Below are 42027 nucleotides of genomic sequence, written 5' to 3'. Positions count from 1 at the left end.
TGCTTGGTGACAATAGCGTTTTGGACCCACCTGATTCCATGCCGAACTCAGTAGTGAAACGAAACAGCGCCGATGATAGTGTAGCATTTGCTATGTGAAAGTAGGACATTACCAGGCTTCAAATTTTAGAAAGCCCGAATCTAACGATTCGGGCTTTTTTACGTCTGCAGAAAAGTAAAATGTGCGCAATTATCATCCACTCACAGCAACACCCATCTCGTAGGCCGGGCGAGCGCAGCGACTCAAGACACAAAGAGAGTGTAGCATTTCACTGTGACTCTCCACCGCTGTGGGCACTACGACATCCCGCACCGACTTCAAATTGTAGAGAGCCCGACTAGAAATAGTCGGGCTTTTTTACGTCTGAAGAAAAGTGAAATGCGCGCAATTAACACACATTCACATCAACACCATCACGTAGGTCGGGTGAGCTTAGCGACTCCTGAAGTTAATTTAATCTTTTTTATTTTTTATAAAAGCTAATTACTCTCATTTCCTTAGATAACAAATTTAATTTTGCTTTGTTACTGTCTTTGATTTAGGATCAAATCAGTTTAAAACCAAGAACTAACAGCCTGTGTATAGATTATTAATTAGCGCCATATCCATTTTATTTTGTTTTTCTGTGTCGGCAGTTGAAGTAACTGATCTATATCAAGATATTTTAAAAGTGGATGACAAAACACGAGATACTCGATTAGCTGCGAGTCGAAAAGCTTTGCTTAATGTTTTAGTGAAAGTAAGCGGTGATGAAACTGCGGATCAAAATAAGTTAGCGCAGCAACGTACTAAAGATATTTCTGATTATATGCTTAAGTTTGAATATGACGAGAGAGCAAATGGACAATTGAAACTCGTTGTTAAATTTGAAGCTCGAAAGATCAACGCGCTAATCAAAGAGTTAAACTTACCTTTATGGGGAGTACAACGTCCATTAGTCGCAATATGGTTAGGTATTGAAGACAATTGGCGCAGAGAATTAGTAACACAAGAAAGTTACCCGCAGTTAGAGCAGTTAATTTATGACAAAGCAGGGCGTCGTGGTTTACCTGTCGTTGTTCCATTACTTGATTTACAAGATCGACGTCTAGTAGGTATTCCTGAGGTATGGGGTAACTTTTCTGAACCAGTAGAAGAGGCCTCTAGACGCTACAGTGCTGAGCGAAGTATTACAGCAAGAATGTATAAAGAAGCTGATAGCGAAAATTGGATTTTAGATTGGCGTTTTACTAATGATGATCAATTTGATTCAAATAGATTAACGGGCGATAAGCAGCAAATAGTTAGCCAGATGATTGACACCTTAGCGCGAGGCCTTGCAAGCGAGTATGCAATTGACCCAAATGCTTATTATGAACAAGCAACTGCTACGCTCACGCTAAAAGGCACACAAAGTTTTGTTGATATAGAATTAGCGAAACGAAGATTATTGAGCATAAGTGTTGTTACGCAAGTCAAAATTGTTCGTAAAACACCGGAATTTGTTGAATTTAAATTAAATCATACTGGTAACTTGAGTGATCTTAAAAAAGGGTTAGGGTTAGACTCTTCATTTAAAGATTATGAGGATCCACGCGCATTTTATCATGTTGTTGATAAAAATAGCTTAGAGTATCAATGGGTAACACCATAATGCTAATGTCTGAGCCGATGCAAATGGCACTACCGGTTACTTTACCGGATGACGAAACATTTGCATCGTATTTTGGGGGAGAAGACTCTTTGGAGGTTAATCACCTAAAAGATAGCTTTTCCAAATTAGCAAAAACGTTTCAGTATACATACCTATGTGGTTTAGGTGATTCGGGCAAGTCTCATCTTTTATATGCAACCTGCATAAAAGCACAAGAGCGTGGCTTATCTAATATGTTGCTGTCTATGCGCGAAGTAATTGACTTTGGACCCATGGTATTAGACGGTTTAGAAGCGCTTGATGTTCTATGTATTGATGACGTGCATTTAGTTGCAGGGAATGATGCGTGGGAAAAAGCACTATTTAACTTCTTTAACCGGTTTAACGAACCCGGTAAAATGTTAGTAGTAACTGCTGATTTACTTCCTAGCATGCTCAATATATCTCTGCCTGACTTAGAGTCTCGTCTAACGTGGGGAACAACCTTTCAAATTCGTTCTATGAGTGATGACGATAAAGCACAAGCGCTTGTTAAGCGCGCTCACATGCGCGGCCTTGAATTAAGTGATGAGTGTGCACGCTTTTTATTAACCCGTTTAAGCCGTGATATGCGAGCTTTATTAGATGTACTCGACGAATTAGATCATGCATCTATGGCTGCACAGCGAAAATTAACTATTCCTTTTATAAAATCAACGTTAAAGCTGTAGTAGGTCTAGAATCTAGACCCTGCTTTCAGTTATCATAAGCTATTATCAGAGCGTGTTTACCTTTCCTGATTGGAATTTGTTTAATTTAAGAGTGCTTTAATCGCGTCGTGAGGGCTTTAGCGTAGTATTTATATGCGAAACCCGAACAACAAAGAACGTAGCCTCCGAGATAAACACTTCAAACTGCATGTGTTTGGTCTTTATTTAGCGTTATTGCATCACTTATGTAGGAAACTACAGTCCAATGCTTAACCTTATTTAATAACCAACCACACTGTTGTAAAGCAATCTTGAAAGGCCAACACGCTCTTAAGCAATCACCTTCTGTGAAAGATCAGGTATCGAATGAACTTAGAAAACATATTAGCGCAAGCACTTGAGGCGGTAGCCAGTGCCAGTGAAATAGCGCAGTTAGAAGATATCAGGGTTAATTACCTTGGTAAAAAAGGCGAAATCACTAGCTTACTTAAAACGTTAGGTAAAATAGCACCTGAAGAACGTAAAGAAGCAGGCCAAGTTATAAACCAAGCTAAACAAGATGTGCAAGTTGCTATTAACGAAAAGCGTGAATTGCTTGCAAGTAAAGCACTTGAAGAAAAGCTAGCTGCTGAAACTATAGATGTAACTCTGCCAGGACGTGTTATGCCTACCGGCGGTTTACACCCAGTTACGCGCACTATTGAGCGTATAGAAAGCTTTTTTGGTGAGTTAGGTTTTGAAGTTAAATCTGGTCCAGAAATCGAAGACGATTTTCATAACTTTGATGCGCTAAATATCCCTGAGCACCATCCAGCACGTGCTGATCATGATACCTTTTATTTCAATCCTAAATTAGTACTACGCACACAAACTAGTGGCGTGCAAATTCGTACTATGGAAACTGAGCAGCCACCACTGCGCATTATTTCACCTGGACGTGTATACCGTAACGATTACGACCAAACACATACACCAATGTTCCACCAGGTTGAAGGTTTAATGGTTGATACCGATGTTAGCTTTACGGAGTTAAAAGGTATTTTGCATGATTTTTTACGTAACTTCTTTGAAGAGGATATGGAAATTCGTTTCCGTCCTTCATTCTTCCCATTTACAGAACCTTCAGCTGAAGTAGATGTTATGGGTAAAGACGGTAAGTGGTTAGAAGTACTAGGCTGCGGCATGGTACATCCCAATGTACTTAAGTCTGTGGGCATTGACCCAGAAAAATACACCGGCTTTGCCTTTGGCATGGGTGTAGAGCGTTTAACAATGTTGCGCTATGGCGTAAACGATTTGCGTGCATTTTTCGAAAATGACTTAAAATTCCTGAACCAGTTCCGTTAAGAGTGAAACAATAAAATGAAATTTAGTGAAAAGTGGTTAAGAGAGTGGGTTAATCCTGCTATTGATACGCAAGCTCTTTCGGAACAGCTTTCAATGGCTGGTCTAGAAGTTGATGGTGTTGAGCCTGCTGCTGCCAAATTTAATGGCGTAGTTGTTGGTGAAGTTGTTGAATGTGGTCAACACCCTGATGCAGATAAACTTCGTGTTACCAAAATTAACGTAGGTGGCGATGAGCTACTTGATATCGTGTGTGGTGCACCAAATTGTCGTTTAGGTATTAAAGTTGCTGTTGCAACTGTGGGCGCTGTACTTCCTGGTGACTTTAAAATTAAAAAAGCCAAACTACGCGGCCAACCTTCAAACGGAATGCTATGTGCTTTTGTTGAGCTAGGTATTAGCGAAGAAGGCGACGGCATTATGGAATTGCCAAGTGATGCACCAGTAGGCACTGATTTACGTGACTACCTAGGTCTTGATGACAATATTATAGATGTTGACTTAACACCAAATCGTGGTGATTGTTTAGGTATTAAAGGCCTTGCTCGTGAAGTAGGTGTTTTAAATAGCATTGACGTAAATGTATTAGATATCCCAGCGGTTACGCCAACAATTGATGACAAAGTATCAATTGAGCTAGTTAACGAAGATGCATGTCCTCGTTACTTTGGCCGTGTGATAAAGGGCATTAACCTTGATGCTGAAACACCACTTTGGATGGTTGAAAAATTACGTCGTAGTGGCGTACGTTCTATCGATCCTGTAGTTGATGTTACTAACTATGTATTACTTGAACTTGGTCACCCAATGCACGCGTTTGATTTAAATGCGATTGAAGGTGGTATTAAAGTTCGTAGTGCAAACGCAGGCGAAGAACTTGTTTTATTAGACGGTAATACCGCTAAATTAAACGACACAACACTTGTGATAGCCGATCATAATAAAGCACTTGCAATTGCGGGTATTTTTGGTGGGGAGCAATCAGGTGTTACAGATAAAACATCTGATATATTACTTGAAAGCGCATTTTTTAATCCTGTAGCAATTGCAGGACAAGCACGTAGCTACGGTTTACACACTGATGCTTCACACCGTTATGAGCGCGGTGTTGATTTTGCTCTACAACACGATGCAATGGAACGTGCAACAGCACTTCTTCTTGAAATTGTGGGTGGTCAAGCAGGTCCAGTAGTTGAAGCTGTTGCGGCTGATAAACTACCAAAAGTGACTGAAGTACGTCTTCGTCGTGCACGTTTAGACCGTGTTATTGGTCATCATATTGAAGATGCTAAAGTAACAGATATTCTTACGCGTTTAGGTCTTGATGTTAAAGTAGAAAATGAAAGCTGGAGTGCGGACGTACCAAGCTACCGTTTTGATATTCGCATCGAAGAAGATTTAATTGAAGAAGTAGCACGTGTTTACGGTTACAACAGCATTCCAAATGTTGCACCAACTGCAAAACTTAAAATGACGACACATAACGAAGCAACTATTGCGCTTAGCAAGTTCCGCAATACGTTAGTGACTCGTGGTTACCAAGAAGCAATTACGTACAGCTTTGTAGACCCTAAAGCACAAGCTATTTTACACCCAGAGTGTAAAGCAATGGTATTACCGCATCCTATTTCAATTGAAATGTCAGCAATGCGTGTAAGTTTAATGCCGGGTTTATTAGCGTCTGTAGCGTATAACCAAAATCGCCAACAGCCTCGTATTCGTTTATTCGAACATGGTCTTAAATTTATAAGCGACGAAAGTGCAGAAAATGGTGTTTACCAAGTACCGGTTATTGGCGGTGTTATTACGGGTCTTGTAAATGGTGAACATTGGGTTGAAGAAAAACGCAATGTTGATTTTTACGATTTAAAAGGTGATGTTGAAGCCTTACTTGCAATTACCAATGACATTACTCGCTTTGAAATTAAAGCCGAGCAGTCAGATGGACTTCACCCTGGTCAATCAGCAGTAATATATGTTGATGGTAAAAAGGTTGGTTTTTTTGGTGCTTTACATCCTCAAGCTCAAAAGTCGTTAGATATCAACAACGCAACTTTTGTTTTTGAAATTGAAATGTCAGCAATAGAAAAAAGAAATTTACCGCAAGCCGAAGGGGTGTCTAAATTCCCTTCAAATCGCCGCGACATCGCGATTTTAGTGGCAGACAGCGTTAAATCTGGCGACATTTTAAGCGTGATCGAAAAAGTTGGCGGAAATCAATTGGTTGACCTAAACTTATTCGATGTGTATAAGGGCAAAGGTATTGAGCCAAATTATAAGAGTTTGGCGATTGCTCTAACACTGCAAGCGGTTGATAGAACACTCGAAGAGAAAGATATCAATCTAGTAGTTGATAACGTGGTGGCCGAATTGGCCGAACAGTTTAATGCATCGTTGAGGGACTAGATATGGCGCTTACTAAAGCCGACATAGCTGAACACCTATTTGAAAAGCTCGGGATCAATAAAAAAGATGCCAAAGATTTAGTTGAAGCGTTTTTTGAAGAAATCCGCTCAGCGCTAGAAAAAGGTGAGCAAGTTAAGCTCTCTGGATTTGGTAACTTTGATCTTCGAGACAAAAAAGAAAGACCAGGCCGCAACCCGAAAACAGGCGAAGATATTCCTATTTCGGCACGTCGCGTGGTGACTTTTCGACCAGGTCAAAAGCTTAAAACCCGCGTAGAAGTGGGCACAAGCAAAGCAAAATAAAAAAAGGCAGCGTAAGCTGCCTTTTTATTTGCCTGAATAACCTAGTTATTAAATTATACCAACCTGCATAAATCTTTGATCAATTTAACGAATTAAATAACACTATAACGTCGTTAAAATATTTTTATCTAGAACAACTAGATACAAAATTTTTGCCTAGTTCTAGCGTAATTTCCTTAACGTTAAATAGACCCCATACATAAGCAGATTGGTATTAGGTTATTTTTGCGATTATAAATTAAAACTCTCGAGGAGATACAAAATCACCTGCCATTATTTGCTGAAATGTTTGCTCTGCAAGTACATCTAGGCTATCTAAGCTTTTACCATTTGCGACTAATTTCTGCTCAATTTCAAATACATCAATATTTTCAATCCCCGACATTTGCGCTACTTTAGAAAATATATATGCGTGCTTAAACTTATCATGTTTATAAAAAAGACTAATAAGTGATGTATACACTTCCGGATTCGGTATGTTGTCTTTTTTATTGAGCTCTAGAGTTTTATAAAGTAAATCAATGGTTTTTTCATCATCAAATTTAATATAGTACGATGCTAAAAAAAATTGCATTTCGGCACTTTGCGTTACACTTTTATCATTTTCTATAGCCAATAATTTAGTCAACGCACTTTGGTTGTTATTTCGTGACCATTGGTAGTAGAGCAAACCTGGGTGGTTTGTATTTTGGGTATCTTGATATAACCGAGTCATTTCTTTAATACTCGTTAATTGACCATCAATACGTGACGTTTTTTTAGCTTTTAACTTAATATGTTCAATTTTAGCGGCCAAAGTTATGCATTGGTTATAAGATTCAAAGTCCTTGAGTAATTGGTATTTATTTTCATCAGTAGGGTCTTTGTATTCTATGTAGCGTTTGATAATTACATCAGAACGCTCATCCTTGCAGTGACTGTCTTTGTTTAAGTCGCTACAAAAGCCAGGTGTTTCTTTGCACACTTGTGCGAGTGTTAACGGTTCTTCACACCCTGCCAATGTTAGCAAACCCAATAGTACACTTGCTTTTTTAAGCATTCCTTAACCCCAAATGAATATTTACTTTGTTATTCTAACGCAATCATTTAACGCCTAACAGTAGAGAATAACTTCAGTTTAAATTAGAATAGCCCTGCCTGAAGTGCATTACTCTCAAAATATAGTGCATTTTTAAAGGCTATCCGTTCAAAATGATAAACTTAGGTAAATAAAATGACCTCATCTCACGAGTTAGAATACACAAATAGTTGGCAAGAGCGCCAAGATTACGCAGAAAGCATGCAACCAATCATTGGTAAGCTTTACCGTAATCGTGGTATCGAAATCGCTGTATATGGCCGTCCTCTCGTAAATGCCAGTACTATCGATATTATCAAATCTCACAAAACCGTTGCTCAGTTTGAAGGCACTAAATTACGTTTGCGCGAAAGCTTCCCATTTTTAGAAGCTATCAGCAAAATGGAGTTAAACTCAGCACGTATTGATATTGGTAAGCTTGCATATAGTTATTTGTTCACTGAAGCCGCAAAAGGTCGTTCAGTAGAAGAGTTTGTAAAAGATGAACTTGCAGAAATAACAGACTCACCAGCGAAAGAGCCACGCGATGTAGTATTGTATGGTTTTGGTCGTATCGGTCGTTTATTAGCGCGTTTATTAATTGAAAAATCAGGTCCATATTCAGATTTACGTTTGCGCGCTATTGTTGTGCGTGGTGGTAAAGATGGGGATCTTGAAAAGCGTGCAAGCTTACTGCGTCGTGATTCAATTCACGGTCCATTCAATGGCTCAATCACGATTGATAAAGAACGCAATGCAATTAAAGCTAACGGTAGCTACATTCAAGTTATTTACGCTAACTCTCCTAGCGAAATTGATTACACTCAATACGGTATCGACAATGCATTAATTGTTGATAACACCGGTATTTGGAAAGACGAAGCGGGCCTTGGCCAGCACCTAGAGTGTAAGGGCGCTGCAAAAGTATTATTAACAGCTCCTGCAAAAGGCAATATCAAAAACATCGTATATGGTGTTAATAACAAAGATATTTTACCTGAAGATAAAATTGTTTGTGCAGCAAGCTGTACAACCAATGCAATTACACCAACGCTTAAAGCATTAAACGATAAGTTTGGTATCAATAATGGCCATGTTGAAACTGTACACTCGTACACGAACGATCAAAACCTTATTGATAACTACCACAAAGCAGAGCGCCGTGGCCGTGCCGCAGCACTCAATATGGTAATTACTGAAACAGGTGCTGCAAAAGCGGTTTCAAAAGCATTACCAGAGCTTGAAGGCAAGTTAACAGGTAACGCAATCCGCGTACCTACACCTAATGTGTCGCTAGCTATTTTAAATCTTAACTTAGCAACAAGCACATCAGTTGAAGAGCTAAACGCATTTTTACGCGATACAGCACTTCATTCAGACTTACGTGATCAAATTGATTACACTGCATCAACGGAAATTGTATCTACCGATTTAGTAGGTAGCCGTTACGCAGGTGTTGTTGATTCACAAGCAACAATTGTTGAAGATAACCGTATTGTTTTATATGTATGGTACGACAATGAGTTTGGTTACAGCTGCCAGGTAGTTCGTTGTATGCGCGATATGGCCGAAGTGTCATTCCCAAGCTTACCTCGCTAATTTATTTGCAGTGACTTAAAAGCCAGCATGTTGCTGGCTTTTTTGGTCGTGTATTATTTTTAAAGCGTATGCCTTGTGATAGGCTTTAATTAAGAAGATGCACATTCGTTTTACTATTTATAAAATAATGTCAGTTCTGTGAATTAATAAGCAGATAAACTTATTCAACCTAAAGGTTTTTTCATGAAAATCAGCAGCAATTTCGACAGTGGTAATATCAAAGTTATTGAAGCCACCGATCCTTTAAATATTCAATTAGAAATTAATAAAGATCACCAGTCTGAATTTTATCAGTGGTTTCACTTTCGTCTTGAAACAACACCTTACCAATTGCATAAGTTAAATATTAATGAGCTTGATAAATCAGCTTACCCAGATGGTTGGGAAGGGTACCAAGCCGTTGCATCATATGACCGCCAAACATGGTTTCGTGTACCATCAAGCTATGAAAATGGCACATTAAGCTTTGAAATTGAACCAGAGTGCGGCAGCGTATATTTTGCTTACTTTGCGCCATACAGTTACGACCGCCATTTAGATTTATTATCTTGGGCACAAAGCCAAGGCGCTTGCCAATTAATAACGCTTGGTGAAACACTCGATGGCCGCGATATGAGTGTGCTTAAAATTGGTGAGCCAAGTGAAGACAAGAAAACCATTTGGATCACAGCACGTCAACACCCAGGTGAAACAATGGCGCAGTGGTATGTTGAAGGTCTACTGCACAAACTTCTTGATGACGAAGACCCACATGCAGCTGCGCTTCTATCAAAAGCAGTTTTTTACGTTGTGCCTAATATGAATCCAGACGGTAGCGCACGCGGACATCTTCGTACTAACGCTAAAGGTGTTAACTTAAACCGTGAATGGCAAACACCAAGCATGGAAAATAGCCCTGAGGTTTACTTAGTGCTTAATAAAATGCGCGAAGCTGGCTTAGATATGCACTTAGACATACACGGCGATGAAGCTATCCCATATAACTTTGTGGCAGGCAGTGAAGGTATTCCAAGTTACGATGAACGCTTAAAAGGTTTAGAAGATAGCTTTAAAGCTGCGCTTTTAACTATTACACCTGAGTTTCAAGATGAGCATGGCTATCCAAAAGATGAGTCAGGTCAAGCTAACCTAACGGTAGGTTCATCAGCTACGGCTGAAGAATTCAAAGCATTAACGTACACAATTGAAATGCCATTTAAAGATAACAACGCTTTACCGGATCCAGATTACGGCTGGTCAGATCGTCGTTCGTATCAATTTGGTCAAGATACATTAGCGGCTATTGTTAATGTTGTTGATGATTTAAGATAAAACGTTTATCTAAAAGGGTATCAATAGTTTTGATACCCTTTTTGCTTTTAATAAAACCCCTTGTATAAAAAAATAATAATCATATAGCAGCTTTATTCTTAAAACGTTTTCAACGCTTCTTCGCTGCGTATCATCACCGTATCGGTACAAATCAATCTACTTTCATTTAAATACTACAGATGTAATGCCTTTCGCCAAGCGTGTAATTATATATTTTGAAAATTAAGTGTTAACAAAGTTAGGTTACTTAAGTTAAGATTAATTAAATCATGAGTCGGGACGGGAGAGGTAAAACCTTATTTCGTAAAGCTTATGTAGCGTAGTAGCTAAAGCAGAGTCTCGTAATTAAAAATAATAAATATAACTATAGAGGATATCCATGGAAGCTTTTGTAAGTGCTGTTAATGATGTTGTTTGGAGTAATGCACTCATCTATTTATGCCTAGGCGCAGGCTTGTTTTATTCAGTATTAACTCGATTTGCTCAAGTTAGACATTTTAAAGAAATGTGTAAGTTATTATTTAGTCCTAACACGTCTGATAAAGGTATCTCATCTTTTCAAGCCCTTGCAGTATCGTTGTCTGGACGCGTAGGCGTTGGTAATATCGCAGGTGTGGCAGCAGCTATCGGTTTTGGTGGGCCAGGTGCTATTTTTTGGATGTGGGTTGTTGCATTTTTAGGTGCAAGCACTGCATACGCAGAGTCTACTTTAGGCCAAATTTATAAAACAGAAGAAGACGGGCAATACCGTGGTGGCCCAGCGTATTATTTTGACCGTTGTTTAGGGCAAAAGTGGCTAGCTGTTTTATTTGCTGTTTCGGCGATTATTGCCTGTGGTGTATTTCTACCTGGTGTACAAGCAAATGCAGTAGGTAATGCGTTTACCCAAGTGTTTGGCAGTGGCAACATGGTTACTACTAGCTTTGGTGACGTAGGTAGCTTTAAGTTAGTCGCTTTAGCAATCATCCTTATTGTTTTAGCGTTTATTATTTTTGGCGGTATAAAGCGTATTGCAAACTTTACGCAAGTAGTAGTGCCATTTATGGCACTGGGTTACATAGTACTGGCATTAATCGTGGTATTTTTAAATTTAGATAAAGTAGCTGATATATTCTATTTAATTATTAGTGATGCATTTACTGCACAGGCTGGTTTTGGTGCCGCTATTGGTTGGGGCGTAAAGCGTGGTATATATTCTAATGAAGCTGGCCAAGGTAGTGGGCCTCATGCTGCAGCCGCTGCAGAGGTTGATCACCCAGCTCAACAGGGTTTAGTACAAGCTTTTTCGGTTTATGTTGATACCATTTTTGTGTGTACTGCAACAGCATTAATGATTTTAATAACGCAGCAATATAATGTTGTGGGTGATTTACCAGCAGGACAGTTTATTGTACAAAATGTCGATGCAGCGACTGAAGTAGGCTCAGCAGCCTTTACTCAAATGGCTTTATTTAGTGTATTTGGCAGCTTTGGACAAGCATTTGTCGGTATTGCATTATTCTTCTTTGCCTTTACCACAATACTTGCTTATTACTTCATTGCAGAGACAAATATTGCTTACTTAAATCGTTACTTTAAAGGCAATATCCCGCTTGTCCTTGTGAAATTTGTGATTATGTTCATGGTTGCATACGGTATGGTTAATAATTCAGGTTATATCTGGACTATTGGAGATATTGGCGTTGGCTTAATGGCTTGGATTAACATATTGGGTATTTTAGCTATTTTCTTTGTAGCTAAGCCAGCTTTGTTATGTTTGAGCGATTATGAGGATCAGAAGAAAAAAGGCGGAAAAATCACATTTGACCCAGTTAAATTAGGGATTAAAAACGCCTCGTTTTGGGAAAAGCGTTTAGAGAAACAGTCAAAAGACGCTGAGTAATTAAACTTAGTGGGCAACTTAGAAAATTATAGCCCCTAAATCAGTTGTTGGTTTGAATTCAAAAAAGACAACGAGAAATAAAACAAGTACAATAAAGGCGCCGAAAGGCGCTTTTTTTATGCGTAGTATGGAGAGAAGTATGGCGATTATTCGTTGCCCAAAATGTGCAAAATCAATTTCAGATAAACATAAGCAATGTCCGCATTGCGAAAGCAACATTGCAGAGCTAAACGACGAGCAAGTTTTACAACTTCAGCGCGAACAGCGAATTAAAAAAAAGCAGATGTTTATAAATCACTCCTTTTTGGCGCTTATCTTATTTTTAGGTGGTTTTTTCTGCTTGTACTTTTTACAACCGCAAGAAGAAACACTTCAGTGGTATGCTTACACTGCCGCAATAGGCATAGGCTGTATCTGGTACCTTATAAATCGTATTATTTTAGTGACTCTAAAAAAGAAAAAATGACATGAACATCGACAATCTTGTACAAAATATTACTCCCGAATTATTCGAACGCTTACAATACGGTGCTTCTACTGGCAAGTGGCCAGACGGTACCGTTTTATCAGATGAACAAAAGCAACAAACAGTGCAGTTGGTTATGTTGTATCAAGCAAAGGTGGCTCAATCAAACGAGCAATTTACGATTGGTGCTAATGGTGAAATGATCCAAAAGACAAAAGCTCAACTACAAAAAGAATTCAAATCAGACAACGAAATAGCTAGGTTTAGTGAACATGATCTTTAAGCACCTTTTTACACCTAAGTGGAAACACCCAAAGCAACAAGTACGTCTTGATGCTATCGAAAAATTAGACATTGAACGTGATGCAACCATATTAAACACGTTAGCACTTGAAGATAGCTCAGCTGAAATTCGCCGTAAAGCGCTGCAAAAGGTAAACAATTTGCCGCTATGGTGGAAAGCGTATAAACAAGATCAAGCATTAAAAGATATAGCAGAGCTGCAAATATCTAATGCTGTTTTAAATAGCGAAAGTACACTAACAGCGCAAATCAAAAGTGAATACATAGAGCGTTTTGCACCTGTTAAAACACTCGAAAAGTTAGCATTTGCAGAAAAAGAACTGCAAGTACGCGTTAAATTATTAAAACGTTTAGCAAATCCAAAATTAGTAGAAAAAGCATTTAAAGAAGGTAGCGAAGAGCTACAAACTCAGTTAGTTGAACTTGTTATTACCCATCAATTAATTAAGCCATTAGTAAAACATGCAAAAGGTGATGCAAAAGCAGCACTTGAAACGCATATTGAAAATGAGCGTTTAGCAATTGAAATGCCACTTCAGGTTGAAAGTGCAACACGTGTTATTTTAGCTAAGTTAAATGCTTTACGTGAAAAAACAGATTTTGGTGTTGTAAATTCACAAGCCGGCGAATTAATGGCCCAGTGGCAAGCACTTGAGCTTAAATGGTTAAGTGATGAACGTGTAAAGCTTCTTGATGAAAAATACACTTCGATTACCACTAAGTTAGATGCACACATTGAACAGCTAAAAGCGGTACATGACAAAGAGCAGCAGCAATTAGCGCAACAACAGCGTCAATTATTAGCACTTGCAACACTTGAAGCTTTAGGTGAAGAAATTGAAAATGCCTTACAGCTTGGTCTTGAAACTCCAGAGCAAATTCAACAAGATTGGCTTGATGCAAAAGTAGCGCAAGCTAAGCAAGCTATTAGCGAAACAGAACTTGCTAATAATGCACAATCAAAACTCGCTGTAAGCAAGTTAGAAAAACTATTTACTCAAGTTGCTAAGTTACCCGAGCTAACAACGGCTATTAAAGAGTACAAACTCGCTTTTGCAGCATTATGCGAAATTAAGCCAGCAGAGGATTTAGCACAATACGATGCAACTCTAACTGAATTTAATAATGGCTTTAAAGCAGCGCGTAATCATTTGAATATTTTAGATGGCGCACTGCAAAGTACCTTTAAAACACAGTTAAATGGGCATAAAAAGCAATTTTTAGCACCAATGAATGAGCTAGTTAAGCCACTTGAAAAAAACCAAAGCCAAGCAAAGCGCAAAGCTCGTGATGTTAAGCGCCTAATTGAAGAAGGTCGTTTTAATGTTGCTTTTGGCGTGTTTAAAGGCTTTGAAGAGTTATTTAATACACTTACTGAGCAATATCAGCAGCCACTTGTGAACATAAAAGCAGACCTTGAAGCGCAACTTGCAGATGCGAAAGATTGGCAAAAATACGCTGCAGCACCAAAGCGTAAAGCTTTATTAGAAGAAGTAAGTGCATTAGTAAGCGAAGAGTGTACAGACCCACAACAACGCGCAGAGCAAGTAAAAGCGCTACGTAAACGTTGGAATGAGTTAGGTCGTTTAGATACAGATGAAGAAAAGCAACAAGGCGTGCAGTTTGATGAACAGATCGAGCTGTTATTTGCGCCTTGCCGTAGTTACTTCGCAGAGCAAGAAGTACAACGCGAAGCATCAAAAGCACAACGTGAAAGTATTATTAACGACATGCATGCGCTCCATTTACAGCCAACTGCTGAGGATGACTTTGATTGGAAACAATATGAAAGCCAATACAATCGTTTAAATAAAGCGTGGCGCAGTGTGGGTAAAGTTGACCCTAAAACATACCGTACACTAAACGATCGTTATAAAAATGAGCAACAACAAGTACTGGCTTTATTAAACGCATTTCATAAAAGTAATGCAGCACTTAAAAATGAACTAGTAGAAAAAGCGCAGCAATTATCACTAAGCGATGATTTAGCCGTTGCTTGCCAAGAGTTGAAGCAAATGCAGCAGCAATGGCAAACCATTGGCTTTGCTGGTTTAAAAGCTGAAAATGCGTTATGGCAAAAGTTTCGTCAGTATAACGATGAAACATTTACTAAGCGTAGTAGTGAGTTTGAGCAGCAAAAGCTCGAGCAAAACGAGTCAGATAAACAAGCAATTGCAGAACTTGCTGAGCTTGAAGCAGCACTTAGTGATGTTAATCAAAGAGCGCAGTTGCACGACCTAGAAACAAAAGTGAAAGGGTACACGCAATTTAGATCGTTAGCGCCAAAGGTTACTAAGCTACTAGCTGCTATTGAAGATAAACTTGCATTGCTTACAAGTAAATCTGAGCAAGCTAATTTAGATGCATTAATTACTGCACTTGAAAACAATGAAGCGTTACCAAGTCAGTATCAAGCACCGCTTAAAACAACATTAAGTAAAGAGCAACTTATTACTCGCATGGAAATACTAGCGAACGTAAGTTCAACCGATAAGTCACTTAGAATGGCAGAACAAGTAGCCATGCTAGATGACAAACATCGTGGCGATCATGCTGATTTAAACTATTATTTAAAACAGTTATTAGCGCTCAGTGACGGTTCAGTTGAACCTGACACACTAACGCGACTTAAAGCGACACTTGCAGCTTAATAAAACCAGCATAATATGTGCTGGTTACTATTTTACTAAGCCGCTTTAATAGCGGCTTTTTTATGTACCACTAATTTATAAACAAAAGGGTTCTCATGAGAATTTTAGTTATTATTGCAGCGTTATTTTTAACTGCCTGTAATACCACGCAAGGCATATCAGTATATTCATTTACTAACTCTGAGGTTGAGTCTGTACTGGGTAAGCAATTACCAAAGTTAAGTGAAAAAGTAAGCTTAATGGGTTTGCCGGTTCAGTTTGATGTAAACGATTTAAGTGTAAATATTGGGCCTGATAACCGCGACGTTGTTGTTCTTGGTGCTGATTCAAGCGCTGAAATTAATGCATTCGCACTTAAATACCCAGTGCGTTTAAAGCTACAAATTGAAGGTAGCCCATTTTACGACAGTGAGAAAAAAGCGGTGTTTTTACGTAATATTAAATTACTTGATTCGAGTGTTGATGCCGGTGGTTTCAAAGGTAATTTAGGTGCACTTGATAGCCAAGCAATGGATGTGATTAATGCTTTTTTAGCGGTTAACCCTGTTTATACTCTAAATATGGATGACCCTAAAATGATGCTACTTAGTAAGCTTCCACTTGATATGAAAGTGGTTGAAGGTGCAATTAAGCTAGTACCTCGTCTATAAGTAGATCTACCTACTTATAATATACGTATTAATTAGCCTGACTTTCAGGCTAATTAGGTTTTAATATTATGGCGGCTCCTCGTACTGTTCCCACTTCTAGGCTTTCTCGCTTTGCAAAATTAGGCTCACTTGCCACAGGTGTTGCTACCAACATGTTAGTTGATGGTGCTAAGAGCGCGCTAACAGGTAAAGGTTGGGACAATAAAAGCTTACTGCTACAACCTAAAAACATTGAAAAACTAGCTATACAGCTATCTCATTTACGTGGCGCTGCGATGAAGCTAGGGCAATTGCTTTCAATGGATGCCGGTGATTTACTTAGTCCTGAATTGGCTCAGTTACTTGCTTTACTGCGCTCAGACGCGAATCCAATGCCTCATAAGCAGCTTGTTGAAGTGTTAAAAGAGCAATGGGGGGATGAGTGGCTAGCGCGTTTTTCTCACATTGAGCTAAGGCCTTTTGCAGCGGCTTCTATAGGGCAAGTTCATTTAGCTTATAAAGAAAATGGCGATCAGCTTGCTGTTAAAATTCAATATCCTGGTATTGCAAAAAGTGTAGTAAGTGATGTCGATAACGTTATTTCGTTATTAACGATTTCTCGATTATTGCCAAAAGATCTTAATATTAAACCACTTATTGGTGAGGCTAAGGCACAGTTATTAGCTGAGGCTGATTATAAACGTGAGGCTCAGTACTTAATACGTTATAAAAATGCATTAGCAACTAATCCCCACTTTAAAGTACCCAACGTATATCCAGAGCACAGCACACAACAAGTGCTAACTATGGAGTATATAAAAGCAGAACCTATTGAGAGCATTACAGAGCTACCAGATAGTCAAAAAAGCTTTGTTGCAGAGCAACTGATTGATTTGTTTTTTAAAGAAATGTTTGAATTTAAATTAATTCAAACCGACCCTAACTTTGCCAACTTTCATTATCAGCTTGATACACAAAAAATTGTTTTATTTGATTTTGGTGCAACGCGAGAAATATCAACCGAGCTTAGCTTAGCGTACTTAGCCTTATTTAAAGCGGGTAGCGAAAACAACCGAGAAGGTGTACTTAAAGCGGCATCACACATAGGTTATTTTAAAAATGACTTAGTTGACGAGTATAAAAACAACGTCATTGATTTATTTTTAATGGCGTGCGAGCCACTAAGAGCAGAAGGGGAATTTGATTTTAAAAATAGCGAACTCGCGCTCAAAATTAAAAATGCAGGGCTTGCCCTTAGTGCGCAATCTCAGCAATGGCATACACCGCCCGTTGATGCGTTATTTATTCACCGAAAACTTGCAGGACTTTATTTAATAGCCGCAAGGCTAGGTGCAAAAATAGATGTAAAAACGTTATTTAAGCACTATTTATAGCTTTTTAACTTACGCGTAAGTGCACTTTAAGTAATGAGTGCAATTAGTGTATAAAATTGCCATAATGCTCGCGATATTTCGCGAGGTGTATTTATGATAAAACAATTTTTAAACGATCCTAAATTATTGCTAAACGCAGTAGGTGAGGGCATATACGGTTTTGACCTATCGGGTAATGCGGTGTTTGTTAATCCTGCCGCTGAGCGCATGACAGGTTGGTGCGCTGAGGAACTATTAGGTAAAAAAATACACCAATATCATCACCATACTCATGCTGATGGCACACCTTATCCCGCAGATGAATGCCAAATTTACTGCACCATGTTTGACGGAAAGCGTCGTGAAGTTAAAAATGAAGTTTTTTGGCGTAAAGACGGTAGCTCATTTGCAGTTCAATACACTTCAACACCGGTTTATCAAAATGATAAGTTAATTGGTGCTGTAGCGGTATTTCGCGATATATCACTGCAACAGCAAACACAAAATGCACTGCAAGAGGCACTTACTCAAGTAAAGCACTTAAGTGAGCAGCTAAAAGATGAAAACAACTACTTAATTGCAGAGCTCAACGAAGACTGGCAAGACTCAGGGCTAGTTGGACAAAGCCATATATTTCAAACCATGTTAGATCAAATAAAACTGGTAAGTGAAACCGACAGCACAGTGCTTATACTTGGCGAAAATGGCACGGGTAAAGAGTTGGTAGCCCGTAACTTGTATAGGCTAAGCAAACGTAGTGAGCAAGCCTTTATAAAAGTAAATTGCGCTGCATTTACACCGAGCTTGCTAGAGTCGGAATTGTTTGGCCATGAAAAGGGCGCGTTTACAGGTGCCAATGACCGCCGTAAAGGGCGCTTTGAACTTGCTGATAAAGGCACCTTGTTTTTAGATGAAATAGCAGAGCTTCCACTTGAGGCGCAAAGTAAATTACTGAGAGTCCTGCAAGAACAAGAGTTTGAGCGTGTGGGTGGCAGCAACACGCTAAAAGTAAACATTAGAGTAATTGCAGCGACTAATCGCGACCTGTGGGAAATGGTACAAAAAGGCACGTTTAGAATTGATTTGTATTATCGGCTCAATGTATTTCCTATAAAAGTACCTGCCCTTAAAGATCGAAAAGAAGATATTCCTTATTTATGCGCTAATTTGATTGCGCAGCTAAATAAACGGCTCGGGAAAAATTTAAAAGGGCTAAGTAAAAAAGCAATTACGCAGCTGCAGGCTTACGATTGGCCAGGCAATATTAGAGAGCTGCAAAATGTACTTGAACGCGAAGCTATTTTATCTAATCAAGCGGTACTTCAGCTAAGTCAGCCTTTGCAAGCGGGTGGTGAAGTAGTTATTAATCCTTCACTTACGCTCGATGAAGCGCAAAAGCAGCATATAACCTCTGTTCTAGCGTTATCGCACTGGCAAATATCAGGTGATAAAGGAGCGGCAGTTAAATTGGGCTTACCTGAGAGTACACTACGCTCAAAAATGCGAAAGTTAGGGATTGCTAAAGATTCGTGATATATCGCGAAGTGCGTTTAGTGTCGCGAATTTTATTTTATTGCTTTGAAATAAACCGTTTAATATCAATAATGTAAATAAATTTTCAGCTTGGTCTGAAAGTTGCAAATGCTTGCGTAATACCCGTCATTATGAAGCAAGTACTATGAAGTTTGATATTAAAGAAGAAGACATGATCATTAAGCCCTATAACACCGAAGGGCCAATTTATATCCGCGAGCAAAAAGGATTTTTTCAGCGCATACGCCGTAATTTAGGTTGGCTGTTAATGCTAACTTTTATTGCAATACCGTGGATCCAATATAACGGTCAACAAGCTGTGCTGCTTGATGTGGCAACGCAAACCTTTACTATTTTTGGTTTAACACTCCTTCCTCAAGATTTTATGATTTTAGCCCTGCTATTCATGGTGGGGGCTTTTGCGTTATTTTTTGTAACCAACTGGCTTGGTCGGGTTTGGTGTGGATACACGTGCCCGCAAACAATATGGATGCTCATGTTTTCGTGGGTAGAGCAGCGCATAGAAGGCACGCGAAATCAGCGAATTAAATTAGATAAATCTCAGTGGACGCTAAGTACTTGGCGCAAAAAAATAACTAAGCACAGTGCGTGGATTATTATTTCAGTTTTAACCGCCACCTCGTTTATGGCGTATTTTATTCCAGCAAAAAGTTTGTATATGGAAATGCTTACATTTGAATGGTCAGGTATTACGAGCTTTTGGGTGTTTTTATTCGCTTTTTGTACTTACGGTAATGCAGGGTTTTTACGCGAAAAAATGTGCACGATTGCTTGCCCGTATTCTCGTTTTCAGGCTGTTATGTTTGATAAAGATACGTTGCTTGTTACCTATGATAGCAAGCGCGGTGAAAGTCGTGGACCGCGTAAACGCAAAGCCGATCCAAAAGAGCTTAACTTAGGTGACTGTGTAGACTGTAACTTATGTGTAGAGGTTTGCCCGGCAGGTATAGACATTCGAAATGGCTTACAATATGAATGTATAAACTGTGGCTTATGTATTGATGCTTGCGACGATACCATGGAGAAATTTGGTTATCAAAAAGGCTTAATTAAATACGCCAGCGAAAAACAAATGGAAGGCAAAAAAACCAATCCATTTAGATTAAAACTAATAGGATACGGCGCATTAACGGCTTTGTTAATAATTTCTATGTTTGCATGGATGCTGCAACGCACACCAATAGAAGCCTCAGTACTACGCGATAGGAATGCGCTTTATAGAGTGAACTACGAGGGCCTGGTAGAAAACCCTTATACACTTACTATTATTAATAAAACGCAGCAAGCACTGCATTACAGTATTGCCATAGAGGGCTTGCCAGAAGCAACACTCTCAAGTCCAAGTTCTACACTTATACAGCCAGGTGCAATGAAAAGAGTCCCCGTTACTGTAACAGCCGATGGTTACAATATTGCGCACAAAGTGAGTAAGTTACAATTTATAGTAACAGCGCAAGAAGATGCCAGCATTACTATAACCAAAGACAGCCAATTTTATAAAAATTAGTACAGTATATAAGCTCTATATAAACAACGACTTGAGCTCTACCTAGCTCAAGTCATTGTTTAATTCATTTAAAATAAAATGCTTTGCAGATTCTAGATTATCAAAAAGACAATCTTTGAAAGTAACGTCTCTTTTGGCGTTTTGCATTATTCGTTGCATTTGGCTTATAGCAATAGGTGATGTAAGCACAAACGCGCTAATTAAACAGTTGTTTTGCTGCATGCTGTGGCTTATGGCTACCATTTCTTGCTCGGCCTGTGGGGTTGCAGCTACAACGTTTGATGAGTCACTTATATAACCCCATTTCTCGCCTTTAAATGATTGAATGGTTTCAAAAAGCGCTGTTTTAAAATTACTTAAAAGCTCAAGTTCTAGGTTTCCGCTAAATTGTGCAATAACTATATTATTTTCAAGCGATAAATTAACGTGTCCGTTTTTATTTTTGTATTCCATTAATACCTCCTAAATTAGCTTTTTATCTAAATTTCGTTTAGCAGCCAAGAGGGTACAAGCGGCTGCAAACTTATTAAAGTGCTTTAATATAGTTAAGGGCGCTTTTAATAACCGCTACTTGCGCCAAAATACATTCTTCATCTGTGGTTGTTGGACTATCAGGGTATACCTCTGTTGTGGTTACATAGGGTGCATCTGTAAAGCCCATACACAAACCTAAATCGCGTGCTGCGTAATTAATAACGCCAAATTGCTCTTGAGGGACGCCTATTAACTGGTTATTTTCATCACTCGGTGCAATGTGCGTGACCTTTGCTACATCTTCGATAATTACTTTTTGAAATTCAGGCTCAGGCTTATTGGTATCGGCCACTAAATAAAACCCATCAGGTATGTTCCAATTAGTGTTTGTTGTGCCTTCACGGGCAGCAAGTGCGGGTCTAAATTCACTGTTATCGCTGTCGGTTGTTTCGTGTAAATCAATATGAGCAACTAAGTCTACATTGAGTGATTTTACAAACGCCATAATAGCTGCTGACTCTTGTGCTGGGCTGCCTTCGTAAAATGAGCGGTTAGGATCAATAGCATCAGGGTTCCAGCGGTTTATAGTTTCATATCCCCAAGGGCTAATGCAGGGCGCAACAACAATATTAAACAGCTCTGAGTGTTGCATAGCGGATGTTTTAGCAAATCTAAGTGCGCCATGTACGCCACTGGTTTCGTAGCCATGTACACCACCTGTGATTAAAACAGTTGGTTTATTGGCATTAAAGTTAGGCGTTTTTAATATATATAATGGGTAAGTACCAGCGGCGTAATTAAGCTCGCCGTATTGCTCTATATCTAAGGTGCTTTTAAGGTCATTAATTAGCGTAACGACTTCGTTTTGGTAACTGCGTTTAATGTTTTGGCGTGCTAACCACTGGGCTTTATCGTTGTTATTCCATTTTTTGCCTGGTGTGCCAATAGGGTATGTGCTGTTAGTCATAATAAACCTTTATATCAACTGTTATTTGTTCTCCTATAAATAAGGAGGGCAATTACAATTGGTAAAATTACTTAATAAAGGCGTAGCTTAACGCTGAGTAAATTAGCGTGCAAATTAAAACGTTAAAGTCATATTTTTAATAGCGCGTGATTGCTGGGCTTTAATATAACTTTGGTTTGCGAACTCACCCGAAATACTACCTAGTCGTTCACGCTTTACACTAACTGTTAAACTACACGTTTTACTTTGATCTACTTGCGAGCTGCTAAACATATCTAAGCTTTGCAAATCTATTTCAAGGCGCGAAGTACTAAGCGCAAAAAGCATTGATTGTAAAAGTGTTTCATTATTATTGTTAGTGCAGCTACTGCTAAGTTCTACTTGACTAGTACTATTGGGATCAGTGCCATCTAACTGAACTGTAAGGGGACTATTAATACTAAAAGTTTGGTTGTTACTCGGGGTTAAAATAATAAAATTTAAAGGTAGTTCCACACCTGAATTCGCATTTATGCCATCGTCTCGTTTAAATTTTATATCAAACTGTTGGTTATCATCAGTAGCATTTATATACGCTTGGTAATCAACGTCTAAAAAGTCGGTATCTTTTGTAAGTACAATAGCAGTGTTATTAACAACAGCTTGCAATGAGTCGCTATCGCTTAAAACAATGTTTGAGCCATTAGCATTTCCCGCATTTAGTTCTGCGTTAACACGCGTGCGGTTACCGTCAGAAACCAGCTCAAAGCCTGCCCAAATTCCTTTTGTTTTTACTAAATTAGACTCTGTTTCTGTTGTACAGGCGCATAATAATAAAATTAAAGCAGTTGCGGTAATGCACTTTTTAAGCATGTTAGCTCCTTTTAACCACTGAATTAGCTATAAGTAATTGTTTAATTGCGGATATACCTAGTAAATATATTAAGTGTATTTGTGCATTGTTACACAACACACTATCTGTAAATGTTTAAAATTGTTAATGGTTGTGAGTAAAATGATAACATTAAGTTTTAAAAGTCACCCTGCTAAGAGGTTGCTTGATAAATGACTACTATTTAGCGTTAAATGTAATATAAAAGAGTATGTTACAATCAAGCCAAAGCATATCTTCATATTGAGTATTATGGCGCAGTATATTGCTACTCCAAGTTGGCTAGGCCGTTTTTTTACCCGTATTAAACACGTAACTATTGAACAAGAGCGCCTTGTTGTGCATTTTAGAAGTGCTCCCGCACGGACATTTTTAATTAAAGACTTTGATAATTACTCAATACTTAAAAATCGTTTATTTAGCGCCAAAATTAATTTGTGCGATAGTAGCAATACATCAATTAGCTTTTTAAACAAAGCACAAGCTAAGTCTTTAAATACCGCCCTTAATACGCAATTTTCAGCCATGCTTGAGCAAAAAGTAAATAACGCCAAGGCTTTGCTAAAGCGTTATGCTTTAGATGAGTTTTTACGTGATAGTTCCATAAAAATACTTAATAAGGAGGTGTTTTTATTTGCTAAACAATACGCTCAAAGTACAAATACATGGCAACAACACTTATCGCCAAGCAGTATTAAATTTTTAAATATACTGAGCTCCACACCCAATACTCACGATGCAATCGCACAGCTGCGCCATAAATATGAAAAAAAACAGCTAACTCTTAAAAATGACTTTTTTAATCAAGTAGAGTCAAATCCATTAACAACAGAGCAGCGCTTAGCGGTTATACGCGATAACGATAAAAACCTAGTATTAGCGGCAGCAGGCACAGGTAAAACATCTGTGATGGTCGCAAAATCGTTAGATCTAATAGCGTGTGATATTGCCAAGCCTGAGCAAATTTTGGTGCTGGCCTATAATAAAACAGCAGCAAATGAGCTTAAAGAGCGCTTTATTAAACGCGCCACGTATGCAAAATTGCATACCAAAGCACCCACTATTTTAACGTTTCATGCGCTTGGGCTTAAATTATTACAAAGTGCTAAAAAGCCAATCGAATTGTCAAAATTTGCAACCGACCCAGTTCAATTAAATAGTTGGTTAACTGGGTGGGTAAGTAAAAAAATACAAACCGAGCCACAGTTTTTAAAAGCATTTGTAGATTTACTCCATGAGCCGATTGATATATTTAGCTTTAAAGATAATGCACAGTACGAGCGGTACGTACGCGATAACGAATACCGTAGCCTTGCGGGTCATAAAGTAAAAAGTTATCAGGAAGTGCTTATTTCAAACTGGCTACATTTGAATTGCGTGGCGCACAGTTATGAGGTGAATTATCACTTTAATCAAGGCGTAGAGCTAAGTGGGCAATACCAACCAGACTTTTATATACCTCAATACGATATTTACTTAGAGCACTTTGGCATTGATAGGCAAGGGAATACTCGTGCCGATATAGATAAAAAACACTATAACGAGCAAATTGCATTTAAGCGTAAGTTACATAAACAAAATGGCACCACTTTACTCGAAACCTTTCATTACAACTGGGTAGAAGGAAAGCTAGAGCAAACTCTCGCTAAACAATTAAAGCAGCATAATGTTGAATTAACACCTTTAAGTAACGACGAAATATTTCATACTTTAAATAACTCAGGACAGTTACAGCAAGGCATTGATAAGTACATAAAATGCTTACAAGCTATTCGAGTGGAGCAACTAAGTAATAAGCAAATAGCGCAGCGCATCAAGCAAAGTGGTATTAAAAACTATCAACAATATGCAAACTTGTTAGTGCAAATTCATGACGCTTATATAAATGAACTAAGCACGCAAAATGCCATTGATTTTGACGACATGATTATTCAAGCAACAAAGGCGATAGTAAGCGGAGATTTTAATATTCCATGGAGCCACATTTTAGTTGATGAGTTTCAAGATATATCAAGTGCGCGTATGGTTTTTTTAAATGCCATATTAAAATATGGCAAAGGAATACGCTTTACTGCGGTAGGTGATGACTGGCAAGCAATTTATCGGTTCTCGGGTGGTAATTTAGCGCTTACTACACGCTTTAATGAATTAGTGGGCAGCCACTCACTTACTATGTTGCAAAAAACATTTAGATATAACAATAGTATTAGTGATGTAGCGGGGCGCTTTGTAATGCAAAACCCTGAGCAATATAAAAAGCAGATCAGCACACATACGCAAGTAACCACACCACAAGTTATTTTGTTAGACGATTTATACCAAGGCACTAAATCGATAGAAATAAAAGTACAGCAGAGCATAAGCACTATTCAAAAAAACGATGCATCAGCGAGCATTGCCATACTTAGTCGATACCGATACATGTTAAATAGCGTGCAGCAGCATTTAAAAGATAAAAAGCATACAAACCCTCTTTATTTTTGGACATTGCATAGCGCTAAGGGGCTTGAAGCCGATTACTGTATTATTATTGGTTTTGAACAAGGTAAATTAGGGTTTCCTAGCGATAATCAAAATAACGTCCTGGTGGAGTCGTTATTACCAGTGCAAGATGAATTCACTCACTCAGAAGAAAGGCGTTTGCTTTATGTAGGTATTACGCGCGCAAAACATAAAGCGTATTTAATTGCAGACCCTTATGCATGCTCAGCGTTTGTAAAAGAACTAGTAAATGACGATTATCCTATTCAAATCGGCTCCACGTTGTTTAACAAGTCGCAACTAAAGCAAAGAGAGTGTAATACGTGCAGCGACGGATTAATTGTGCCAAAAACGGGTCAGTATGGTGATTATTATAGCTGTACTAATACGCAGATTTGCGAAACTAAACTACGAGTGTGTAAAAGCTGTAGTAGCCCATCAGTTGATAAAAGCACGTATTCACAATGTGTGAATACAGAGTGTAAAACGCAGCATCCAATTTGTGAAAAGTGTGGTCGCGAAATGCGTAAACGTAAATCTAAGCACGGTGAATTTTTAGGGTGCAGTGGTTTCGCGCTTAAAGAGGATAACTGTAAAAACACTCGAAAAATGAATGTTTAATGGCTAACGAGCAGGTTTACACCTGTCTATTTTATAGAACAATGTAAATAGAAATTATATTCATTTGATTGATTTTAACAAGTTATCAATGTCTAATAGAAGAATGAGCTTTAACTGTTGTTTATTATGCATTTTTTCAATAGGTTCTTTTTATTAAACGATCACTATTCAGCCCCTGATCAGGTTGCTAATTGGCGAGTAAGTGCACTGCGCATTATCCTATCATTAGTAATGGTGTTATGTTTTGCTGTGGTGTGCCACACGTACGCAAGCGCTATTGAGTTTAACTTAATTTATATTGTTGTATTAACAAGCAGTTTTTTTGCGACTGTATGCGGTTTGCTTATAGCAAGTAAGCGTTTTTATCACTTCAGCGCTCATGTACTTTTAATAGCCATTGTAGCTGCTAGCGTGTCAATGAACTTATTTTTAACAGACCTAGAGCTTGCTAAAGTGGGCTCTATGTATATGTATTCCTGCCCAATAATCGCACTTATGCTACTTGGTTATAGAACAGCCCTTGCTTATGGCGTATTAAATATTGTACCGTTTTATATGATCATCAATAACGTTGATGTATCGGGCTTAACTGGCATTGCTCAGCAACTTCCCGATGCCAGCTTATACATTACAGGGCTAATATTCTTATTTTTTAACATTTGTATTCCCCTTGCTGTGGCACGCACAATTGTGGCTGCTAAGCGTTTAAACAAAACAATGATAAGCGCTAATACACACCTTAAAGATAAAAATGAGCTTTATCGAAGCCTGTTCACCGAATCAAATAAAGCCAAAATTATTGTTGACGAAAATCTTGTCATTACTGATTTTAATCAACACGCTATTGATATGTTTGGTATAAAAAAAGAATTAAAAGAAGAATGCGTTAACCTTTCTCATTTATTTCCTACTTTAGTTTTTGACGCCCCTAATGCTCAAAATAAAATTGTGAAGTACAAAAAAAGCTATTTTAAAGCCTGCTACCAACAAATAGCAATGAGTACTAACTACCGTGTATACGACTTTTACGATTGCACGCAAGAACAGCTCATTAAACAAAATTTATCGATGATGGAACAAGAAAATAAACGTTTACGCTTTAGAGACTCGCAAACAAAACTACCTAATAGAGAATGGTTTGAGCTGCAATGCGACAGATTAACAAGCAAATACCAAAAAGGTTTTTTTATCGTTGTTACCCAAAGTGCAAATAGTGAATACTTAAATTTAAAGCTCACTAAAGCCGACTCTCAAGCATTACTTATTAACGCGTACAAGCGTTTAAAGGCGATGGCAGATGGGCCGTTGTTGTGTGCCCATATAGGAGTAGGAAAGCTTGCTTTTATAATTGGCGCAAACTCGCAAAACGAGCTTGAAGATAAGCTATTAATGCAAATAAAAAATACATTAGATAAAACTTATAATGTGTTTGGCACTAAGTGTCAGCAATCATTTTTATTTGGTTTTGCAAAGTATCCTGATCACGGAAAAAACAGCACAACAGTACTTAGCAATGCGTGCGAAGCACTTAAAGTTGCAAACTGTAATATGCCTCTAAGTGGTTATAACGAAAAACAATCACAAGCTTTTATCGAAAAATACGAAATTTCGATGTTATTAGATGAAGCGCTTCAGCAGGGCGATTTGTCGGTACACTATCAACCTAAAGTAGATGCAACGGGTAAATGTATAGGGCTTGAAGCTTTAGCGCGTTGGAACAGTCCTATACTAGGTAATGTGTCGCCAGTGGTATTTATTCCTATTGCCGAAGAATACAGAATGGTCAGTAGGTTAACCGATCTGATTATTCAAAAAGTCTGCGCTCAAATTTCCAATTGGACTAAGGCGGGTTTACCGAGTGTGCCGGTGGCAATAAATATATCTCTAATTGATTTTAGCCAAACCGATTTTATGTCAAAACTGGTTAAATACCTTGCCGACTTCAACGTAAAGCCACCTCAAATAGAGTTAGAACTGACTGAAACCTCTCTTGAGGCAAACCAAGCGCATTCGCTAAAGCTTATGCAAACACTGCAATCGTGGGGTTTTACTATTTCGGTTGATGATTTTGGAGTGGGGTATTCTAATATTGCACGCCTTGCCGATTACCCTATTAACAAGCTCAAGTTAGATCGCTCATTAATCAGCCAAGTAACAAGCTCTACGCGTCAAAAAAGTTTAGTTAAAGCGGTGCACGTTATGTGTGAAGAGCTTGATATTAAGTGTGTAGCCGAAGGAGTAGAAACCCAAGAGCAAGTAGCAATAATGGCGCAAATGGGGTGTAAAGAATTTCAGGGCTTTTACTTTGCGAAACCAATGTCAGCCGAAAATTTTGCAGAGCATGTTAGCCGCCATGGCTTAGTGTTTAACCCCAAAGAGATGACGGCTCAACTTTAAATGTATAGCAGGTATTTTATTACCTAGTTACAGAGCTGTTGGGCGTTTATAGTTATTTCGCACTGATGAATAACTCCTGCTCCCCAATGCTGTATATCTGATTGAGCAGTACAGCCTGCATCTTCAATTAAAGCCGTATTGGCATCACATAAAAGTAGCACTGCGTTATCATCTTGTACGTTTACAATAAGCGTGTATTCCCCAAAAGGTGCAAGTTTGCTTAAATCGTTATTAACAGCGGCTTTTAATAACTCATCAGTTGTTGAATAGGATGTTTCACTAAATTTTAGTGTGCCATCAACGGCTGTAGCAATATCTTTTAATTGTGAGGCTAAGTCGGCCATCACTTCTGGATTGTTTTTTTAGGAGTGTAGCAACCGCTAAGTAATACTATGAGGCTTATATAAAGTAAGTATTTCATTTTATTTGCTCCATACCGTCATCGTGTTGTGTTCATCGTAGCCTGTATCTAGGTTCCAATTTTTAATTGCACTGTAATCAGTATCTAAAAATACGGCATTGGCAATAATGGTTATGTAGTGCTGAATGTTACTAACGGCAAAGTCAAAAATATCGTTGTAATGCATAGGCTCGTGCGGCGTTTTTAGATGTTCAATAAAAGTGGGGTCTACTTCGTTTGGGCGAGGATAAAACAAGCCTAAATCAGCAGCAACATGGCGTGCACAGGCAAATAATCGATAGCTTTCTTCAACATTATTTACTACAAGCTGAAAACCGTTATGCCATGAATTAAAGTTAGGAGCGTGTTGTGCTGCGTAGCTTGGGTGAACCGTTAATAAAGCATGTCGCCAAATTTTTGCAATATCGGTATCAAAATTATCGTCTTTGTTAGTACAAGATCCAATATTTTGTTGCACGCGGTCAGCATAACCTAACTCACCTAAGTTTAAACGTTGCCAAATAAACGCGTCTTGATTCATTTCGCAGGTACGGTGCGCCGTTTGGTTTTGCGCGTAAGGGCCTACTTTTAATTCAACAACCGGATGCACTGTTATATCTGCAGCAACATGGGCCATATAACCGCATAACCAGGAAAAACACTTTTCAAATGCTTCACCTTCAAGTGTTTTACAGTATTCAATCATTGCTTTAAGTAAATCGCCTGTGTGCTCATAGTGCATTAGGTCGGCCCACGCATTTTGGCTAGGCTGCGCTACAGCTAAGTAAGGATAATCGGGGGCTACACAGCCTAGTTCAAGGTATGCTTGGCGTTGGCTTAAAATAAGCTTTGCTTTTTTAGGCATATCCATTTTAGCGAGTGACTTGGTTTGCGTTGCAATATTAACAGCAGTGATGTGCGCAAAAGCACCTGGCATTGTCATATCCTTATGATTTATTAATAAGGGTACAGATTAACATTGAGAGGGGGTTAAATAAAGCCAACTAAATGCAAGTATAGCGGGGTAAACACCTATTAAATTAGCTGCTCAACTAATTGGCCATTCTCGTATAATTTAGCATGTTGACGCTTATGTTCTTCAAATAGGTAAGCTCTTAGTTGCTCTTGACCGCTATGAATTTGCGTTATTTTAGCGGCTATACCTTGCGTGCTTTGCCTTACGGGTTCTATTTCCATCGAAATACTTTGTTTGTTAGGTAAAATAAATTCCATGTGCTGCGATTTATTTAAATGGTTACCTTTTCTGAGGGGTTTTAAAAACATCCCCGTGTTTGATATTGATTCAATTTTAAACCCTTGGCTTTTAATATTTAGCTCACTCCAGCGCCAACTGCGCAGTGTGCCTTGTGTGTCTATTACTTCGGGGGCGGTTAAAATCGGTTTGATTATACCTGCGCTATCAATTTTCAAGTCCAACGGAAACCATAACTGATAGTGTGCAACCTCTGCGAGCAGGGTTAAATTAGCGCTACTAAGTAAGTGAGCAATATTGGCTGGTACTGAACTTTGTAACGTTAAAACGTGACTGTTGTGAGCATGTGACTTTGCATTGGGCTTAAATAACTCAGCAAAAAAATTTATCTCTTCATTAGAAAAGTCCATATTTCACCCCAGTTACATAAAATAATTCACCACCGTAATTTAAACAATGAAATTGGTCAATAAATGCTCCGTTTAAATTTGTTTAGATAATATTTACAAAGACAGAGGGGCAAACTAAACAATGTATTTAAATGCAGTGCTTAACCCGAACGTTTTTCAGAGACTTGAATTATTTAACATTTATAAAAATATATTTAGGCGCAAGTGGCTAGCTGTTAAACTACAGCACATTAGTTTTATTATTTATATTAGAGTTTACATTATGATATGTGCATTTTTACGTGATCAACAGCCGAAGTTACTGGGTATGGTAGTGGCATTGTTCGGTGCCGGTTTTTCAATAAATGCAGTGGCTCAAGAGCAAAGCCAAACTTTAATTTTAGTGGGGTCAGAGCTTACTACCTGTACTAGCGCCAAGCTTAATAATTGCCAAAAAGAGGCTGTTATTGATGGTAAGTCACATAATTTATATACACTTAGCAGCTCTCAAATAAAAACCATCGCACAGCATTGGCCTAATAATAATGTTGAGGCAAAAACGGCTGTATTAAAAACACTTAAAACCATACAAAGTAAATCGTCAAATAGCGTATCAAAAACAGATTTACTCTGGCAGTGGCGCGATATAAGTAATCAGCAATTAGAAAGTCTAACTCAGCAAGAGTACAACTTTGTATTTGATATGCTAGAAGTACCGCTACTTAATAAAAACGGTGAGCGTTTAAAAGAGCAAGTAAATACCGATTTTAATAATGAGGTTGCGACTAATAATATTTTACAATTTGTGTCGGGCAGTTTAAAAGTTAATAACCCAAAACCAACCATGCTTGCTATTACGGCTTCGAGCCGCGACCCTTATGAGTCGTCAGATGTAGCGCAAAGTCTTTTGGCACAATCAAATATAAACACTCAATGGTTAGCATTAACGCCAGCGCTTGCTAAAGCGATTACGAGTAACTCGTGCGATGAATTACCAGCGCTTAGAAATACATTAATGAATGTGTATAACCGTGAAGTGATTTATCCCGATCGCACAAAGGCCGAATACGCTTTATGTAAAAATGGCACTAATGCACTTGTATCACTTATTAAAAATAGTACCGGTGTGATGTTTAATAGCGGTAATGCAGCATTAACTCATAAGGTATTATTTGATCAAAACAATAACCCATACCCGTGGACGCAAGCATTGCAAACTCGCCCAGTAATTGTAGGTGAAGGAGCCGGTGCTGCAATCCAAAGTAAAGTGACGGGCATGCTTACAAATACGACAAGCCTTGAGGCACTTCGTAAAAGTGAAAATAACACTAATGCTGGTGGGCTGGGCAGTTTTAACTTTGGTGTACTAGATATTCAATTTAGCGAACAAAACCGTACATTTAGGCTTGCAGCAACGCTAAATAAAAACGAAGTGAAAAATACTAAAACAGAGATTCAACATGGATTTGGTATTGATGAAAATACAGCCTTAGTTGTTATTAAATCGCCAGAAGGTAGTTTAATAACCGTAATAGGCAAAAGTGGTGTAGTGCATTTGGCTAACCAAGGTAAAGCCCAACCTGAGAGTAAGAGCTATAGCTATTCGTACTGGCCTACAAGCAGTGTAATTGAAATTACCAATAACACGTTTACCTTAAGCGCACGCACAATAGATGAAGCGTTACCCGCTATAAAAATACCTCCACTGCCAGTGCAGCGTTTTGGCTCAATTTTAACAAATTCAAAACTGCGTTCACTTACTCAAGCTATGTGTTTAAGCCAAGAGCAAAGTGCGGTAGCCCAACAAGACGAGTTTATAATTAGCCTTACAGCAACGAGTGACACGCAGTATCATCGCATCAATGCAAAAGAGTTTGGTTGTGCGCTAAGCAATTTAGAGTTAGCTATAAAGTCGATTTAGTGACTAACCTGAGCCAAGGGTTTAAGTTTTTGGCTCTTCTATATAAAATAGCCACCATAATGATTTAAAAGCCTTACTAAAAGAGTGTCAAAATGAATAAAGAAAATGATGTAATTTCTAGTCTAGCCGAATTAGAAAGCTTTTTATTAAATGTAGAAAACGGCGGTCTTGGCCTTAAGGGTGTTTCGGGCGTTGGTATAGCAACAAACAATAGTGATGGTAGTCGTTTTGTAGCCGTGTTTGACGATAATCAAAAATTACTTTTAGCGCGCGGTATTACAGAAGATGTATTCCAAACAGGGCAAGACATGGTACGTAATGGTGTAGGGCGCAAGCACTAGTACTTTAATAAAAAAGCGCTTAGAGCGCTTTTTTATTTTAATTTCAATAAATTGAAATCAAATGCCTTCATATAGATTCCACAAAGGCCACTTCAAGGTAATAACATTTAAATACAACCCCCTCAAAAACCACAAAACTAGCCAGCTAAACTCAGTTTTATTAAGTGCGCTTAGATAAATAAGATAGTGCCACGGATAAATTGTAGAATCAAAACAGATGGATTTTGGCTATATTTTGTAGAGAAGTTTAACTTATTGATATAGAGGGAGTTTATACCAATTCGCTTAATTAAGTGATCTATTTTTAGGATGGAAAAACGTGTTGATAGCTAGGCAAAAAATTCGCTATTTAGTTGTTCTAAATGAGAATTTTTTAACACAGGTAGCGACACGTTTAGCCCCGCAAAATGATTAAGTATTATTGCGGATTGGTATTAATGGTCGGTATGGAGAGATTCGAACTCTCGACCCCTGCCACCCCATGACAGTGCGCTACCAAGCTGCGCTACATACCGACGTTGTTTGCAATAGTACGTGTATTTTTTTAAAAATCAATAAGCGATTGTTTGTTTGGGTGTTTATTACGCAAGAGGCCTAAAAAGGCGCCCTTGCGGTGTATTAATTAGCTAGTCTTTATTTAGCCACTTTTTGATCGAGTCATACATCTCATCTCGTATTAATGGCTGAGCTTTTTTGTTAGGGTGTAAACTATCGTTTTGCATTAGATCAGATTGGCTGGCAATATCTAGCATAAAAAAGTTCATTAAATGCGCATTTGTCTCTTCGCTAACGCGCGAAAAAGTGTCAGTAAACATATTACTGTAACGCGGGCCGTAATTAGGGGGAATGTAAATCTCCATTAAGGCGGTCATCGCATTAGCTGCTTGGCTTTTTTGAATAAGAGACGTTAAGTTAGTTTGCATTTTTTTAACTGGGAAACCACGTAAACCGTCATTAGCACCTAGCTCAATAAGTACATGAGTGGGTTCGTATTGCTCAAGCAATGCATCTAAACGGCGTAGGGCTCCACCAGATGTTTCGCCACTAATACTGGCGTTGATAAGTTCAATGTCGGCTTGTTCGTCATCGTATTTATCTTGTAACAATTTTACCCAGCCTTCTTCTTGTTGAAGTCCGTAGGCTGCGCTTAAACTGTCACCGAGTATTAAAATCGTGTTGTCGGCTGCTGCGCTCAGCGGTTTGATAACTAAAAATAAAATGAATACTAAACGAAGGATTGAATGAGTCATATGTCAGCGCTTTCTCAATTAAATATAATTCAGGTTAATGGTTTGTCTAAAGTAGTCTCTACCTTTGAAGGTGAGCTGCCCATCCTCAGCGACATCAGCTTTAATGTCAAGCATGGCGAGTCTGTTGCTATTGTTGGCACGTCGGGCTCAGGTAAATCAACGTTACTCAGTTTATTAGCGGGGCTGGATACCGCAAGCAGCGGCGAAATATTTTTAGATGGTGAACCATTACACAATTTAGATGAAGAAGAGCGTGCTGCACTGCGCGCGGCTAAAATTGGATTTGTGTTTCAATCGTTTATGTTAGTACAAAGCTTAACGGCACTAGAAAACGTTATGCTACCAGCAGAGCTCGCTGGTGAAAGTGATGCAAAAGAGCAAGCAATTGCTTTGCTTGAAAAAGTAGGCTTGAGCCATCGAATTGATCATTACCCGTCACAACTCTCTGGCGGTGAACAGCAGCGTGTTGCTATTGCGCGAGCATTTATTGGTACACCTAAAATACTATTTGCTGATGAGCCTTCGGCTAATTTAGACAGCAAAAACGGTAAAATGATTGAATCCTTATTATTTGATTTAAATACTCAGCACGGTACTACGCTTATTTTGGTAACTCACGATGAAGGGCTTGCACAAAAATGTGAGCACATTATTCAAATAGAAGCGGGTTTACTGGTAAAAAGCCAAGTAGAGGACGTTGCTAATGTGGGTTAAGTTAGCGCTTAAGTTATTTTCGCGAGAATTTCGCCGTGGTGAGCTCACGGTTATAAGCGCAGCTATCGCCCTTGCTGTTTTAACCGTGCTTACACTGTCGATGGTTACTGAGCGAATAGGGCAAAGTATTGCGCAAAAAAGCAGTGCTTTTATTGCAGCAGACCGTGTACTTGCAAGCGACCATGTTCTGGACACCGCTTTTATTACTCAAGCACAGAGCCAAAATTTAAAAACGGCGCAAATGGTGTATTTCGACACTATGTTGTTTGCCGATGATGAAATGCAGTTTAGCTCAGTAAAAGCGGCATCTAATGCGTACCCGCTAAAAGGGCAGTTAAAAGTTAAAGATACCCTAACCGGTGAAACTAAAGTTGCTAATAGCGGGCCAACGCCGGGTAATGTGTGGCTAAGTGAGTCGGTATTTTACAGTTTAAATATTGATATAGGCGCGCAAGTAGAGCTTGGCGCGGCATTATTTAATGTTTCAAAAGTTATTGTAGAAGAGCCAGACGCGCCATTTAATGTATTTTCAAGTAGCCGTCGTGTGCTTATTAATATTGACGATGTTGCAAAAACTGAAGTTGTGCAGCCGGGTAGTCGAGTTTATTACCGCCAACTTTATGCAGGTAGTGAGGCCGACATAAATAGCTTTTACGAGTGGCTTAAACCACAAATGAAAGAAAACCAACAATGGTATGGCGTTAAAGACCGCCAATCACCCATTTCAAACAGCTTAAACCGCGCAGAGAGCTTTTTATTACTAGCCGGTCTATTAGGTATTATTTTAGCCGCAGTGGCTATAGCTGTTTCAGCAAAACGTTATTGTGAACGCCAATACGACCCAGTAGCGATGATGAAAACGCTCGGCGGTAGCCGCTCAATGATCCGCAAAATATACATGCTTCATTTATTGCTTGTATGTGCAATGGCGGTAAGTATAGGGCTGTTAATTGGTTATGGCTTGCAAGAAATAGCAACAAGTTACTTATCAAAAAGTATGGGCACAGAGCTGCCTTTAGGTGGCTTTAAACCTTGGCTGGTGGCTATAAGCACTGGCGTAATTTGTGCCGTTATGTTTTCTATTAAACCATTATTTGATTTATTTGATATTCCACCGCTTAGAGTTCTGCGCCGTAACTTAGGCGACAAGTTGGCAGTAAGTCGTGTGCATTTAGGTATGAGTGCGTTAACCGTGTTTTTATTAATGTGGTTATTTAGTAACAACATAAAAATAACGCTTATTTTGTTTATATCAACACTTGCGCTAATTGGTGTGCTGTTTTTAGTATCTAAATTAATATTTGGTGGTGGTCGAAAGCTAGGATTAAAGCCAGGTAATAGTTGGTCGCTTGCAATTGCATCTATCCAAAAGCGTGCAAATGTGAACGCGGTACAGTTAATTAGTTTTTCGTTAGCGATTAAATTACTGCTGTTTTTAGTGGTACTTAAAAACGACATGATATCTGATTGGCAGTCGCAACTTCCAAGCGACGCGCCTAATGCGTTTTTAGTTAATATTACGCAAAATGAGCTTGAGCCAATTAATGAATATTTAGCACAAAAAGATATTCAAGTATCAGAGTTTTATCCAACTATTCGTGGGCGCGTAAATGCTGTGAACGGCGAGTTGGTAGCGCGCTCTGTATCGCTGCAAGACAACGAGAAAAAAGACGAAGAAGCACGTGCAGGTATTGGTCGTGAGCTAAATCTTACATGGCTTAAAGATGTGCCTGACCAAAATGAAGTAACACAAGGCACGTGGTTTGGTGAAAATGCGATGGCTGAGGCTTCAGTAGAGGAGTCGATGCTTGAGCGTTTAGATGTTGAGATAGGCGATACGCTTACATTTTTAATTGGTTCGCAGTCGTTCGACGCTAAAATCACCAGTGTGCGCAAAGTAAATTGGGCCACGCTTAAACCTAACTTTTTTATTATTTTAAGCCCTGATGTACTTGCAGATTTTCCCGCAACATATATTTCGTCGGTACGTATAAATCCAGATCAAAAACGTGACTTTAGCCAGTTATTACGTACTTACCCTACTATTACAGCCATTGATATTGATAACTTTGTTAAGCAAATACAAACTACTATTTCGCAAGTATCGCTCGCCATTGGCTTTGTACTTGCAATTGTTGTGCTGTGTGGCGCGCTTGTACTTATATCGCAAGTGCAAGCTAGTTTAGGTGAGCGTATGCAAGAAATTGTAATACTGCGAACGCTTGGGGCTAAAAGCCGATTAATTAAAAACGCGACCCTGTATGAGTTTTTATTACTAGGCGGTTTAGCTGGTTTAGTGGCTGCATTTTTTAGTGATATAGCGCTTTTGATTGTGCAGCAACAAATGTTTGATTTAGCAGGTAAGTTACACCCACATATATGGATTATAGGTCCGGTAGCTGGCGGCGTATTTGTGGCTGGTTTAGGCTATTTAATGATTGCCCGAACACTTAAACAAAATACCCAAGGATTAGTGCGTGCCCTAGGGTAAGCTTAAACTAACATGCTCCTGTAAATGCCCACCTAGTACGTGGGCATTTTTGTTTTTCTTTGTACTGGTAATTTATACAGTGCTCTGGCATTATTAGCGTAATTTAAAAATAATAACAATGGAGCGCTGTTTGGCCATCATTTTAGGGATCGATCCTGGTTCACGTTTGACCGGATATGGTGTTGTTGCCCATCAAGGTTCTAAATTTACATACTTAGGCAGTGGCTGTATTAAGTTAGCCGATCATCCTTTTCCGGTTAGGCTTAAAATGATCTATCAAGGCATTACACAGCTTATTGAGCAGTTTTCGCCAGAAACCTTTGCCATTGAAAAAGTATTTATGGCGCACAACCCCGATTCAGCTTTAAAACTAGGCCAAGCTAGAGGCGCTGCGATTGTTGGCGCTGCAATGGCCGACTTACCCGTATTTGAATACTCAGCTAGGCAAATTAAGCAAGCAGTAGTAGGCAACGGTGGCGCAGATAAAACACAAGTGCAACACATGGTAAAAAATATTTTAAAACTACCCGGTACGCCACAGGCCGATGCAGCTGATGCACTCGCTATTGCGATTTGCCACGCCCACTCAGAACAAAATTTAATTAAACTAGCGGGCAGCGCAAGCAAAACCGTTAGAGGACGTTTAAGGAAATAATTATGATAGGCCGCTTAAATGGTATTTTAGTCGAAAAACAGCCACCAGAAATATTACTCGAAGTAAGTGGTGTAGGTTACGAAGTACAAATGCCGATGACCTGTTTTTACGATTTACCAAAAATTGGTGAAAATGCGATTGTTTACACTCACTTTGTAGTGCGTGAAGATGCTCAACTATTATTTGGTTTTAATAATAAAGTTGAACGTGCCTTGTTTAGAGAGCTATTAAAAGCAAATGGCGTAGGGCCAAAACTTGGCTTAGCTATTTTATCGGGCATGTCGGCAAAACAATTTGTAAGTTGTGTAAATAACGAAGACTCAACATCGCTTGTTAAATTACCCGGTGTAGGTAAAAAAACAGCCGAGCGTTTAGTACTCGAAATGAAAGACAGACTAAAAGATTGGGGCAATGATTTATTTACGCCATTTAGCGACAGCGCAGTAATAGAGCCAATGAGCGATGCGACAATTGCTAATAATGCAGCGGATGATGCCGTATCGGCACTGCTTGCATTAGGTTATAAATTGCCACAAGCTCAAAAAGCAGTAAAATCGATAAGTAAACCCGATATGTCTACTGAGGTTCTTATTAGAGAATCTTTAAAATCTATGTTGTGAGTAACCCATGATTGAAGCGGATCGCTTAATTGATGCGACTGAAAAAACAAATGAAGACTCTATAGATCGTGCAATAAGACCAAAACTTTTAGCCGACTACAGAGGCCAGCCTCATGTTAAGCAGCAAATGGAAATTTTTATTGAAGCTGCCCGAACCCGTGGTGAAGCGCTTGATCATTTATTAATATTTGGCCCACCTGGGCTTGGTAAAACCACGCTTGCAAATATTGTAGCCAATGAGTTACACGTAAGTATTAAAACAACATCAGGCCCTGTACTTGAAAAAGCAGGCGATTTAGCTGCTCTACTTACTAATTTAGAAGAGGGCGACGTACTGTTTATCGATGAAATACACAGGCTAAGCCCGCAAGTTGAAGAGATACTGTATCCCGCAATGGAAGACTACCAGCTTGATATAATGATTGGTGAAGGCCCAGCTGCGCGTTCTATTAAATTAGACTTACCTGCATTTACACTCATTGGTGCAACCACACGAGCAGGCTCGCTTACATCGCCACTGCGTGACCGTTTTGGAATTGTGCAGCGATTAGAGTTTTATTCTGTAGAAGATTTGTCGCACATAGTAGGGCGCTCTGCACATTATCTTGGTTTAGAAATGTGTGACGATGGCGCTACCGAAATTGCCCAGCGCTCACGCGGCACACCACGTATTGCAAACCGCTTATTACGCCGTGTACGCGATTACACTCAAGTAAAATCTGACGGTACAGTAAACGCCGATGTAGCTAAGCAAGCCCTTGATATGATTGACGTAGATAAAAGTGGTTTTGATTATATGGACCGCAAATATTTACTCGCCATAATCGAAAAATTTATGGGCGGCCCTGTCGGGCTCGACAATGTAGCGGCTGCTATTGGCGAAGAGCGCGAAACAATAGAAGATGTAATAGAGCCATTTTTAATCCAGCAAGGATTTATTCAACGTACACCACGTGGGCGCATAGTGTCTGACAGTGCATACCATCACTTTGGTTTACTTCCTAAAAAAGACTAGCCTATATACTTTACTTGCTGTGGTTTATTGCGCAGCAGGTAATTGTTTCAGTATCCCTTTGTTTCAAATTATTATACCCAAAACCTCAACACACTGTTGCAAATGTTATTTCAAAATACAAATACGCTTTATAGTTAACTGTTAATTCACAGGGCGTTAAGACTCGCGAGGCTATCCTGCGTACCATTCAAACTAGTAAGCGAATTACTTATTGTAAATTAGGTAGGGCAATTATTAGTTTATAAATAAAATATGTAGCGCGCTAAATTGCAGGCAAAAAAAAGCCCGCAAAAAATGCGGGCAAACAACAAGTTGAAGGAAGTAATCCAGGGGAACTACGTTTTACTAAATTTGGTTTTATCCAGAAAGAGTAAAACAATGTAATACGATAAAATATCCTATTACTAAGAACTTGGCTTAATGAAACTATCTCATTCAGTGCGCTAGCTCGGTATGGGAGAATAATACGTAAGTTTACTTTTTTGTTCAAACTAGAAAATTTGTATTTTCAGATTAGAAAAACTAATTTAGTGAATTTTATTGTTGTTTGAATCTTGTGCGTTAATTAATCGTTAAATTTATAAGTTTATGAAATTTATAACTTAAGTAATTTATTTCGTTATAGCTCGGTATTAGTTTTACTATTACGTGCAGGTGAGGCTTATAGGTTTTGAGTGTTTATGCTCTTATTTTGAATAAACGGCGCATTTTATGACGTTTCATGTATATATTTACGCATATTTATAGTTAGCGAGTTTGTTTAAAAGTTTAAATAAAATACTGAGGCAAAGGGAAATGCCAACTAAAGCTGTTTTTTAACGTTTTTTGTTGCCTATTCATAGCAATACCGTTGTCAGCTTGAAATGGACTAGATACACTAGATGCAACTTTTGGCCGTGTAAACGGTCATATTTACACAAATTAACCAATTTGCCGTATTTTGAAATTATTTAGGAGTTTAACGTGGGATCAGGGCTTAATTTTTTAGATCTAATTTTAGAAGCAAGTTTGCTTGTTCAATTAGTAATGTTAGGGCTAGTTGCCATGTCTGTAATGTCGTGGACAATTATATTTCAACGTAAAAAAGCAATATCGGATGCGCTAATAAATGCTAAGAAATTTGAGCAAAAGTTTTGGTCGGGTATTGATTTAAGCAAATTATATAACGAGATATCGTCACGCAGCGGTCAGTCTCAAGGCATTGAAGCTTTGTTTACTTCGGGCTTTAAAGAGTTTGCTCGTCATAAAAAGAATACATTTCAAAGTGCGAGTATTGTTATGGAAGGAACGCACCGCTCTATGCGTGTTGCGCTTTCTCGTGAAATTGAGAAAATGGAATCTAGTCTATCGTTTTTAGCAACAGTAGGTTCTATAAGTCCGTACATCGGTTTGTTCGGTACAGTGTGGGGTATAATGAATGCCTTTATTGCACTAGGTGAAGTTAAGCAAGCTACATTACAAATGGTAGCACCAGGTATTGCAGAGGCACTTATTGCGACTGCTATGGGTTTATTTGCGGCGATCCCTGCTGTTATTGCTTATAACCGTTTTTCAAACAGTGTTGAAAAGCTTGAGTCTCACTATATTAACTTTATGGAAGAGTTTGCTAATATTTTACACCGTCAAGCAGCTACACAAATAGAGGCACAAGCGAATGTATCAGCGTAAAAAGCGCCGTCCGGTCGCAGAGATTAATGTAGTACCTTACATTGATGTAATGTTGGTACTACTTATAATATTTATGGCTACAGCACCGCTTATTACGCATGGTGTAAAAGTTGATTTACCTAAAATGGAAGAGTCTGATTTAGTTGATACTAAAGATACTCCGCCTATTATTGCCTCAATAGATGCACAAGGTAAATATTACGTGAGTGTAGGTACTGATCCAGAAGAGCCTATGGAAGCACTTGATGTGGCTGCGGTTATAAAATTACAGCTAATGAAAAACCCTGACGTGCCGGTAATGATTAAAGGCTCGGGTAAGGTGTCGTATCAAGAAGTATTATTACTAATGGATTTTTTGAAAAATGCAGGCGTACCATCAGTAGGATTAATGACTGAATCCTTTGAGGGGAAGTAGCTGTATGAATAGTTCAGTAGTAAAATCAATAGTACTTCATTTAGGGATTGGTGGATTTTTGTATGCTTCTGCAAATATTCATCCGCCAACACCTAAAGTAATGGAAGTAACGCTTAATTCGGCTATACCTACGCCAGATAAAGCGGTATCAGCCGTTACAGTTGATCAAAAACAAGTTGAGCAAAAAATTGCTGAACTTCAAAAGAAAGAAAAAGATAAAAAAAGTGCTGAAGATAAACGTATCCGTGATTTAGAACGCAGAGCGGCCAATGCACGCAAGCAACGTGAATCAGAAGCACGTAATATTAAAAAGCTAGAGCAAGAGCGTAAAGCTAAAGAGAAAGAAAAAGCGCAAGCCGAGGCAGAAGCTAAAAAAGCACGTGCCATTGAGCAAAAAGAGCGTGCTAAAGCTAAGCAA

At 38.7% G+C, this 42027-nt stretch carries 35 protein-coding genes, 1 tRNA gene and 1 rRNA gene; 28 read left to right on the top strand and 9 right to left on the bottom strand.

Annotation, left to right across the window (positions count from 1 at the left end; translation table 11 throughout):
* Positions 1-2: 2 nt before the first annotated feature.
* The 6 genes from rrf to ihfA all read left to right on the top strand — a co-directional run bounded on the left by rrf (position 3) and on the right by ihfA (position 6374).
* A 5S ribosomal RNA gene (gene rrf / locus H5089_RS19630) occupies positions 3-117 on the top strand.
* A 460-nt stretch (positions 118-577) separates the two neighbouring features.
* Positions 578-1633: a DUF2066 domain-containing protein gene (locus H5089_RS19625; protein ID WP_182696243.1), complete on the top strand. Its 1056-nt coding sequence runs from the start codon at positions 578-580 to the stop codon at positions 1631-1633.
* Positions 1633-2343 (top strand): DnaA regulatory inactivator Hda, encoded by a 711-nt coding sequence (hda, locus tag H5089_RS19620; RefSeq protein WP_182712929.1) that lies wholly within the window; start codon positions 1633-1635, stop codon positions 2341-2343. The genes H5089_RS19625 and hda overlap by 1 nt, the downstream gene beginning before the upstream one ends.
* 345 nt (positions 2344-2688) lie before the next feature.
* Positions 2689-3669 carry a phenylalanine--tRNA ligase subunit alpha gene (pheS, locus tag H5089_RS19615; RefSeq protein ID WP_039486289.1) on the top strand — a complete coding sequence of 327 codons (981 nt, stop codon included), beginning with the start codon at positions 2689-2691 and terminating at the stop codon, positions 3667-3669.
* 15 nt (positions 3670-3684) lie between these two features.
* Entirely contained in the window at positions 3685-6072 is a 2388-nt protein-coding gene (gene pheT / locus H5089_RS19610) for a phenylalanine--tRNA ligase subunit beta (protein WP_182712928.1), read from the top strand.
* Positions 6073-6074: 2 nt separating this feature from the next.
* Positions 6075-6374 carry an integration host factor subunit alpha gene (gene ihfA, locus H5089_RS19605; RefSeq protein ID WP_002960690.1) on the top strand — a complete coding sequence of 100 codons (300 nt, stop codon included), beginning with the start codon at positions 6075-6077 and terminating at the stop codon, positions 6372-6374.
* A 238-nt stretch (positions 6375-6612) separates the two neighbouring features.
* Here ihfA and H5089_RS19600 read toward each other — a convergent pair whose 3' ends face one another.
* Complete coding sequence (locus tag H5089_RS19600) at positions 6613-7413, bottom strand: DUF2989 domain-containing protein (RefSeq protein ID WP_024596170.1); 801 nt, start codon at positions 7411-7413, stop codon at positions 6613-6615.
* Positions 7414-7587: 174 nt separating this feature from the next.
* On the opposite strand from H5089_RS19600, the gene H5089_RS19595 reads away from it, so the two are divergent.
* From H5089_RS19595 to ccoG, 10 genes are all read left to right on the top strand, one after another.
* Positions 7588-9030 (top strand): glyceraldehyde-3-phosphate dehydrogenase, encoded by a 1443-nt coding sequence (locus H5089_RS19595; protein WP_002960684.1) that lies wholly within the window; start codon positions 7588-7590, stop codon positions 9028-9030.
* Positions 9031-9213: 183 nt separating this feature from the next.
* Positions 9214-10341, top strand: coding sequence for a carboxypeptidase family protein (locus tag H5089_RS19590; protein ID WP_182712927.1), 1128 nt, complete (start codon positions 9214-9216; stop codon positions 10339-10341).
* 379 nt (positions 10342-10720) lie between these two features.
* Entirely contained in the window at positions 10721-12223 is a 1503-nt protein-coding gene (locus tag H5089_RS19585; RefSeq protein WP_002960681.1) for a sodium:alanine symporter family protein, read from the top strand.
* A gap of 139 nt (positions 12224-12362) precedes the next feature.
* On the top strand, positions 12363-12689 hold the full coding sequence (locus tag H5089_RS19580; RefSeq protein WP_002960680.1) for a hypothetical protein: 327 nt from the start codon (positions 12363-12365) through the stop codon (positions 12687-12689).
* Position 12690: 1 nt separating this feature from the next.
* Positions 12691-12972 (top strand): YeaC family protein, encoded by a 282-nt coding sequence (locus tag H5089_RS19575; RefSeq protein WP_007378333.1) that lies wholly within the window; start codon positions 12691-12693, stop codon positions 12970-12972.
* A complete protein-coding gene (locus H5089_RS19570) occupies positions 12962-15643 on the top strand; it encodes a DUF349 domain-containing protein (protein WP_182712926.1) in 2682 nt (893 codons plus the stop codon). The genes H5089_RS19575 and H5089_RS19570 overlap by 11 nt, the downstream gene beginning before the upstream one ends.
* A 95-nt stretch (positions 15644-15738) precedes the next feature.
* Positions 15739-16293, top strand: a complete 555-nt coding sequence (locus H5089_RS19565; RefSeq protein WP_002960677.1) for a DUF1439 domain-containing protein — start codon at positions 15739-15741, stop codon at positions 16291-16293.
* Between the two features lie 68 nt (positions 16294-16361).
* Positions 16362-17666 carry an AarF/ABC1/UbiB kinase family protein gene (locus H5089_RS19560; protein ID WP_182696239.1) on the top strand — a complete coding sequence of 435 codons (1305 nt, stop codon included), beginning with the start codon at positions 16362-16364 and terminating at the stop codon, positions 17664-17666.
* 93 nt (positions 17667-17759) lie between these two features.
* Positions 17760-19178, top strand: coding sequence for a sigma-54-dependent Fis family transcriptional regulator (locus tag H5089_RS19555; protein WP_182712925.1), 1419 nt, complete (start codon positions 17760-17762; stop codon positions 19176-19178).
* Between the two features lie 145 nt (positions 19179-19323).
* Positions 19324-20706 carry a cytochrome c oxidase accessory protein CcoG gene (ccoG, locus tag H5089_RS19550; RefSeq protein ID WP_182712924.1) on the top strand — a complete coding sequence of 461 codons (1383 nt, stop codon included), beginning with the start codon at positions 19324-19326 and terminating at the stop codon, positions 20704-20706.
* A 42-nt stretch (positions 20707-20748) separates the two neighbouring features.
* On the opposite strand, the gene H5089_RS19545 is transcribed toward ccoG, so the two are convergent.
* The 3 genes from H5089_RS19545 to H5089_RS19535 all read right to left on the bottom strand — a co-directional run bounded on the left by H5089_RS19545 (position 20749) and on the right by H5089_RS19535 (position 22999).
* Complete coding sequence (locus H5089_RS19545) at positions 20749-21159, bottom strand: hypothetical protein (RefSeq protein WP_182696237.1); 411 nt, start codon at positions 21157-21159, stop codon at positions 20749-20751.
* Positions 21160-21232: 73 nt separating this feature from the next.
* Positions 21233-22147, bottom strand: coding sequence for a M14 family metallocarboxypeptidase (locus H5089_RS19540; protein WP_182712923.1), 915 nt, complete (start codon positions 22145-22147; stop codon positions 21233-21235).
* 114 nt (positions 22148-22261) lie between these two features.
* Positions 22262-22999 carry a hypothetical protein gene (locus H5089_RS19535; protein WP_182712922.1) on the bottom strand — a complete coding sequence of 246 codons (738 nt, stop codon included), beginning with the start codon at positions 22997-22999 and terminating at the stop codon, positions 22262-22264.
* 271 nt (positions 23000-23270) lie between these two features.
* Between H5089_RS19535 and H5089_RS19530 the strand changes: the two genes are divergently transcribed.
* The gene (locus H5089_RS19530) at positions 23271-26120 is read left to right on the top strand and encodes a UvrD-helicase domain-containing protein (RefSeq protein ID WP_182712921.1); all 2850 of its coding nucleotides are present in this window, start codon (positions 23271-23273) and stop codon (positions 26118-26120) included.
* A 126-nt stretch (positions 26121-26246) separates the two neighbouring features.
* The gene (locus H5089_RS19525) at positions 26247-28517 is read left to right on the top strand and encodes an EAL domain-containing protein (RefSeq protein WP_182712920.1); all 2271 of its coding nucleotides are present in this window, start codon (positions 26247-26249) and stop codon (positions 28515-28517) included.
* A gap of 23 nt (positions 28518-28540) precedes the next feature.
* Here H5089_RS19525 and H5089_RS19520 read toward each other — a convergent pair whose 3' ends face one another.
* The 3 genes from H5089_RS19520 to H5089_RS19510 form a co-directional block, all read right to left on the bottom strand.
* Complete coding sequence (locus tag H5089_RS19520; RefSeq protein ID WP_259396092.1) at positions 28541-28861, bottom strand: hypothetical protein; 321 nt, start codon at positions 28859-28861, stop codon at positions 28541-28543.
* Between the two features lie 78 nt (positions 28862-28939).
* A complete protein-coding gene (locus tag H5089_RS19515; protein WP_182712919.1) occupies positions 28940-29854 on the bottom strand; it encodes a zinc dependent phospholipase C family protein in 915 nt (304 codons plus the stop codon).
* Between the two features lie 98 nt (positions 29855-29952).
* On the bottom strand, positions 29953-30540 hold the full coding sequence (locus H5089_RS19510) for a hypothetical protein (protein ID WP_182712918.1): 588 nt from the start codon (positions 30538-30540) through the stop codon (positions 29953-29955).
* Between the two features lie 262 nt (positions 30541-30802).
* On the opposite strand from H5089_RS19510, the gene H5089_RS19505 reads away from it, so the two are divergent.
* Complete coding sequence (locus tag H5089_RS19505; RefSeq protein WP_182712917.1) at positions 30803-32440, top strand: cyanophycinase; 1638 nt, start codon at positions 30803-30805, stop codon at positions 32438-32440.
* Between the two features lie 92 nt (positions 32441-32532).
* Entirely contained in the window at positions 32533-32781 is a 249-nt protein-coding gene (locus H5089_RS19500; RefSeq protein WP_182712916.1) for a hypothetical protein, read from the top strand.
* Between the two features lie 438 nt (positions 32782-33219).
* Here the strand turns inward: H5089_RS19500 and H5089_RS19495 are convergent.
* Together H5089_RS19495 and H5089_RS19490 are read right to left on the bottom strand one after the other, a co-directional pair.
* Positions 33220-33296: transfer RNA gene (locus H5089_RS19495), tRNA-Pro, on the bottom strand.
* A gap of 111 nt (positions 33297-33407) precedes the next feature.
* The gene (locus H5089_RS19490) at positions 33408-34031 is read right to left on the bottom strand and encodes an arylesterase (RefSeq protein ID WP_182712915.1); all 624 of its coding nucleotides are present in this window, start codon (positions 34029-34031) and stop codon (positions 33408-33410) included.
* Here H5089_RS19490 and H5089_RS19485 point away from each other — a divergent pair, their 5' ends adjacent.
* From H5089_RS19485 to tolA, 8 genes are all read left to right on the top strand, one after another.
* On the top strand, positions 34032-34745 hold the full coding sequence (locus tag H5089_RS19485; RefSeq protein WP_008137049.1) for an ABC transporter ATP-binding protein: 714 nt from the start codon (positions 34032-34034) through the stop codon (positions 34743-34745). It begins immediately after the preceding gene.
* A complete protein-coding gene (locus H5089_RS19480) occupies positions 34735-37236 on the top strand; it encodes an ABC transporter permease (protein ID WP_002960651.1) in 2502 nt (833 codons plus the stop codon). Before H5089_RS19485 ends, H5089_RS19480 begins: the two co-directional genes overlap by 11 nt.
* Before the next feature lie 130 nt (positions 37237-37366).
* Positions 37367-37891: a crossover junction endodeoxyribonuclease RuvC gene (gene ruvC, locus H5089_RS19475; protein ID WP_002960649.1), complete on the top strand. Its 525-nt coding sequence runs from the start codon at positions 37367-37369 to the stop codon at positions 37889-37891.
* A 2-nt stretch (positions 37892-37893) separates the two neighbouring features.
* A complete protein-coding gene (gene ruvA / locus H5089_RS19470) occupies positions 37894-38511 on the top strand; it encodes a Holliday junction branch migration protein RuvA (protein WP_002960647.1) in 618 nt (205 codons plus the stop codon).
* 7 nt (positions 38512-38518) lie between these two features.
* Positions 38519-39526, top strand: a complete 1008-nt coding sequence (gene ruvB, locus H5089_RS19465) for a Holliday junction branch migration DNA helicase RuvB (protein ID WP_002960645.1) — start codon at positions 38519-38521, stop codon at positions 39524-39526.
* A 963-nt stretch (positions 39527-40489) separates the two neighbouring features.
* Positions 40490-41194 (top strand): protein TolQ, encoded by a 705-nt coding sequence (tolQ, locus tag H5089_RS19460; RefSeq protein ID WP_002960643.1) that lies wholly within the window; start codon positions 40490-40492, stop codon positions 41192-41194.
* Entirely contained in the window at positions 41181-41609 is a 429-nt protein-coding gene (gene tolR, locus H5089_RS19455) for a protein TolR (protein ID WP_002960641.1), read from the top strand. Before tolQ ends, tolR begins: the two co-directional genes overlap by 14 nt.
* 4 nt (positions 41610-41613) lie before the next feature.
* A partial coding sequence (tolA, locus tag H5089_RS19450) for a cell envelope integrity protein TolA (protein ID WP_182712914.1) occupies positions 41614-42027 on the top strand: 414 nt, incomplete at its 3' end.

The organism is Pseudoalteromonas sp. SR45-1 (assembly GCF_014163655.1).
Lineage (GTDB): Bacteria > Pseudomonadota > Gammaproteobacteria > Enterobacterales > Alteromonadaceae > Pseudoalteromonas > Pseudoalteromonas distincta.
The sequence above is the reverse complement of the archived record's forward strand: the minus strand, read 5'-3'. Positions and strand labels throughout refer to the sequence as shown.

Excerpts from the sequence above, each read along its gene's own strand:
- hda (WP_182712929.1), top strand. The coding sequence starts at position 1,633 with ATGCTAATGTCTGAGCCGATGCAAATGGCACTACCGGTTACTTTACCG.
- pheS (WP_039486289.1), top strand. The coding sequence starts at position 2,689 with ATGAACTTAGAAAACATATTAGCGCAAGCACTTGAGGCGGTAGCCAGT.
- pheT (WP_182712928.1), top strand. The coding sequence starts at position 3,685 with ATGAAATTTAGTGAAAAGTGGTTAAGAGAGTGGGTTAATCCTGCTATT.
- ihfA (WP_002960690.1), top strand. The coding sequence starts at position 6,075 with ATGGCGCTTACTAAAGCCGACATAGCTGAACACCTATTTGAAAAGCTC.
- H5089_RS19600 (WP_024596170.1), bottom strand. The coding sequence starts at position 7,413 with ATGCTTAAAAAAGCAAGTGTACTATTGGGTTTGCTAACATTGGCAGGG.
- H5089_RS19595 (WP_002960684.1), top strand. The coding sequence starts at position 7,588 with ATGACCTCATCTCACGAGTTAGAATACACAAATAGTTGGCAAGAGCGC.
- H5089_RS19590 (WP_182712927.1), top strand. The coding sequence starts at position 9,214 with ATGAAAATCAGCAGCAATTTCGACAGTGGTAATATCAAAGTTATTGAA.
- H5089_RS19585 (WP_002960681.1), top strand. The coding sequence starts at position 10,721 with ATGGAAGCTTTTGTAAGTGCTGTTAATGATGTTGTTTGGAGTAATGCA.
- H5089_RS19580 (WP_002960680.1), top strand. The coding sequence starts at position 12,363 with ATGGCGATTATTCGTTGCCCAAAATGTGCAAAATCAATTTCAGATAAA.
- H5089_RS19575 (WP_007378333.1), top strand. The coding sequence starts at position 12,691 with ATGAACATCGACAATCTTGTACAAAATATTACTCCCGAATTATTCGAA.
- H5089_RS19570 (WP_182712926.1), top strand. The coding sequence starts at position 12,962 with ATGATCTTTAAGCACCTTTTTACACCTAAGTGGAAACACCCAAAGCAA.
- H5089_RS19565 (WP_002960677.1), top strand. The coding sequence starts at position 15,739 with ATGAGAATTTTAGTTATTATTGCAGCGTTATTTTTAACTGCCTGTAAT.
- H5089_RS19560 (WP_182696239.1), top strand. The coding sequence starts at position 16,362 with ATGGCGGCTCCTCGTACTGTTCCCACTTCTAGGCTTTCTCGCTTTGCA.
- H5089_RS19555 (WP_182712925.1), top strand. The coding sequence starts at position 17,760 with ATGATAAAACAATTTTTAAACGATCCTAAATTATTGCTAAACGCAGTA.
- ccoG (WP_182712924.1), top strand. The coding sequence starts at position 19,324 with ATGAAGTTTGATATTAAAGAAGAAGACATGATCATTAAGCCCTATAAC.
- H5089_RS19545 (WP_182696237.1), bottom strand. The coding sequence starts at position 21,159 with ATGGAATACAAAAATAAAAACGGACACGTTAATTTATCGCTTGAAAAT.
- H5089_RS19540 (WP_182712923.1), bottom strand. The coding sequence starts at position 22,147 with ATGACTAACAGCACATACCCTATTGGCACACCAGGCAAAAAATGGAAT.
- H5089_RS19535 (WP_182712922.1), bottom strand. The coding sequence starts at position 22,999 with ATGCTTAAAAAGTGCATTACCGCAACTGCTTTAATTTTATTATTATGC.
- H5089_RS19530 (WP_182712921.1), top strand. The coding sequence starts at position 23,271 with ATGGCGCAGTATATTGCTACTCCAAGTTGGCTAGGCCGTTTTTTTACC.
- H5089_RS19525 (WP_182712920.1), top strand. The coding sequence starts at position 26,247 with ATGCATTTTTTCAATAGGTTCTTTTTATTAAACGATCACTATTCAGCC.
- H5089_RS19520 (WP_259396092.1), bottom strand. The coding sequence starts at position 28,861 with ATGGCCGACTTAGCCTCACAATTAAAAGATATTGCTACAGCCGTTGAT.
- H5089_RS19515 (WP_182712919.1), bottom strand. The coding sequence starts at position 29,854 with ATGCCAGGTGCTTTTGCGCACATCACTGCTGTTAATATTGCAACGCAA.
- H5089_RS19510 (WP_182712918.1), bottom strand. The coding sequence starts at position 30,540 with ATGGACTTTTCTAATGAAGAGATAAATTTTTTTGCTGAGTTATTTAAG.
- H5089_RS19505 (WP_182712917.1), top strand. The coding sequence starts at position 30,803 with ATGATATGTGCATTTTTACGTGATCAACAGCCGAAGTTACTGGGTATG.
- H5089_RS19500 (WP_182712916.1), top strand. The coding sequence starts at position 32,533 with ATGAATAAAGAAAATGATGTAATTTCTAGTCTAGCCGAATTAGAAAGC.
- H5089_RS19490 (WP_182712915.1), bottom strand. The coding sequence starts at position 34,031 with ATGACTCATTCAATCCTTCGTTTAGTATTCATTTTATTTTTAGTTATC.
- H5089_RS19485 (WP_008137049.1), top strand. The coding sequence starts at position 34,032 with ATGTCAGCGCTTTCTCAATTAAATATAATTCAGGTTAATGGTTTGTCT.
- H5089_RS19480 (WP_002960651.1), top strand. The coding sequence starts at position 34,735 with ATGTGGGTTAAGTTAGCGCTTAAGTTATTTTCGCGAGAATTTCGCCGT.
- ruvA (WP_002960647.1), top strand. The coding sequence starts at position 37,894 with ATGATAGGCCGCTTAAATGGTATTTTAGTCGAAAAACAGCCACCAGAA.
- ruvB (WP_002960645.1), top strand. The coding sequence starts at position 38,519 with ATGATTGAAGCGGATCGCTTAATTGATGCGACTGAAAAAACAAATGAA.
- tolR (WP_002960641.1), top strand. The coding sequence starts at position 41,181 with ATGTATCAGCGTAAAAAGCGCCGTCCGGTCGCAGAGATTAATGTAGTA.